The 57671-nt window shown below is 62.7% G+C and carries 49 protein-coding genes (2 of these 49 only partly in view); 40 read left to right on the top strand and 9 right to left on the bottom strand.

From position 1 onward, the window contains the following. Window positions 1–30, top strand: the 3' portion of a protein-coding gene (locus FSY59_RS18910; RefSeq protein ID WP_255439395.1) for a flagellin. Its footprint begins 147 nt before the window's first position; only the last 30 of its 177 coding nucleotides appear in the window; its start codon lies beyond the left edge, outside the window; it ends in the stop codon at window positions 28–30. Between the two features lie 99 nt (window positions 31–129). On the opposite strand, the gene FSY59_RS18905 is transcribed toward FSY59_RS18910, so the two are convergent. From FSY59_RS18905 to FSY59_RS18890, 4 genes are all read right to left on the bottom strand, one after another. Continuing rightward, the gene (locus FSY59_RS18905; RefSeq protein WP_187427914.1) at window positions 130–1374 is read right to left on the bottom strand and encodes a PD-(D/E)XK nuclease family protein; all 1245 of its coding nucleotides are present in this window, start codon (window positions 1372–1374) and stop codon (window positions 130–132) included. A 77-nt stretch (window positions 1375–1451) separates the two neighbouring features. Then, the gene (locus FSY59_RS18900) at window positions 1452–1823 is read right to left on the bottom strand and encodes a hypothetical protein (RefSeq protein WP_148729061.1); all 372 of its coding nucleotides are present in this window, start codon (window positions 1821–1823) and stop codon (window positions 1452–1454) included. 443 nt (window positions 1824–2266) lie between these two features. Further along, entirely contained in the window at window positions 2267–3241 is a 975-nt protein-coding gene (locus FSY59_RS18895; RefSeq protein ID WP_148729060.1) for a restriction endonuclease, read from the bottom strand. A 275-nt stretch (window positions 3242–3516) separates the two neighbouring features. Continuing rightward, window positions 3517–6609 (bottom strand): TrlF family AAA-like ATPase, encoded by a 3093-nt coding sequence (locus FSY59_RS18890; protein ID WP_148729059.1) that lies wholly within the window; start codon window positions 6607–6609, stop codon window positions 3517–3519. 530 nt (window positions 6610–7139) lie between these two features. Here FSY59_RS18890 and FSY59_RS18885 point away from each other — a divergent pair. The 8 genes from FSY59_RS18885 to FSY59_RS18850 all read left to right on the top strand — a co-directional run bounded on the left by FSY59_RS18885 (window position 7140) and on the right by FSY59_RS18850 (window position 15649). Further along, entirely contained in the window at window positions 7140–7475 is a 336-nt protein-coding gene (locus FSY59_RS18885; protein WP_148729058.1) for a type I restriction endonuclease subunit M, read from the top strand. Next, window positions 7475–8098, top strand: coding sequence for a hypothetical protein (locus tag FSY59_RS18880; protein ID WP_148729057.1), 624 nt, complete (start codon window positions 7475–7477; stop codon window positions 8096–8098). The genes FSY59_RS18885 and FSY59_RS18880 overlap by 1 nt, the downstream gene beginning before the upstream one ends. A 297-nt stretch (window positions 8099–8395) precedes the next feature. Further along, window positions 8396–9211, top strand: a complete 816-nt coding sequence (locus FSY59_RS18875; protein ID WP_255439393.1) for a hypothetical protein — start codon at window positions 8396–8398, stop codon at window positions 9209–9211. Between the two features lie 988 nt (window positions 9212–10199). Next, a complete protein-coding gene (locus tag FSY59_RS18870; RefSeq protein WP_050872443.1) occupies window positions 10200–11588 on the top strand; it encodes a sensor domain-containing diguanylate cyclase in 1389 nt (462 codons plus the stop codon). Between the two features lie 45 nt (window positions 11589–11633). Next, window positions 11634–12572, top strand: coding sequence for a membrane protein (locus FSY59_RS18865; protein WP_019042999.1), 939 nt, complete (start codon window positions 11634–11636; stop codon window positions 12570–12572). A gap of 151 nt (window positions 12573–12723) precedes the next feature. After that, entirely contained in the window at window positions 12724–13593 is an 870-nt protein-coding gene (gene nadC / locus FSY59_RS18860) for a carboxylating nicotinate-nucleotide diphosphorylase (protein ID WP_148729056.1), read from the top strand. 43 nt (window positions 13594–13636) lie between these two features. Next, complete coding sequence (locus FSY59_RS18855) at window positions 13637–14665, top strand: tripartite tricarboxylate transporter substrate-binding protein (RefSeq protein WP_148729252.1); 1029 nt, start codon at window positions 13637–13639, stop codon at window positions 14663–14665. A gap of 291 nt (window positions 14666–14956) precedes the next feature. After that, window positions 14957–15649 (top strand): hypothetical protein, encoded by a 693-nt coding sequence (locus FSY59_RS18850; protein ID WP_019042998.1) that lies wholly within the window; start codon window positions 14957–14959, stop codon window positions 15647–15649. Between the two features lie 42 nt (window positions 15650–15691). On the opposite strand, the gene FSY59_RS18845 is transcribed toward FSY59_RS18850, so the two are convergent. Continuing rightward, window positions 15692–16204, bottom strand: a complete 513-nt coding sequence (locus tag FSY59_RS18845; protein WP_003051472.1) for a YqaA family protein — start codon at window positions 16202–16204, stop codon at window positions 15692–15694. A 155-nt stretch (window positions 16205–16359) separates the two neighbouring features. On the opposite strand from FSY59_RS18845, the gene FSY59_RS18840 reads away from it, so the two are divergent. The 8 genes from FSY59_RS18840 to FSY59_RS18805 all read left to right on the top strand — a co-directional run bounded on the left by FSY59_RS18840 (window position 16360) and on the right by FSY59_RS18805 (window position 24276). Beyond that, window positions 16360–17151, top strand: a complete 792-nt coding sequence (locus tag FSY59_RS18840; RefSeq protein WP_003051475.1) for a M15 family metallopeptidase — start codon at window positions 16360–16362, stop codon at window positions 17149–17151. A 153-nt stretch (window positions 17152–17304) separates the two neighbouring features. Further along, window positions 17305–18369, top strand: coding sequence for a tRNA dihydrouridine synthase DusB (gene dusB / locus FSY59_RS18835; protein ID WP_043375099.1), 1065 nt, complete (start codon window positions 17305–17307; stop codon window positions 18367–18369). Then, complete coding sequence (locus tag FSY59_RS18830; RefSeq protein ID WP_003051481.1) at window positions 18366–18599, top strand: Fis family transcriptional regulator; 234 nt, start codon at window positions 18366–18368, stop codon at window positions 18597–18599. Before dusB ends, FSY59_RS18830 begins: the two co-directional genes overlap by 4 nt. A gap of 86 nt (window positions 18600–18685) precedes the next feature. Continuing rightward, a complete protein-coding gene (gene purH / locus FSY59_RS18825; RefSeq protein WP_148729055.1) occupies window positions 18686–20284 on the top strand; it encodes a bifunctional phosphoribosylaminoimidazolecarboxamide formyltransferase/IMP cyclohydrolase in 1599 nt (532 codons plus the stop codon). Window positions 20285–20466: 182 nt separating this feature from the next. After that, window positions 20467–20919 carry a c-type cytochrome gene (locus FSY59_RS18820; protein ID WP_003051487.1) on the top strand — a complete coding sequence of 151 codons (453 nt, stop codon included), beginning with the start codon at window positions 20467–20469 and terminating at the stop codon, window positions 20917–20919. A gap of 114 nt (window positions 20920–21033) precedes the next feature. Next, on the top strand, window positions 21034–21732 hold the full coding sequence (locus tag FSY59_RS18815) for a phosphatase PAP2 family protein (protein ID WP_003051491.1): 699 nt from the start codon (window positions 21034–21036) through the stop codon (window positions 21730–21732). A gap of 285 nt (window positions 21733–22017) precedes the next feature. Beyond that, entirely contained in the window at window positions 22018–23502 is a 1485-nt protein-coding gene (locus FSY59_RS18810; RefSeq protein WP_003051494.1) for an amino acid permease, read from the top strand. A 138-nt stretch (window positions 23503–23640) separates the two neighbouring features. Then, entirely contained in the window at window positions 23641–24276 is a 636-nt protein-coding gene (locus FSY59_RS18805; RefSeq protein ID WP_003051497.1) for a DNA-3-methyladenine glycosylase I, read from the top strand. A 163-nt stretch (window positions 24277–24439) separates the two neighbouring features. On the opposite strand, the gene hemL is transcribed toward FSY59_RS18805, so the two are convergent. Together hemL and FSY59_RS18795 are read right to left on the bottom strand one after the other, a co-directional pair. Next, complete coding sequence (hemL, locus tag FSY59_RS18800; RefSeq protein WP_148729054.1) at window positions 24440–25744, bottom strand: glutamate-1-semialdehyde 2,1-aminomutase; 1305 nt, start codon at window positions 25742–25744, stop codon at window positions 24440–24442. Next, a complete protein-coding gene (locus tag FSY59_RS18795; RefSeq protein WP_148729484.1) occupies window positions 25728–26690 on the bottom strand; it encodes a bifunctional hydroxymethylpyrimidine kinase/phosphomethylpyrimidine kinase in 963 nt (320 codons plus the stop codon). The genes hemL and FSY59_RS18795 overlap by 17 nt, the downstream gene beginning before the upstream one ends. A 120-nt stretch (window positions 26691–26810) precedes the next feature. Here FSY59_RS18795 and FSY59_RS18790 point away from each other — a divergent pair, with 120 nt between their 5' ends. The 6 genes from FSY59_RS18790 to FSY59_RS18765 are packed head-to-tail and all read left to right on the top strand — an operon-like array spanning window position 26811 to window position 37348. Next, window positions 26811–26963 (top strand): rubredoxin, encoded by a 153-nt coding sequence (locus FSY59_RS18790; RefSeq protein ID WP_034399566.1) that lies wholly within the window; start codon window positions 26811–26813, stop codon window positions 26961–26963. A gap of 51 nt (window positions 26964–27014) precedes the next feature. Beyond that, window positions 27015–27419 carry a PleD family two-component system response regulator gene (locus FSY59_RS18785; RefSeq protein ID WP_003051508.1) on the top strand — a complete coding sequence of 135 codons (405 nt, stop codon included), beginning with the start codon at window positions 27015–27017 and terminating at the stop codon, window positions 27417–27419. Beyond that, on the top strand, window positions 27419–27781 hold the full coding sequence (locus tag FSY59_RS18780; RefSeq protein WP_003051510.1) for a PleD family two-component system response regulator: 363 nt from the start codon (window positions 27419–27421) through the stop codon (window positions 27779–27781). The genes FSY59_RS18785 and FSY59_RS18780 overlap by 1 nt, the downstream gene beginning before the upstream one ends. A gap of 15 nt (window positions 27782–27796) precedes the next feature. Beyond that, entirely contained in the window at window positions 27797–28324 is a 528-nt protein-coding gene (locus FSY59_RS18775) for a chemotaxis protein CheW (RefSeq protein WP_003051512.1), read from the top strand. Between the two features lie 19 nt (window positions 28325–28343). Further along, window positions 28344–30587, top strand: a complete 2244-nt coding sequence (locus FSY59_RS18770) for a methyl-accepting chemotaxis protein (RefSeq protein ID WP_148729053.1) — start codon at window positions 28344–28346, stop codon at window positions 30585–30587. Between the two features lie 59 nt (window positions 30588–30646). Next, window positions 30647–37348, top strand: coding sequence for an Hpt domain-containing protein (locus tag FSY59_RS18765; protein WP_148729052.1), 6702 nt, complete (start codon window positions 30647–30649; stop codon window positions 37346–37348). A 201-nt stretch (window positions 37349–37549) separates the two neighbouring features. Here the strand turns inward: FSY59_RS18765 and FSY59_RS18760 are convergent, their stop codons facing one another. Beyond that, complete coding sequence (locus tag FSY59_RS18760) at window positions 37550–39040, bottom strand: deoxyribodipyrimidine photo-lyase (RefSeq protein WP_043375082.1); 1491 nt, start codon at window positions 39038–39040, stop codon at window positions 37550–37552. Between the two features lie 22 nt (window positions 39041–39062). On the opposite strand from FSY59_RS18760, the gene FSY59_RS18755 reads away from it, so the two are divergent. From FSY59_RS18755 to FSY59_RS18715, 9 genes are all read left to right on the top strand, one after another. Then, a complete protein-coding gene (locus FSY59_RS18755) occupies window positions 39063–39662 on the top strand; it encodes a YqgE/AlgH family protein (RefSeq protein ID WP_003051525.1) in 600 nt (199 codons plus the stop codon). Further along, window positions 39659–40171 (top strand): Holliday junction resolvase RuvX, encoded by a 513-nt coding sequence (gene ruvX / locus FSY59_RS18750; protein ID WP_003051526.1) that lies wholly within the window; start codon window positions 39659–39661, stop codon window positions 40169–40171. The genes FSY59_RS18755 and ruvX overlap by 4 nt, the downstream gene beginning before the upstream one ends. Beyond that, window positions 40168–40698, top strand: a complete 531-nt coding sequence (gene pyrR, locus FSY59_RS18745) for a bifunctional pyr operon transcriptional regulator/uracil phosphoribosyltransferase PyrR (protein WP_003051528.1) — start codon at window positions 40168–40170, stop codon at window positions 40696–40698. Before ruvX ends, pyrR begins: the two co-directional genes overlap by 4 nt. A gap of 2 nt (window positions 40699–40700) precedes the next feature. Next, window positions 40701–41663: an aspartate carbamoyltransferase catalytic subunit gene (locus FSY59_RS18740; RefSeq protein ID WP_003051536.1), complete on the top strand. Its 963-nt coding sequence runs from the start codon at window positions 40701–40703 to the stop codon at window positions 41661–41663. A 207-nt stretch (window positions 41664–41870) separates the two neighbouring features. Beyond that, on the top strand, window positions 41871–43163 hold the full coding sequence (locus FSY59_RS18735) for a dihydroorotase (protein ID WP_043375077.1): 1293 nt from the start codon (window positions 41871–41873) through the stop codon (window positions 43161–43163). 189 nt (window positions 43164–43352) lie between these two features. Then, entirely contained in the window at window positions 43353–44114 is a 762-nt protein-coding gene (locus FSY59_RS18730; RefSeq protein WP_148729051.1) for a 1-acyl-sn-glycerol-3-phosphate acyltransferase, read from the top strand. Window positions 44115–44165: 51 nt separating this feature from the next. Beyond that, the gene (locus FSY59_RS18725) at window positions 44166–45074 is read left to right on the top strand and encodes a LysR family transcriptional regulator (protein WP_019042988.1); all 909 of its coding nucleotides are present in this window, start codon (window positions 44166–44168) and stop codon (window positions 45072–45074) included. A 102-nt stretch (window positions 45075–45176) separates the two neighbouring features. Beyond that, complete coding sequence (locus tag FSY59_RS18720) at window positions 45177–46565, top strand: 8-oxoguanine deaminase (RefSeq protein ID WP_003051548.1); 1389 nt, start codon at window positions 45177–45179, stop codon at window positions 46563–46565. 286 nt (window positions 46566–46851) lie between these two features. Further along, window positions 46852–48204 carry a nucleobase:cation symporter-2 family protein gene (locus FSY59_RS18715; RefSeq protein WP_003051551.1) on the top strand — a complete coding sequence of 451 codons (1353 nt, stop codon included), beginning with the start codon at window positions 46852–46854 and terminating at the stop codon, window positions 48202–48204. Between the two features lie 18 nt (window positions 48205–48222). On the opposite strand, the gene FSY59_RS18710 is transcribed toward FSY59_RS18715, so the two are convergent. Then, on the bottom strand, window positions 48223–49233 hold the full coding sequence (locus tag FSY59_RS18710; protein ID WP_148729050.1) for a tripartite tricarboxylate transporter substrate binding protein: 1011 nt from the start codon (window positions 49231–49233) through the stop codon (window positions 48223–48225). Between the two features lie 122 nt (window positions 49234–49355). Between FSY59_RS18710 and arsC the strand changes: the two genes are divergently transcribed. The 8 genes from arsC to FSY59_RS18670 all read left to right on the top strand — a co-directional run. Continuing rightward, window positions 49356–49736 (top strand): arsenate reductase (glutaredoxin), encoded by a 381-nt coding sequence (gene arsC, locus FSY59_RS18705; RefSeq protein WP_003051556.1) that lies wholly within the window; start codon window positions 49356–49358, stop codon window positions 49734–49736. A gap of 171 nt (window positions 49737–49907) precedes the next feature. Next, complete coding sequence (locus FSY59_RS18700; RefSeq protein ID WP_029158496.1) at window positions 49908–51443, top strand: Do family serine endopeptidase; 1536 nt, start codon at window positions 49908–49910, stop codon at window positions 51441–51443. 283 nt (window positions 51444–51726) lie between these two features. Further along, window positions 51727–53280 (top strand): ATP-binding cassette domain-containing protein, encoded by a 1554-nt coding sequence (locus FSY59_RS18695; protein WP_003051559.1) that lies wholly within the window; start codon window positions 51727–51729, stop codon window positions 53278–53280. 87 nt (window positions 53281–53367) lie between these two features. Beyond that, the gene (locus FSY59_RS18690; RefSeq protein WP_003051562.1) at window positions 53368–53772 is read left to right on the top strand and encodes a hypothetical protein; all 405 of its coding nucleotides are present in this window, start codon (window positions 53368–53370) and stop codon (window positions 53770–53772) included. A gap of 153 nt (window positions 53773–53925) precedes the next feature. Beyond that, window positions 53926–54585: a response regulator transcription factor gene (locus FSY59_RS18685; protein WP_148729049.1), complete on the top strand. Its 660-nt coding sequence runs from the start codon at window positions 53926–53928 to the stop codon at window positions 54583–54585. After that, on the top strand, window positions 54582–55949 hold the full coding sequence (locus tag FSY59_RS18680; protein ID WP_003051568.1) for an ATP-binding protein: 1368 nt from the start codon (window positions 54582–54584) through the stop codon (window positions 55947–55949). The genes FSY59_RS18685 and FSY59_RS18680 overlap by 4 nt, the downstream gene beginning before the upstream one ends. A gap of 156 nt (window positions 55950–56105) precedes the next feature. Next, entirely contained in the window at window positions 56106–57128 is a 1023-nt protein-coding gene (locus FSY59_RS18675) for a sensor domain-containing diguanylate cyclase (protein ID WP_003051571.1), read from the top strand. Between the two features lie 120 nt (window positions 57129–57248). Then, window positions 57249–57671, top strand: the 5' portion of a protein-coding gene (locus FSY59_RS18670) for a GGDEF domain-containing protein (protein ID WP_003051574.1). It continues 1047 nt past the right edge of the window; the window shows 423 of its 1470 coding nt (coding positions 1–423); it begins with the start codon at window positions 57249–57251; the stop codon falls past the right edge of the window.

Raw genomic sequence — 57671 nt, 5'->3', positions numbered from 1 at the left:
CAAAGCGTGCTGCAATTGCTGAAGACCTAAGTTAAGCACATGCTCTGTTTCCCATGTAGCCAAGAGAATTGGCCTGGGCTCGTCATGCTATTGAGAATAGGGCCTGTCCAATAAAACAGGCAGGGGTGCTCAGGCTGTGGCGGCTGGCACATGGGCATCAAATTCCGCCAGCTCTCTCACCCGCTGCTCGAAGGCTTCAAAGCAGTTCCAGACCTCTGCTGCCAGTTGCTTTGCCATGGTATGCGTTGCTTGATTGTCTGCCTGCAACTGGAGGAGTAGCTCGGATGCTGCCGCTCTGATTTGCAGGGCACGCCATTGTGCTGTAGGCAGAGTACGTTGGCACAGCCACCAATTCTCGGGCACTGCGTGTAGCTGCTTGCACATGATCTGCCCAAGCTCCGGCGATGAGCAAATTTGACCTCCACGGGCCTTTCTCCAGCCAACGGACACGCTGTCATTCAGAAGCTCCACCACGCAGCGATAGTTCTGAGTGAAGTGCTGTGCATGACCAATCCCAAAAATCGTTGCTGATCCGGGCTCAATCTTGGCCGCCCATGTGCGATTTTCATTGCCAAATTTCTCCAGCAGTTGTTCATTCAATGCGCTGACCACATGCTGCAGAAATTCCCTGCGAATTGCTTGCGTTTTGACCTCGATATTACGCATCAGGGCGAGTGCAGATTGCAGATGCTGCGGGTCATCGAGCAATTTCAGAATGTCGGTGTTGCTGGTATCCATGGGAAGCTCCGAAAGAGAGATGTGCAGGTGGCGGCAAAGCCGTATGTATTGGCCTACGTCGGCACCTAAAGAATGGGCTGTATCCGGTACCGCACACAGGGCCTGTTCCAGCACCTGGGCAAGATCGCGATAGGACATGCAAATCACGGACTGCCCTGCGCGCGCGGTGGCGCCATCGCGGCCATCTGGCGTGAGAAATACCAGCAAGCGTTGGCCCGACCCTGACTGTGCATGCAGCCAATCGCCATAGCGTGCGAGCTGATCCTCTTGCTCTCCTGCGCGTACCTTGTTTTCGACGGCGATCAGGGTGCCATCGCGCAGCTCCGCCACGATGTCGATGCGCCCCCACTGACCGGCATAGCGCTCAGCCACGATATGTGCACCATGGCTGGAAAGCGGCTCTGAGCAGCGGGGCTGCAGCCACTGCAACCAGGCATCCAAAAACGCCGTGCCTTGGCCATGGCGCTCCATGGGATTTAGCAAGTACGCCAGAAAGGCCGAGTGGGCGTTTTCATTCAGCGTCAGGCCAAAGAGCTGAAAGATGTTGTGGTGTGCGCTGGTCTGGCGTTGCTGTTCTTGAAACGTGCGCAACAACGGGTGCTGCAACAGCGCGCGCACGGCGATGGTATCGGTCATGGACATGGCTAGAAAACATGAAGAATGCCCTGCGTGCAGGGCGCTTGAAAGTGCTGATGCAATGCGCGCGGCGCACATTATCGAAGCAGGGTCTTGCGATTGCCCACCATCACCTCTGCGGCATAGCCGCGTTCCAGCGTGTGGTGGAAAAAGCTGATGGACACATCAAACCCTTGCAGGTGCTGAAAAATCCGCTGAGTGTCTTTGAGCAAGAAGTGCCCATGTAGGCACACCAGATAGGTATAGCTTTCGCCATATTCGATGCACAGCGCTTTCAGCAGGCGGCGCAGTGTGGATTGCTCGCAGGTTTGCAGTGCTAGCAAGCTGGTGTGATGCTCGTGTACCTCTTGTTCATTCACATCGCCAAAGCTGTCGGCATGCTCGAAAAAATTCTGCAGAAAAATTTGGCGATCAAGCGGGTAGGGGGTGTTGGTCTTCGTTGCCGACATGGGCTCTCCGTGGTTCAACCATGCGACTGCCGCATGGCGTGACCACAGAAGCCCGTGAGGCAGGCGTATTGCGTCAGCGATGTGTCATTTGGGTGACAAGAGTGAAGGTTTCATTTGAAATGGCTGCCTGCATCAGTTGCGGCTGAGTGGTCTCCTGGCCTGGATCAGTTGAATACACAGTTGGGTGTGGCCACTGAGATTTGGCAAGCCTATGACCGCTGCCGCCGATACAAGACGTTGACCTGCTATCTGGCCAGACGTCCGCTGTGGGCTTCAAACCGGAAGCTGACTGGATCGAAGTGCGCCAGACAACCTTAACGGCAGCTCTCATAAGCTGCGAACTGGCGCTATCTACCCGTTGCTGCCAGTCGCCTAGCGAAGTTGAATGACGGCGGTGCGGCGAATGCGGTCGGCCACTTCGACGTCGCCACACAAGCGCTTGCTCAGGATAGTTGAACGTCCAGCAGGGCGAGAGCGTCAGCGGCCTGTCGAAGCGCCTCGGCTCGCTCCTGCTCGAGCCGCTGCGGGTAAGGCGGGTCGATCATGTGGGTCGTGCAAAGCGGGTTGTTGCATTGACAGGGTCGGATGGCGTTCGCCTTGATGCCTTCGTCGAGCGTCATGCGCAACGTGTTGAGCTTCTTTGAGCAACTCGTGAGCCCCCCCGAGACACGCGCGTCTGGGAAGACGTGGCTTGGCGGCACGCGCGAAATGATCGCCCCCTCGCGGTCGCGCCAAATGCCGGTGTTAAGGGCCCCAATGGTGTCCGCGATGGCCTGCCTGAATGCCGGCATTGAGCTCTCGCAGTGGATCGGCGTTTGAAAAGCAGGCCGATTGAACAACCGCGCAACAAGCAAACCAGCCTCTTTCTCGGTCTCAGGATCGAGCTCCAGCATGAACTTGCGAAGCTCTGCCTCTTCGTCGGGCAACAGGTCGCCGTTGAAGAAGCGGTTAAGGACTGACGGCGCGTGAAAGCGCAGATGCTCCTCGAAATCCGAGCCAGACCACACCTGGCAAATCTTGATCTTCTTGGAGTCCGCGTGGGCTTTGCACTTGTCTTTGGTCTCGGCACTCACGTCCCCCCCGGCTATCACGATAACCTCGTGGGGCGGCGTGGCTTGCGTGCTCGTCAGTCGGTCGATGTCTTTCTTGGCTTTGGCCAGCGTGAACTTCTGCCAGTTCGCGCACGCGACCACGACAGTGGCCTCGTTGCCAAGTTCATCCTCGCAGACGCCGATGATGTCGCGCCCCTTGTCGCCGCCGGTTTGCCCGTGCCAGTTCAGCGAGCGCCATGCTCGCATGCGCATGAGCGTTGCGAAGACCATGCGCTCGAAGTCGCGGCCCGACAAATCTTTGAAGTGGATGGGATGAACCGTGCGCGTGAAGATAAGTTTGGAGCTTTTAGGCTTTAATGTCGACATGGCTTAGATTGGACCCGCTGGGCTTGTCTCACCGGTTTGCGCGCTTATAGGAGCGCTACATTGTTAATTGAATCGTCCCGATCTCCTAGGCCAGCTGAAATGAGTGGCCGGTTTGGGCCTCACAGCTGCCGTCAAACCATCGCCAGTCATAGGAATCAACCGTTGCTAAGTAGACGGCCGGCAGCTTTCTCGTTGAATGCGGACACCCGCCGTTGGCGGTAAATCTGAATACATCGATCCTGTCCTCATAGAGAGAGCTCCATCATGAAACAAACTCACAGGCCATATTTCTGCTTGCGATTCTTGAAGGCTGGTTCAGTGCCCTCAAGAATTTCAACGACCTTGGCATTGATAACTGGTGACTCAATGGCCCCTGAGATGTAGCTGAAAGTGCTCGTCGCCTTGTCGCATGCAGCATAGATTATCTGTTCGGCATCACACACCACCGCGAGGTTGGGGTTGTGGGTCACCATAATGACCTGTCGACGCTGCTTAGCCGCCTTAATGCACTTCACCAATACCCTGAAGATGGTTTGATTGTCGAGATTCTCCTCAGGCTGGTCGATGATGATCGGTGTATCGTCCTTGTCCACTAAGAGGTAGAAAACGAGCAGAAGTAGGCCACGCTCACCTGGCGAGAGCTGGCTGATCTCTTGTTGGTCGAACGTGAGTGAATACCGAGGCACGAGATAGCTCATGCTGTAGAGGTAGTCGAAGATATCCTGAGGGTCGCCGCCTCGCCGAAGCTGATCGACGATTTTTGTCTCGCGGCCTGCGCCAGACTCACGGCGGTCGAAGTGAAGCATGTCGTCAATAGTTTCGAGGAAATTAAGCGTCGAGCCCATGTCCCCGAAGTTGACTTCCTTCAATAGGCCGCGCATGAGTTGGCTGCTTTCATCCACACCAGAGAAGCTTCCACGGGATTGACGATTGATACGAGGGAAAAACTGCTCTTGGAAGTTCGACTCTTCGATGCGGACGTCGAAGTCCAACGGCAGATGCATATCCATCTGGGCGGCTGACTTGACGAACTGCTGTACGGGCTCGTACAGCCGGCGATATTCTTCTACAGTTTTTCCGATTTGCTCGTGGACTGTTTTGGCCAGTTCCACGCGGCTTGCACGCAGCTCGACAAGCTTGGCGGGAAGCGTGGCCAGCGATGCGATCTCTGCCTTGAACCATTCAATCGATTGGGCCTTGTCCTTGCTGCCCACTAGCTCTACCTTGGCACGCTCCCACTTGGCGACTTGATCCTTGAAGATGACAAACAAGCGCTGCTTTTCACCGAGCTTGCTTTTGATGTCAGCCATAGTGGCTTCAGCCACCTCGCGCCTCTTGCCGAGTCCGGTAGACTCCTGGCTGGCAAGTGCCGCGTCCACGGTCGCAATCGATTCCTTAATGGCCTTGCTAAGCGCATCTATCTGTGCGATGTCGATCTTTAACTCCACCAATTCGGACGCATTCAAATCTGCACCCGCTTCAGCCAGCATTGGGGTTAAATCGGCGATGAATTGGTCGTGCGCCTTCTTGTGGTTGGTGATGGCCTGAGCGATCCGGCTCAAGACGGCTTGCCTCTTAGCGTCAGAAGCTTTTTTGTCCCGAAGCTGCCTCTCCTCGTCGCGCAGCTTTTTGAGCTCGTCATCGAGCTCTTGAATCTTCTCGGTTGCCGCAGTCGACTCCTCCATGGCAGCATCTGACTGCGTCGGGTCCTCAACCGGCGTGGGCTTCGATCCGTCCAGAGAGGTCAACTCGGCAACCTTGGCGTCGAGTTGCTCCTGCAACGTCTGCTTGAACTCTGGAGTAAGGCGACGCTCTGTTTGCAAAATCTCAGAGTTGATCTTCGAGATTTCCTTAATCACCTGTTCGCGCGCGCTGTCAATTTCAGCAACTTTGAAATCGAGCAACTCGTCCATGGAGTTGTAGCCCAAACGGGCCTCTTCCGGGACGTGGGTGTAAATAATTTTGCGCAACTCAGTGTCAAACGTCGCCGAGCCGCCGTCGCCCAGTTCGTTGCACAGCGTCTCAAGGTAACTCTGTGGCAAATACTTGACACGCTCCACGCTAGTCTCTTGTGGGTCTTGGTCGAGTTGCCGCTCGGACTCCGTGCCGTCGTGCCAGCCCAGCGTGCCCAGAAAATGCTGCGCGAGCTTGCTCCTCGGATTGCGGAAGCGTTTGTCGTTGAGAAACGAGAAGCTCTTAAAGTTCTTGGTGTCACCAGCAAGCGCCGCTATGTCGGCCATGGCGCTTTTACCGCTACCCTTGTTGCCGATGATGGCTACAAGGTCATGGCTCAACGGGATGTCCACGTTGAACCAGTTGTCAATTAGCGTGGATCCAGCTTTGCGGTTGATGCGAATCTTCGATGCGTATTTGGTGCGATTTGCTTCGACCAGAATCCGTTTGGGCGGCATGTCGCCAATGAACACGCGGTCCTCGAATTCGGTGACGGCCTGGACAAGGCCGGCAAAGGTCGCGTCGGCTTTGATCCATGTGAAGCAGTTGCCAACGCGGTCCTTGTTCTCCGAGGCCCTCGGGGCGTGGGCATCCGAGCAGTCGAGCAGGGTGGCTTTGACGTTGGACTCAGAGAGCTTCTTTCGGGCGGAGTCGTATGCTGCGGGGTTGGCAGCGGCGGTAAAAACAAGATCGGCTTGGTTGATGATGTTGCGCTTCTCGGCGATGGATTGGTCATCCCATTTCAGGTTGTCCCATTCCGTCTTGCCAACAGCGATTAGGTATTTGCCAGCGAAGTAAGGCTTGTTAAGGGCCTCGACGACCTTCTCCAAGCTAACGCAGAGGTTGTTGAAACCCTCCTGCAGATGCGGTGCGTAGTCCCCTCTTTTCTCGGGCGGCGCCGATTCGACGATCATCTTCCCGAGCTCAGCTAAGCTGTCGCGCGTGATGATGCCCTTCCATTTGCCTCTCCAATCGTGGGAGTCGGGGATCAGTTGATAGCCCGGTGTCAGAGAGTTCAGGAACTGCTGCTGGATGACCTGCGGCTCCATCGCGTCGAAGATGACATGCAGGTTGATACGGTTCCAGCCTGACTGCGAGTAGGAGCCGTCCTTTTCTTTCTTGACCACCCCAGCGAACTTGTCCAAGCGCAACTCGATTACGGGCAACAGCAGGTCAATGTTTTTGAGTCGGCCCTGCTCGAACTTCGCCTTGCACGCCCGTTCGTAGCCATCGATGAAGATGTAGTCGTTGATGCCGATAACCTTGAATTCAGCGGGCAGAGCTTCGAGGTCGAGCAGGAACGTCTCCCAGGCTTCGTCTTGGTTTGCTCCAGGGTAGTTGTGGACCAACGACGAAGGCGTGTGGACGTGCAAGTCCCACTTCTTCCATGTTGAGCCGGCAGGATTATTTTTCATTGACATCTTCTTGGCAGAATGCGGGCTGTGTTCCATCCGAGCACAACGGGAGGAGTTAAGTTACGAAGTGTAATTTAGATGATTGAGGCGCGACAGGGGCTAATTGGCATGCCTTTAACAGCACTAATGCTGCACAGATTCCATAGCCCGCTGAAGATTGATTGCTAGCAGAGAGGCGTTGCTGTCGGCTGGCCAAATCAATATTGCTGGGAAGATGTTTATTTTTCATTTTGGAATATAAATTTAAATAAATATGTGTTTTGGTTATATTTGATATAATCAGTGCAGGTGATGCCGGTGCCCTTCCTGCCTTGGCGTGGGCTCACGGGTACCGTTCTCCGCTCAGTTTCTCGAGCACTTCCCTCTCTTTTTTTGCTCTCCGTCTGAATTGATTAGGCCGATTGCCCGCGCACGCCTTTGAAGGCTTGTGCGGCGCAGCTGTGCCTGTCGTTTGGCGTGGGCTTGAGGTAAGTGGCCGGCGAGCCTCTGGGCCTTGTTTCCCCTTTGACTTTCCCTTTCTGGAGTTTTCTATGACTGATGCAGGTCAGGCCGCCGCATGCCCGAATGATTCTTCTTCTGCGTCTGGCGTTGCAGTTCCCTTGTTACCCCTCGGCCAAGTTCTGGCCACACCAGGGGCCTTGGAGTTGCTTCGCTCTTTGCAACTGACCCCGCTGCGGTTTGTGCTGCGGCATATGGCGGGCGATTGGGGCGATGTCTGTGAGGAGGATCGGCAGACCAATGCAGAGGCCCTGGTGCACCGCGCACGGGTGATGTCGGTGTATGTGCTGGGGCCTACGCAGCGGCTGTGGATCATCACGGAAGCTGATCGCAGCAGCACAACGCTGCTGTTGCCCGAGGAGTATTGATGGCAAGACAGCGCTTTGTGATGCATTCCGAGCTGAGTGTGGGGCGCCAGGGGGCACTGGCACACAGCGATAAGCTGTTACTACGCCAGGGCGAGAGTGATATGGCTTGCGGCCATCATTGCGTGCTGATGGCGCTCATGTTGCTGGGCGTGGTGTCGCGCGATGCCTTGTATGAGGATGAGCCCGATGAGCGCCTAGCCGAGGTTTGTGCCATTGGGCAGTCCCGTTACTTCACCGGGTGTTCTGCTGCGCAACTCAAGGAGCAGTTCGCACCGTTTGCTGAACAGGTGCATTGCCGTCCCTTGCGACGTGATGTTGAGGCTCGCACGATAGCCGCCCTCGAGTCCGATCATGTGTGCTTGGTGCGCTTCACATCGCCCAGCTATAGCCATTGGGTGTTGGCGGTGGGGGTGATGTATGTCCAGGACAAGCCGCATTCCCTGCTGGTGCTCGATCCTTTGATGGACGGTGTGCCACTGACCCCATGGAATGCTTTGCTGGAGCATTGGGGCAGCAAGAAGCTGCGCAACACCAATGCCCGCTGGTCCGAGAAAGCCACCATGGAAAAGGTGGTGCAGGTGGGCCTGCGTGTCCGTCGTGGCAAGGCCATTCAACTGACTTGAGCCTCGGCTTCAGTTTCCCGCTCTCTTTTTCCTGATTTCCCTAGTGCACGTGGTGCGCCTGGTGTTTTGCCTTTAAGGCTGCGCTTAGGTGCCGTTGCGGCGTGCCTGTTTGAAAGCTCCACCATGTACCCTTATCACTTGAGATGGCACCGCTACCGGCGCTTGCTGGCAGCGGTGATGACCTTGCCCGACCTAGATACGGCTACACCCGTTCAGCACGAATGCAGCGGTCAGTGGCCATGCTGTTTTAACGGCTGTGCCGAGGCTGGACGTTATGTGCATGTTGCAAGGCCCTGTATGGAGCTGCAATCGGCCATGGTGCTGGAATTAGCCGATGCAGCGCTGCAGGTGATTGAGCCGATCAGCCAGCGCACCGCTGCATGGCAAGCCTTTGCACGGTGTGCGGTGCCGCAGCAGGGCTTGGGCAGCTTGGCACGGCTGGTGATGCTGCTGCAACAGTATGGGTCTGATGAAGATGCTGAATTGGCCGTTTTGCTGTGGCATGGAGAAATTGCCCAATCAGCATGTGCCATCAAGGCCGTGCAGTGTTTGCGTAGCCTAGTCACATTCTTGGAAACGCTGGGTCTCACCAATGCTGCCAGTTGGCTGCAGTGGCGGGATTCGGCAGATGCGCAAGCTGTCCTGCAAGGTGCACAACATCTGCCGGCAGACATGATTGCAGCGTTGGTATGGTTCCTAGACCTAGGGCGCTGCGATGTGCCGTGGGTACTGAAGTTTGCCAGGCGGGTGCTGGGTCAAGCCCCTGCGCATGGGCACATCATGCTGGCCATTCAGGAAATAGCCGAGGCCATGGGCCTGAGTGCCAGAGCTTTGGCCAGACGCATCGCGTGGCACGAACGGCTTTATCGGGCATTGGATGATGGGCCTGAACAGCGCCTTGCATGGTGGAGGTGCGTAAAGCGAACCTTGCAGGCTCAACTGACGAATCCCCCAAGCGTCAAACTGCAAGTGCAGGGCGTGACGGAGACTTTGCCGCTGTCACTGGCTGTGCACCTGCGACAAGGGCACCCGATGCTGGCAATTCAGCTGCCTCGTGCGTTTGGTGCCGCACCGGCGTGGCCCAACTTGACCATGGTGCAGCTAAGTCAATAGGGGTGGGGATCAGGGTTGGGCGTGCGCTTACGGCTGCAAGGCGAGGGGGTGCTGTCAGCCAATCTGCAGTTGGCGATCGCCAAACGTTGGAAGGCAGCACAACTGCACCCCCCGGTTTTTGAGCGGCTGAGTGCAGTCAAATGGGAGGTCAGTTGTTGCTGGTGCGATGGGTTGTGGAACCCTTCCTGCATGAGCTTGGCCGACGTCATCGAATGGGGCACGGACACGGCATTACAGGTTTTGGAGCACGTGCTGGCGTTCCAGGGCATGCTCGGTCCTGAAGGTGGTGGTTGACCAGGTGCGAGCCTTGCCATCGATGATCTTTGTTGCCGATCGCTGCATCCAGATTCGAGATGTCTGTAACTGACGTGGGGGCGTGAAGCCGGATGATGGCTGTCTAGCTATGGAATGAGCCGGCGTAGCACCATGCGTGCATCACCTGTCACCCTGCATTGTGGTGATAATGAAGCGATGGTGATCGGCCAGCGAAGGCTCGCTTACTCACTCAGCAATGAGAAGGGTTGGGGTCGCGCAGAGACCAAGCGATGTCACCTATTTTTTAGTGGGTACAAAAGCGGGTATGGATAGAGGTGGTATGACGGAGAATCGAGTGTTTTCAAGGGTTGTGGCCGTTGTCTTCCTGTTTAACGTCTGACGCCTGCTGCGCATTGCAGCGCTAAAAGCCCCGCCAGCCATGGCGGGGCTTTTTTTATGCGGGCTTTCGGCGGCAAGGGCCAGGATGCGGCTGCGTCTGGTCTCTGCCTCAAAGTCTCGCGGACCTCTGGCGGTCCGGGTGTTCTTGGCGCTGCCGAGCCTTGCTGACGCCGCTCAGAACAATATGCAGGGGCCAACCTGGGCTTTCGCCATCCATCAGGGCCGGCGGCGAGGCAGGGACCAGCGGAGCACAGAAATCTTTGATATACGCAAGTGACGCAAAGTAACGAATAATGAGCCCTCACGACTGCACAGCGCGCTCGAGGTCCCCAACATGATTCGTGCCAATGCCACCGCAAAGCGAACGATCACCGGCCAGCTGCTGGAGATCGCCATGGGCCAGTCCTTCTGTGCGGTGATGATTACCGATGCCAGTCTGGGCGGCGAAGGGCCGGTGATCGAGTACTGCAATGCGGCCCTGTGCGAGATGACCGGATATGCCGAAGCAGAGCTGCTGGGCCGCTCGCCGCGCATGCTGCAGGGGCCGCTGACGGACCTGATGGAGCTGCAGCGCCTGCATGACTCGCTGGAGCAGGGTCTGCCGTTCCAGGGCAGTGTGGTGAACTACCGCAAGGACGGCCAGAGCTACCACGTGGAGTGGAATATCTCTCCGGTGCGTGACGAGCGGGGCGTGATCCGGCATTTTGTGGCCGTGCAGCGCGATATCTCGGAGCGTGTGCAGGCCGAGCAGGAGCGCGCGCTGCTGGCCAGGGCCTTGAATGCGGCCAATGATGGCATTCTGATCACGGACCGCCACTCCACCATCGTCTTCGTCAACCAGGCTTTTGAAGCCCTGACGGGCTATAGCGCGGCGGAACTGCTGGGCCAGCCGACCGAGATGCTGCGCTCGGGTCTGCACGAGCCCGAGTTCTACGCCCAGCTGCAGGAGGCCCTGAGTCTGGGGCACAACTTTCGCGCCACCTTCATCAACCGCCACAAAAGCGGTGGCGTGTACTACGCCGAGCAAAGCATTGCGGCCCTGCGCGATGAGTCGGGCCAGGTCAGCCACTATGTGGGGGCATCCAAGGACATCAGCCGCATGGTCAAGCGAGAGATGGAGCTGCGTGAGCGCGCCAACCGCGACAAGCTGACGGGCTTGCTCAACCGCCATGCGGGAGAGGCCGAACTCAAGCGCGGCCAGCTGCAGGCCCAGAACCAGTTGCGGCCCTATGGGGTGATCCTGGGCGATATCGATCTTTTCAAGCAGGTCAACGACCGCTTCGGCCATGTGGCCGGAGACCGCGTGCTCAAGATGGTGGCGCAGGTACTTTCGGGCAAGGTCCGTCGTTATGACCATGCCGTGCGCTGGGGCGGCGAGGAGTTCCTGATCATTCTCTCGGATGCCAGCCTCGGCGTGGCCGTGAGCCTGGCCGAACGCATCCGTTGCGCCGTGGAGGCATGTTCGGACCCCGAGGCCGGGGGCTTCACCATCTCCCTGGGCGTGGGGCTCTGGGAGCCGGGCGAGACCGAGGACGATTTGCTCAAGCGCGCAGATGCCGCGCTCTACCGAGCCAAGCACCGGGGCCGCAATCAGGTAGCCATTGCCACGGGGTCGATGAACATGCCGCTGGTGCAGGCTCCCGAGGCACTTGCGCAGTGCGATGCCCTGAGCTTTTCGGGGCAGAGCCCGGATAAGCCGTGGACAGGGTCGGCCGCACCGTAGAATTTGTCTTTCTTCCCGACCTTGTCTCCAAAGCTTTTGAGTGGTTTGAACAATTCAGAACTGCATTCCGTGCAGGCCGATCTGGTGGCAGTGCTGGTCGCCGTCACGGGCGGCCAGCCCCGTATCCTGACCACCGGGTCCGGGCGGGCCTTGCCTGCCGGGCCCTTTACCAGCAACCACCGCTCGCTGCAGGCCAGCCTGCGCGCCTGGGTGGAGAAGCAGACCCACCATCCGCTGGGCTTTGTGGAGCAGCTCTATACCTTTGCGGATCGCGAGCGCTCGCAGCAACTGGGCATGCATGTCATCTCCATCAGCTATCTGGCGCTGACACAGGAGCTGGACGAGACCGGTGCCGCCCAGCCGGGCTGGCAGGACTGGTACCGCTACTTCCCCTGGGAGGACTGGCGCGAAGGCATGCCCGGCGTGATCGCCGAGCGCATTGCGCCAGCGCTGCATGCCTGGAGCGAAAAAGCTTCGGACAGCGTGGCCAGAAGCGCCAGATGGCAAAGAGCGGCCATGACTTTTGGTCTCGATGAGCACGAGTGGAACGAGGAGTTGGTGTTGCAGCGCTACGAGCTGCTGTTCGAGGCCGCCGTGGTGCCCGAAGCCTGGGGAGAGGGGGAGGGCGATGCTGCCGCTTCGCTGCTGCCCGGTGCGGCCATGGGCAATGACCATCGCCGCATTCTTGCCACCGGCATGGCCCGCCTGCGCGCCAAGATCAAGTACCGGCCCGTGGTGTTCGAGCTGATGCCCGAGGAGTTCTCGCTGCTGCAGCTGCAGCAGACCGTGGAGGCGCTGGCCGGGCGCGGTCTGCACAAGCAGAACTTCCGTCGCTTGATCGAGCAGCAGGCACTGGTGGAGGAGACCGGCCAGGTGACGGCCGTGGGTGCGGGCCGCCCGGCCAAGCTGTTCCGCTTCCGGCGCAATGTGATGCTGGAGCGCGCCATCGCAGGCAACAAGCTGCCGCTGGCAAGAAGTCATTGACGGCCTGATTCCTGCAGTGGATGGGGAACTGTTTTCACTGCGGCGACGGCTTGACTTAAGTAATGCTCAGATTTAGCATAAGTCGGTTTGCGCGAGGCGCGGCAGTGATCCGGATGCCTTCGCGTTTTTTATTGAACCATAAATACTCAAAATGAGCATTAATAAAATTGCGGCCTTGCCCATCCCCTCCTTGCCCGATGTGATGCTGGAGCCGCTGGTGCGCATGGCCTTGCTGGAAGATCTGGGGCGCGCCGGAGACCTGAGCACCGACACCATTGTTCCCGCCGATGCCGTGGATGAGCTGCGCCTGGTGGCCAGGCAGGAGGGCGTGCTGGCCGGACTCGATCTGGCACGCCTGGCCTTCGTGCTGATGGACGCTCGCCTGGAGTTTGACGTTCGCTGCGCAGACGGCACGCGGCTGCAGCCCGGCATGGAGATCGCCCGCATTCGCGGCAAAAGCCGGGCCATGCTCACGGCCGAACGCACGGCGCTCAATTACCTCTGTCATCTCAGCGGCGTGGCCACGGCCACGCATTCGATCGCCGAGGCCATCAAGCCCTTTGGCACGCGGGTGACCTGCACGCGCAAGACCATGCCGGGCCTGCGTGCCTTGCAGAAATACGCCGTGCGGGTCGGCGGCGGCAGCAACCACCGCTTTGGCCTGGATGACGCCGTGCTCATCAAGGACAACCATATCGCGCTGGCCGGCGATGTCGCCACGGCCGTGAGACGCGCCCGCGCCGGCGTGGGCCATATGGTCAAGATCGAGCTGGAAGTGGACACGCTGGCGCAGCTGGACGTGGCGCTGCAGCTGGGCGTGGACGTGGTGCTGCTGGACAATATGGGCCTGGAGGATCTGCGCACGGCGGTGGCCATGTGCAAGGGCCGGGCCATCACCGAAGCCTCGGGCCGTATCACGCCGGAGACCGCGCCGGCCGTGGCCGCCACGGGGGTCGAGCAGATCGCCGTGGGCTGGCTCACGCACAGCGCGCGCGTGCTCGACATTGGCCTCGACGCCTGAGATGGCGCGTCTCGCGGCAGGACCGGCCGCTCGCCGCATCGGGATGACTGCGGCGGCCACGCTGGCCCTGGCCGTCGTGGCTGTGGGCCTGTGGCAATCGCACAGGGGCGCTGCGGCCACGATGCGCTTTGACAAGCCCGTCACCATCGTCGTGACCTTTCCGCCCGGCGGCGGCACGGACCTGCTGGCCCGTCGGCTGGGCACGGCTCTGCAGGAGCGCATAGGCCAGAGCGTGGTGGTGGACAACCGCCCGGGCGCCAGCGGCAACATCGGTGCACGCGAAGTGGCGCGCGCTGCGGCCGACGGCAGCGTGCTGCTCATGGTCAACAGCTCGTTTGCCATCAATCCCGGCGTCTACCGGCAGCTGGATTTCGATCCGCAGCGCGACTTCCGCGCCGTGTTCAACGCGGGCACCATCGCCTCGGTACTGGTGCTGCCGCCGGAGGATGTCGCTCCGAAATATGCCCCGCAGGGCGCTGGCGCACAGAAGGGAGCCGCGCCCACCGGCGCGCAGGCTCTGGCGGATGTGCTGGCCCCGTCCGCGGAAGGGGCTGCCCAGGCCTTTGCGAGCTGCGGCAACGGCACGCCCCAGCACATGGCGGCCGAGATGCTGGCCCAGGCCCTGCACACGCGGCTGCAGCATGTGCCCTACAAGGGCTGCGGCCCGGCGGCCATGGCCGTGGCTGCAGGCCAGGTGCCGCTGGGCGTGGTGACCATCAGCAGCGCCGCGCCGCTGATTGCGGCCGGGCGTCTGCGCGCTCTGGCTGTAACCGGCCCGCAGCGCGTGGCCCAGCTGGCCGGCGTGCCCACCGTGGCCGAGCTGGGCGTGAGGGGTTTTGCCGTGGAGCAGTGGCATGGCCTGCTGGCGCCGGCGGCCACTCCGGATGGCGTGGTGGCGCGACTGCACGAGGAGCTGGCACGCATCCTGAATCAGCCGGCCATGCGCCAGGCGCTTCAGGAGCAGGGCTATGTGCTGGCCTCGGATTCGCCCGCGCAGTTCGAGGCGCGGATACAGGCAGACATGCAGCGCTACGCGGCGCTCGCACAGCATCTGGGGCTGGGGGTGGACTGAGGGTGAACCGATAATTTTGATAGCTGTAATCGCCAATAAATAAACAAATTCAGTTTGTTTTCATATTGAAATTGTTTATCAGAAGGCGACAGAAGCTATTAATTTATTAATCCCTGAGCCGACCAGAGACTTTGCCGTCTGCACATGCCACAGCGGCCCGTCCCTGAATCGGCGCGGCTTTGTTCAGGCCTGCCAAACCTGTGTCACAGTGCGGCGCTAAATTGTCGGGCTCGGAGCGTGAACATGCGCTTGCGCGGCCTCAGAAGAACCTATACAGACCAGGAAGAACCGATGCGCCCCATGACACTGTTGACCGCTGCCATGGCCGTACTGGCCGGCAGCGCCCATGCCGCGCGCCCGATGAACACCGACGATGCGCGCATTGTCGACGCCAAGGCCTGCCAGCTCGAGAGCTGGGTACGCCACCCCAAGGGGCATGCCGAGTTCTGGGCCCTGCCGGCCTGCAATTTCACAGGCAATCTGGAGCTGACCATGGGCGGCGCGCTCACGCGCATGGATGGCAGCACGCGCGCCAGCGCCCAGGTGATCCAGGGCAAGACCCTGTTCAAGCCGCTGGAGACCAACGGCTGGGGCGTGGGCCTGGTCATGGGGCTGGCACGCGACCCGCGCCGCGATGCGGGTGGCGGCCACGATACCTATGCCTATGTGCCGGCCAGCTTTTCCTTCCTTGACGACAAGGTGGTGCTGCACACCAATGTGGGCTGGCGGCGCGATCAGGGCGTGCACAGCAACCGCTTCACCTGGGGGCTGGGTTCGGAGACGCAGCTGACGGGCCGTACCTGGCTGATTGCCGAAACCTATGGCGGAGGCTCGGGCCGGCCCCTGGCGCAGGTCGGGCTGCGCCACTGGCTGGTGCCCGACCGTGTGCAGATCGATGCCACCTACGGCAATCGCTTCGGTGACGGTAGCCAGCGCTGGATCTCGGTGGGCTTGCGCCTGCTGACGGCCCCCTTTCTGCCCTGATGCGGCGGCAACGGCTGCCGGGCTTGGAACGCCAGCAGGTTCTCAGGGGATGAAGTGCAGTATGACCACCGTCATGATCAGATAGCGCAGGAATTTGCCAATGGCCATGTACAGCACGCAGGGCCAGAACGGCAGGCGCAGCCAGCCGGCCACGGCGCACAGCGGATCGCCCACCACGGGCAGCCAGCTCAGCAGGCAGGCCTTGGCGCCGAAGCGCCGCAGCCAGTAGCGTGCCAGACGGTGGTAGCGTGACTGCCTGTGGGGCGGCTTGTGCGGCGGAGCCGGCGCCTCGTCTCCCTGATGGCGGCGGCTTCGGGCCAGCTTCCAGGCCTTGTGGGCGCCCAGGCCCATCCACCAGCTGATGGCTCCGCCCACGGTGTTGCCGGCCGTGGCCACCAGGATGGCCGGCCAGAACAGGTGCGGATTGAGCGTGAGCAGCCCCGCCACCGCAGGCTCCGAACCCAGGGGCAGCAGCGTGGCCGAGACCAGGGCCACGATGAACACGGTACTCAAACCGAACTGCGGCAGGGCCAGCCACTGCAGCAACTGATGCATCCAAGCTTCCATAGGCTGGTGAGTTTAGGCGCTGCGCGATTTCCCTTGGACCGCAGCAGGGCCCGTGGGGCATGGCAGCGCGAGAATATTTTGCGGCGGGCAGGGCATGGGCTGAGGTATGGTGTGCACGCACAAGAACAAAGGAGTGAGTAGGAATGGCTTTCAACACAGCACGCGTGGCGATGGCCGGGCAATGGTTCAAGACGGGCCTGGCGGCCACGGCCCTGGGCCTGATCGCGGGCTGCGTCTCGTTCACGGGCGTGGCGCCGGGCACGCAGGCACCGGTCGATATCGGCACGGCGCGCCTGGTGAAGCTCTCCAGCGTGGCTCCGGGCGTGCGCCAGGATATGCGCTATGCAACACGCCACAACTTCCTGGGCCGTCCCGTGGCCGGCTATGAGGCCGGGGAATGTTGGCTCAGCCGCGCGGCCGCCGAATCCCTGGCCGCCGTTCAACGCGAGCTGGCAGGACAGGGCCTGGCCCTGAAGGTCTATGACTGCTACCGCCCGCAGAAGGCCGTCGACGACTTTGTGCGCTGGGGCCGTGATCTGGCCGACCAGAAGAACAAGGACATGTATTACCCGCGCGTGCCCAAGAGCGAGCTGTTCAAGCGCGGCTATATCGCCGAGAAGTCGGGTCACAGCCGTGCCAGCACCGTGGACATGACGCTGCTGGTGGTGGATGCCAGGCGCGCCAGCAAGTGGGTACGCGGTCCGCTGGCCGACAGCATCGAGGTGGACATGGGCACGCCCTTCGATCTGTTTGACGAGCAGTCGCATACCGACAATGCCCAGCAGTCGCCCGATGTGCAGCACAACCGGCGCTGGCTGCGCAGCCTGATGCAGCGCAACGGCTGGAAGAATCTGCCCGAGGAGTGGTGGCACTACACGCTGGTCGGCGAGCCCTATTCCGAGCAGTACTTCGACATGCCGGTGCGCAGCAACTGAGGCGCCGGGGCCGCAGCGCCTGATAGTGATTCGACCCGCAGGGTGATGCATGGTGTTTGGTTCTGCTGAAATTTTGGGCAGGTATAATCCGGCCCTCTTTTCCAGCGCCCGGTTTGCGCCAGACCCTGTCTGCCGCCGAAGCCAACTTTCTCCATGCCCGCCCTGCACATTGGTCATATTCCATTGGCAAATCGTCTGTTTGTCGCTCCCATGGCGGGAGTGACGGACCGGCCGTTTCGTCAGCTGTGCAAGGCCTTGGGGGCCGGCTATGCGGTCAGCGAGATGGTGACCAGCCGCAAGGATCTGTGGAACAGTCTCAAGACCAGCCGCCGTGCCAACCATGAAGGCGAGCCCGGACCGATTGCCGTGCAGATCGCCGGCACCGAAGCGCTCATGATGGCCGAAGCCGCCGTCTACAACATCGAGCGCGGCGCGCAGATCATCGACATCAACATGGGCTGCCCGGCCAAGAAGGTCTGCAACAAATGGGCGGGCTCCGCCCTGATGCAGAACGAGCCGCTGGCCGTGGAGATCGCCCAGGCCGTCGTGGAAGCCGCACGCCCCTACAACGTGCCCGTCACCCTGAAGATGCGCACGGGCTGGTGCGACACGCACAAGAACGCTGTCTTGCTGGCGCGCCAGTTCGAGGAGGTCGGCATCCAGATGCTGACGGTGCACGGGCGCACGCGCGAGCAGGGCTACAAGGGCTTTGCCGAGTACGACACGATTGCGGCCGTCAAGCAGGCGGTCCGGGTGCCCGTGGTGGCCAACGGCGATATCAACAGCCCCGAAAAAGCCCGCGATGTGCTGGCCTACACGGGGGCGGATGCCATCATGGTCGGCCGCGCAGCGCAGGGCAGGCCGTGGATCTTCCGCGAGATTGCGCACTTTCTGGCCACCGGCGAGCATATGGCTGCGCCTCTGGTGGCCGAGCTGCGCCGCCTGCTGCTCGAGCATCTGCAAGATCACTACAGCCTGTACGGCGAGGGAGTCGGCGTGCGCAGCGCCCGCAAGCATATTGCGTGGTATCTGCGTGCTCTGCCGGGCGGGGAAGAGTTCAGAAAACACATCAACACCATTGAGGACTGTGCGGTGCAATGGCAGGCCGTGGCCGACTATCTGGAGGCCCTCGGGCAGCAGATGGATCGTATCCCGGCGGCCACGGCCGCTGCTGAAGCAAGCAGCGAGCTGGATGAACCGGCAGAAATGACTGCATGAGCCATCAGAATTTAGAACAAGTCGTTCGCGATAGCCTGGAGGGCTATTTCCGCGATCTCGAGGGCGAAACACCGGCCAATGTCTACGACATGGTGATTCGTCTGGTTGAAAAACCGCTGCTGGAAGTGGTGATGGGCCAGGCCGACAACAACCAGTCGCGCGCTGCCGAATGGCTGGGCCTGAACCGCAACACCCTGCGCAAAAAGCTGGTCGATCACGAGTTGCTCTGAACGACGAGGCTACCGAATCCATAGCTGCAAGCGCCGATCCATCTGCACTTGCAGCTTGTTTTTATCCAAACTTTGAATTGACGCCCATGAAAGCTCTGATCTCCGTCTCTGACAAGACCGGTATCGTCGAATTTGCGCAGGCCCTGCACGCTCTTGGCGTGCAGCTGCTGTCCACCGGTGGCACTGCCAAGCTGCTGGCCGACAAGGGCCTGCCCGTGACCGAAGTCGCTGAAGTCACCCGATTCCCCGAAATGCTGGATGGCCGCGTCAAGACCCTGCACCCCATGGTGCACGGCGGTCTGCTGGCTCGTCGCGACCTGCCCGAGCACATGGCCGCGCTCAAGGAACATGGCATCGAGACCATCGACCTGCTGGTGGTCAATCTCTACCCCTTCGAAGCCACCGTGGCCAAGGCGGGCTGCACCCTGGCCGACGCCATCGAGAACATCGACATCGGCGGCCCCGCCATGGTGCGCTCCGCCGCCAAGAACTGGAAGGATGTGGGCGTGGTCACTGCCGCCGACCAGTACGAGGCCGTGCTGGGCGAGCTGAAGGCTGCCGGCAAACTGTCCGACAAGCTGCGCTTTGCGCTGTCCGTGGCAGCATTCAACCGCATCAGCCAGTACGACGGCGCCATCAGCGACTACCTGTCCTCGGTCAGGTTCGAAGACGAGAAGCTCAGCGAAGAATACGTGCCTGCACGTGATCTGTTCCCCGGCCAGAGCAACAGCCAGTTCGTCAAGATCCAGGATCTGCGCTACGGTGAAAACAGCCACCAGCAAGCTGCCTGGTACCGCGACCTGTACCCCGCACCCGGCTCGCTGGCCACGGGCGTGCAGCTGCAGGGCAAGGAACTGAGCTACAACAATATCGCCGACGCCGATGCGGCCTGGGAATGCGTCAAGAGCTTTGACGTGCCCGCCTGCGTGATCGTCAAGCACGCCAACCCCTGCGGCGTGGCCGTGGGTGCGAGCGCCTTCGAAGCCTACTCCAAGGCCTTCCAGACCGACCCCACCAGCGCCTTCGGCGGCATCATCGCCTTCAACCGCGCCGTGGACAAGGCTGCTGCCGAAGCCGTGTCCAAGCAGTTCGTCGAAGTGCTGATGGCCCCCGATTTCAGCGCCGAAGCCCTGGAAATCTTCAAGGCCAAGGTCAATGTGCGCCTGATGAAGATCGCTCTGCCCGCGGGCGGCGCAACCGACTGGGACAACGGCCGCAACGCCATCGAGTCCAAGCGCATCGGCTCGGGCCTGCTGCTGCAGACCTCCGACAACCACGAGCTCAAGCTGGCCGACCTGAAGGTCGTGACCGTCAAGCAGCCTACGCCCGAAGAGCTGCAGGACCTGCTGTTCGCCTGGAACGTGGCCAAGTTCGTCAAGTCCAATGCCATCGTCTTCTGCAAGAACGGCATGACCATGGGCGTGGGTGCCGGCCAGATGTCGCGCCTGGATTCGGCGCGCATCGCCTCCATCAAGGCCGAAGCCGCCAAGCTGTCGCTGCAGAACACCGTCGTGGCGTCGGATGCCTTCTTCCCCTTCCGTGACGGCCTGGACGTGGTGGTCGATGCAGGCGCTACCTGCGTGGCCCAGCCCGGCGGCTCCATGCGCGATCAGGAAGTGATCGATGCGGCCAATGAGCGTGGCGTGGCCATGGTGTTCACCGGCGTGCGCCATTTCAGGCACTAATTGCTCCCCCTGAGGCGCTATCGTGCCTTCCCCCTCTCTGGCGCTGAGCGCCGGAGGGGGGCGACACCCTCGGTGCGCGGCGGCGCTTCCTTGGTGTCTCTGGTTTTAGGGCGCGCCAGTTTTGTGCTTTGTGCTCTGTGGCCGGCATCTGCTGGCCATTTTTTTTCAATCTGGTGCTTGGTATGACAGATCCCATCGACGACGAAGAAAACTATCCGCCCAGGCCGCGCTGGATGGGCTGGCTGATCGGGCTGGTCATGGTGGCTAGCGCCTTAGGCGTGGCCAATATCGGCTGGCGCATCATGCGGGTCAGCACGGCCGAGAAGGCGGCGGATGCGCTGGTGGCTGCCAAGCCCGAGCTGGCGGCGGCCCGAAAGCTGGTGGAGGGCGCAGATTGCATGCGCTGCCATGGTCTGGACCGCAAATTTGTGGGCCCTGGCTTTACGGAGATCGCACAGAAGTATGGCTCGCAAGCCGATGCCCAGAGCTATCTGGCAGACAAGATTCGCAGTGGCAGCGTGGGTGTCTGGGGCAATGTGATCATGCCGCGCCACCCGCAAATCAGCGAGGCCGATTCTCTGCAGATGGCCCGTTGGGTGCTGTCGGCTCAGGCGCCAGCGGCTGCGGCTCAATAAGCCCGGTTGCCGAGATCCTGCGTGAATTCAAAGGCTGCCGGCGCTTTGCGCTGGTGGCCTTTTTTTGCTTTGCAGCCTGCGCAGGGTGGCCGGCCTTGCTTTCATAATCCGCACATGAGAAAACCGCCCGCGCCCGTTCCTGTGCTGAGTCAAGCCGATCAAGCCCTGCACAGGCCTGTGCATGCCCCGGCGCGTCAGCGTGGCTTTGTCTTCTGGGCCATCTGGGTGAATATCGCCACCTACGCGATCTATCCCACGGCCAACTGGCTGGCCAGCCTGCGCGATCAGCGCTATGACTTCATCACGCGCTGGGACGCGATGATTCCGCTGGTGCCGGAATTCATCTTTGTCTATTTCTCGTTTTTCCCGTTTCTGGCCCTGCCGTTCTGGCTGGTGGGCCAGCCCGATACGGCGGCGCTGGGCAAGCGCCAGGTGCTGGCCACGCTGATCTGCGGTCTGGTCTTTGTGCTGTTTCCGGCGAATCTGGCCTTCGACCGCGTGATCCCCGAGGTGGAGCCCTATCGCAGCATTTTCTCGACCATGTTCTTCGTGGACCAGCCGCACAATCTGCTGCCCTCGCTGCACATTGTCTACACGGCGCTGACCTGTCTGGCCATCTGCCAGGCGCAATGGCCGCGCGGTCGCCGCGCGCTGTGCGTGCTCATGGTGCTGTGGAGTGTGGCCATCTGCGCCTCCACCATGCTGGTGCACCAGCACCATGTGCTGGACGTGGTCACGGCATTGCTGCTGACAGCCGTGCTCTGTGTGCTGATTCGCCCGGCCGATGTGCCGCCGCAGCCACCGCGCATCTGAGCTCTCGGGGCAGGCCCGGCCCATTGCGAATCCTGCGTCAGTGATCGCTTGCATGCAGTTCTGCGGCGCTGTTCCTGCGCCCTGTGCAGGCTTCGTGAAGCACGCGACTGGCTAGTCGGTTTTGCGAAGGCTGTGCTGCCAGGCTTGCACAAAACATGCAAACGGACTGGTGATGCTGCAGGGAATCTGCGCGTTATTGGTGGAATCCCTAGGATGCCGTTTTGAACAAAAGGACCGGGCCGAAGACGCCGCACCACCAATGCGGCCAAGAGTCCGGAGATATGCATGCAGTGGCTGAAAACCAAAACCATTGAACAGGCGCTGGCCGATTCGGACGAGCCGGGCCGTCAACTTCAACGCAGCCTGGGCGCGTTCGACCTGATGATTCTCGGCGTGGCCGTGGCCGTCGGTGCCGGCATTTTCTCGGTCGGCGCGCGTGCGGCGGGCAGCTTTGCCGGGCCGGCCGTGATTTTTTCCTTCATCCTGGCGGCCGCCACCTGCGCGCTGGCCACCATGTGCTATGCGGAGTTCGCCTCCAGCGTGCCGGTCACGGGCAGCGCCTATACCTATACCTATCTGACGCTGGGCGAGGGCGTGGCCTGGATCATCGGCTGGAATCTGCTGCTGGAGATGATTGCCGCCGGCGCGGTGATCGCCAAGTACTGGGGCATCTACCTGTCCACGGTGTTTGCCACGGCAGGCGTGGACATTCCCAGCACCCTGCATCTGGGAGCCATCAGCCTGGAGTGGGGGCCGTTCTTCATCGTGGCGGTGTTCACCGGGCTGCTGATCCTGGGCACGCAGGAGTCGGCTCGGGTCAACAATGTGTTCACCCTGATCAAGATCGCCATCACCCTGTTCGTGATCGTGGTGGGCTTCACCTATATGGACCTGAAGAACTTCACGCCCTTTGTGCCGCCGGCCCAGCCGCCCGTGGCAGGTCATGGCGTGACCGCCGATGTCTGGGGCCAGCCCATGCTGGCCTGGCTGTTCGGTGCCCGCCCCAGCCAGTACGGCTGGCTGGGCGTGATCTCGGGTGCATCGCTGGTGTTCTTTGCCTTCATCGGCTTCGACGTGGTCGCCACCTCGGCCGAAGAAGTCAGGGAGCCACAGAAAACGCTGCCGCGCGGCATCTTCGGCGGCCTGGCGCTGGTGACTCTGCTCTACATCCTGGTCACGCTGGCGCTGACCGGCATGGTCCCTTATACCGAGCTGGCCAAGGCCGAGAATCCCTCGCTGGCCACGGCCTTCATCAGCGTGGGCGCCAACTGGGCCGCCCAGGTGATCGCCGTGGGCGTGCTGCTGGGCCTGACCACGGTGGTCATGGTACTGCTCATGGGCTCGGCCCGGATCCTGATGGCGCTGTCGCGCGACGGCCTGCTGCCGCGCAGCTGGAGCGTGACCTCGGCCAGGCGCAAGACGCCGGTACGCCTGCAACTGATGGTGGGTGCCGTGGTCGCGGTCCTGGCAGGGTTCACCAAGGTGGAGCTGCTGGAGGAGATGATCAACATCGGCACGCTGTCGGCCTTTGTGCTGGTCAGCATCGGTGTGCTGCTGCTGCGCAAGAAGCGCCCCGACGCCGGCACCGGCTACCGCGTGCCCTGGGTGCCGGTGCTGCCCCTGCTTTCGGCCCTGCTGTGCTTTTATCTGATGCTGAATCTGACCACGCTGACCTGGCTGCGCTTTGTGGGCTGGATGGCGCTGGGTGCGGTGATCTACATGGCCTATGGCATGCGCCATTCGCGCCTGGCTCAGTCGGATAAAAAGTGAGCTATAAACGCATGATATTGCTTGATTTCAATATGTTTTATATCTGAAATCGTTTTATATCAAGCGTAAGTAGCTATTAATAAGAGAGCTCTGCACGGAACGTCCTGCAGGGCTTTTGCATTGGTTAGAGTGCTGGGCATGAGTACCGAACCCACCGAGACCACGCCGACCCGCTCCCCCACCCAGTCCGCCGAAGATGGCCAGCAGCGCTGCCGCTGGTGTCTGGCCACGCCGGGCTATGTGCACTATCACGACCGCGAATGGGGATTCCCGGTGGACAGCGATCAGCGCCTGTTCGAGAAACTCTGCCTGGAAGGCTTCCAGTCCGGCCTGAGCTGGCTGACCATTCTCAACAAGCGCGAGAACTTCCGGGCCGCCTTTGCGGGTTTCGACTTCCGGCGCGTGGCGCAGTTCGGCGAGGCCGATGTGCAGCGCCTGCTGCAGGACGCGGGCATTGTGCGCCACCGCGGCAAGATAGAGGCCGTGATCAACAACGCCCGGCGGGCCATCGAAATGGTCCAGGCCGAAGGCACGCTGGCCGCGTTCTTCTGGCGCTATCAGCCGGCTGTGCCCTCGACGGGCACGACCATCCAGGCCCAGACGCCGGAGTCGCAATCCCTGTCCAAGGAGCTCAAGAAGCGCGGCTGGAAGTTTGTCGGGCCGACCACCATGTATGCGCTGATGCAGGCCATGGGCATGGTCAACGACCACGCGCCGGGCTGCATCACCAGAGCCGAAGTCGAGCGCGCCAGAGCCGCTTTCCAGCGGCCCTGAGCAACTGCCAGATTGCGCCCTGGCAGCTGTCCCTGGCGTGCAGCTTGCCGGGCATCGAGGGCTGGGCCAGGCTGGCCGGCTGCCGAGGTGTGGTCACCGTCTGCCGCAAAAAACAAAAAGCCCTGCAGACATAGACTGCAGGGCCTGGTGGGCGGGCTGGGAACTACAGTGTCTTGAAGACTTCGCGTGCCGCTTCAATGGTGCGGTCGATGTCTTCGTCGCTGTGCGCGGCGCTGACAAAGCCTGCCTCGTACAGTGCCGGAGCAAAGTAGTGGCCGCGCTCCAGCATGCCGTGATAGAACTTGTTGAAGACCTTGCCGTCGGTCTTCATGACCTGGGCGTAGTGCGTGGGCAGCTCGGGCAGGAAATAGAAGCCGAACAGCCCGCCTTGCCAGTCCACGCTGAAGGGAATGCCGGCGGCATTGGCTTCGGCCTTCAGGCCCTGCATCAGGTGGCCGGTCTTGAGGTGCAGCTCGGCGTGGAAGCCGGGGCGGCTGATCAGCTCCAGCGTCTTCAGGCCGCAGGCCGTGGCAATCGGGTTGCCCGACAGCGTGCCGGCCTGGTAGACGGGGCCCAGCGGCGAGAGCTTTTCCATGATCTCGCGGCGCGCACCGAACGCCGCCATGGGCATGCCGCCGCCGATGACCTTGCCCATCACGGTGATGTCGGGCGCAAAGCCTTCGATCTCCTTGGCATACAGGCTTTGTGCGCTGCCCAGGGCGACGCGAAAGCCGGTCATGACTTCGTCATAGATCAGCAGCGCGCCATGCTCGCGGGTCAGCTCGGAGATGCGGCGGGTGAAGTCCACCGAGGCGCGCACAAAGTTCATATTGCCGGCAATCGGCTCCATGATGACGCAGGCGATGTCGCTGCCCATCTTGGCAAAGGCCTCGTCGAGCTGGGCGATGTCGTTGTACTCCAGCACGATGGTGTCCTTGGCCACATCGGCGGGCACACCGGCCGAGGACGAGGCGCCGAAGGTAGCCAGACCCGAGCCGGCCTTGACCAGCAGCGAATCCGCATGGCCGTGGTAGCAGCCGTTGAACTTGATGATCTTGTTGCGGCCGGTGTAGCCGCGCGCCAGGCGCAGCGCGCTCATGCCGGCTTCGGTGCCGGAGCTGACCAGGCGCACCATGTCCATGCTCGGCACGAGGGCGCGGATCTTCTCGGCCAGCACCACTTCGCGCTCGGTGGGGGCGCCAAAGCTGAAGCCTTCGAGCACTGCGGCCTGCACGGCCTCGACCACTTCGGGGTGGCCATGGCCCAGGATCATGGGGCCCCAGCTGCCGATGTAGTCGGTGAACTGCTGATCGTTCTGGTCCCAGAAATAAGCACCTTGCGCACGCTTCACGAAGCGGGGAGTGCCGCCCACGGCGGCAAACGCGCGCACGGGCGAGTTCACGCCGCCGGGGATCACGCCCTTGGCGCGCTCGAACAGTGCAGTATTCAGATCAGTGTTTTGTGTCATGGGAAGGAATCACAAAGCCTTCAATCGGCTTGGAGTCGGGTTCGTCATCGGTGGAGTCTTCGGCCTGCTCGTCTTCGGACTCCTCGTCCTCGGTGGGCTGTGCCCAGAAAAGACGATCCGGCAGATAGTGGCCCATGCCGGGGCGAAAGCCTGCATCCAGGCTGTGGTCCAGGTATTCCAGCGCCTCCAGGGTCGCAGCACCCAGGTCGTTGCCGGTGGCCAGCAGGGCCGTGATCGCTGCGGACAGCGTATCACCGGCACCTGTGAACGTGGCGTCAAACATCTCGTACTTGCTGTTGCCCAATACGGACTGGGCCGTGGTCAGCACGTTGTCCACGAACTGGTCGGGCAGGGGGATGCCGGTCACCAGCACATAAGGCACTTCCAGTGCCTCGGCGGCCATGGCAATGTCGCGCGCCGTGGGCGCACGGCTGTTTTCCCAGTCCGGCAGCAGCCAGCGCCACAGCGTGTTGTGGTTTCCAACCAACACCGAGGTTTGAGGCAGGACAAGCTCCTTGAACGCATCGAGGTACTGATCCTGCTTGTCGTCCTCCCACCAGGACAGGTCCGGCATGTAGCTGATGATGGGAATGTCGGGGTAGTCCGAGGAGATCGTGGCAATGGCGGCCAGGTTGGCAGGACTGCCCACGAAGCCGACCTTGATGGCGGTGACGGCAATGTCCTCCAGCACCATGCGTGCCTGCTCGGTCACCGCGTCGTCGTCGAGTGCAAAGTGCTCGTAGATGCGCGCCGTGTCTCTGGCGTAGGCGCCGCAGGCCACCGGCAGCGCATGACCGCCGATGGAGGAGATGGTGGCGATGTCGGCCGAGAGTCCGCTGGCTCCGCTGGGGTCACTGCTGTTGAAGGACAGCACGCAGACGGGAGCGGATTCTGTCGCTTCTTCCTGGCGGGTGCGGCGAGGGGGGGGGAGGAGATGGGATTCAATGCCATGGCGCACCCCAGTTTGCACCCGGGAATGCAAGGGTGGGAGCCGGGGTTGTGACTAGATACAATCGTTGCATTCTATGTGAAGCCCCTTTAAGCTGTGACTGACCCTAAAACCTGGATGTGTTTGACCTGTGGCTGGCTCTATGACGAAGCCCAAGGCTGCCCCGAACATGGAATTGCTCCGAACACCCGCTGGGAAGATGTGCCCATGAACTGGACATGCCCGGAATGCGGTGCGCGCAAAGAAGACTTTGAAATGGTGGAAATCTGAGTGCCTCAGACACTCGATTCCATTGACGACCGAATTGGGAGGGATTTCACCGTGACAGCATCTGCTGCGCCTTTGCGCGTTCTGGTCGTGGATGACAGCAATACCATCCGCCGCAGCGCTGAAATTTTCCTCAAGCAAGGTGGTTACGAGGTTCTTCTGGCCGATGACGGCTTCGATGCCTTGTCCAAGGTCAACGACTACCAGCCGCAGCTCATCTTCTGCGACATTCTGATGCCCAAGCTCGACGGCTATCAGACCTGCGCCATCATCAAGCGCAATGCGCGTTTTGCCAATACGCCCATCGTGATGCTGTCATCCAAGGACGGTGTCTTCGACAAGGCCCGTGGACGCATGGTGGGCTGTCAGGACTATCTGACCAAACCCTTCACCAAAGATCAATTGCTGCAAGCCGTACAACAGTTCGCGCTGCAAGCTGCAGATGTGGGAGCTGCATGATGACAATTCAAAAAGTTCTGGTCGTTGACGATTCCAAGACGGAGCTGATGGCTCTGAGCGATATCCTGCAAAAGCAGGGCCTGCAGGTGCGCACTGCGGAAAACGGCGAGGAAGCCATGAAGCGCCTGGCCGAAGACAAGCCAGACCTGATCCTGATGGACGTGGTCATGCCCGGACAAAACGGCTTTCAGCTGACGCGCGCCATCTCGCGCGATCCCCTGTATGCCGATGTGCCCATCATCATGTGCACCAGCAAGAATCAGGAAACCGACCGGGTCTGGGGCATGCGTCAGGGCGCACGTGGCTATATCACCAAGCCCGTGGATGCCGCCGAGCTGCAAGCCAAGATCGCCGCTCTGTAACGAGCTGCGCTGCTTATGGCGAACCGCGAAGCCCTCCGAGATCTTCAATCCCGTCTGGCCGGGCGCCTGCAGGCAGCACGCAGCGAAGGCGTCAGCGTGGCTGCCTGGCTGGCAGTGCAGGCTGGCGGACGGGACTATTTGCTGCCGCTGAACCAGGCGGGAGAGATCTTCCCCTGGACCGGCGTTCAGCCCGTCCCCTACACACAGGCCTGGTTTCTGGGCATCGCCAATCTGCGCGGTTCCCTGATGGGCGTGGTGGACCTGGCTCAGTTGCTGGGCCATGGCAATGTCCGCAATGAGCAGGAGCTGATGGATTGCAGCCTGCTGGCCTTCAACCCGGCTCTGGAGGTCAACGCGGCCCTGCTGGCCGATCGTCTGCTGGGCCTGCGTGCCGCCGACGCTTTTTCCAGGTCCGAGCCCGCGCCTGAGCACTCCCCGAGTTTCTTTGGAGCCGTCCATATCGATGCGAGCGGCCGCCGCTGGCAGGAGCTGAAATTGCAGCCCCTGTCTCAAACCGCCAAATTTTTGAGCATTCGTGCTTGAGGTTCCTGGATACAGCGCTATGTCCTTTGCACAGAAAATAAATCAGTTGTTCCGACGCAAGCCCATCGCGGCAGCCGCCAGTGGTGATAGCAGCATGATGGGAGACACGGTCGTACAGGATCTGTATGACGGCTCGCTCAACAGCGTGCAGGGGGCACCTTCCGTCTTCGGCGTCGAGGAAGCCGGTCGTGCGGACGAGCTGGTGAGCCTGCCCATTCTCGGCACGGCCACGACGGCCAAGCACCAGCGCACCCTGTTCACCCTGCTCGGTGGCTCGGTGCTGGTGCTGGTGGTGCTGTCGGCCTGGATGCTGCGCGAAGCCAGCAACTCCAACCAGCAGCTGGCGGCAACCGGCCAGGCGCTGATGCAGTCGCAGCGTCTGGCCAAGTCGGTCTCCATCGCCATGACGGGGGCCGCTCCTGCGTTTGCCGACGTCAAGGACAGCGCCGGCGTTCTGGCGCGCAACGTGCGAGCGCTGGCTGCCGGCGATTCCGACCTGGGCGTGAATGCGCTGGGCGGCGGCTTGCAGGACGAGCTCAGCTCCATCAGCACCCTGATGGAGCGCGCGGAAAAGAGTGCGGGGCTGATTCTCGGGCAGCAAAAGACGCTGACCCAGGTGGGCGACGCGCTGCGCACCATCAACCGTCAGTCCTCCGATCTGCTGGAAACCGCGGAAACCATTTCTTCGCTGAAGCTGCAGCAGGGTGCCGGTGCGGCCGAGATCTCTGCTGCCGGCCAGCTGGTGATGCTGACCCAGCGGATTGCCAAGTCTGCCAATGAATTCCAGACCCTGGAGGGCGTGAGCCCCGAGGCTGTGTTCCTGCTTGGCAAGGACTTGAACTCGTTCAAGGAAATCTCCGAAGGTCTGCTCAACGGCAGCGCCGAAATGCGGCTGTCGGCGGCACGCGATCCCCAGGTGCGTGAACAGCTCGAGACGCTGATCAAGCAGTACGACGACACGCGCACGCAGGCCAGCGCCATTCTGGGCAATCTGCAAGGTCTGGTGTCGGCCCGTGAAGCGCAGGCCAGCATCAACAACGACAGCGAACCGCTGCGTCAGCAGCTGGAGCAGCTGCAGACGGCTCTGCAGGGACTGGGCGGAGCCAGCATGCTGCAGCTGGCGCTGCTGGCCGTGGCCATTCTGGCCGCAGTTCTGAGCGGTATCGGCATCTCGCGCGTGCAGCTGCTGGACAGCCGTGCGCGCCAGCAGGAAGCCGAGCGCCATCAGGTCGATGCCCGTTTGCAGGAGCAGGAAGCCAAGCGCATCAACGACGCCAACCAGGCCGCCATTTTGCGTTTGATGAACGAGCTGCAGTCGGTGGCCGAAGGCGACCTGACGCAGGAAGCCACCGTGACCGAGGACATCACCGGCGCGATCGCCGACTCGGTGAACTACACGGTGGAAGAGCTGCGCGCGCTGGTGGGTTCGGTGCAGAACACCGTGACCCGAGTGGCCCAGACCACCGAACAGGTGGACGTCACCTCGACCGAGCTGCTGGCTGCATCGAACGAGCAGCTGCATGAAATTCGCGAGACCGGCAAGTCGATTCTGGACATGGCCGGCCGTATCAACAACGTCTCGGCCCAGGCGCAGGAATCGGCCCAGGTGGCCCGCCAGTCGCTGCAGGCTGCGGACTCGGGTCTCAAGGCCGTGCAGAACGCCATCGGCGGTATGAACTCCATCCGCGATCAGATTCAGGACACATCCAAGCGAATCAAGCGCCTTGGCGAATCGTCCCAGGAGATCGGTGAAATCACCGAACTGATTTCGGACATTACCGAGCAGACCAACGTGCTGGCGCTGAATGCCGCCATTCAGGCCGCGTCCGCCGGTGAAGCCGGTCGCGGCTTCTCGGTGGTGGCCGAAGAAGTGCAGCGTCTGGCGGAGCGCTCTGCCGACGCCACGCGACAGATTGCCGCGCTGGTGAAGGCGATTCAGACCGATACCCAGGATGCCGTGGCCGCCATGGAGCGTTCTACCCAGGGTGTGGTTGAAGGAGCCCGTCTGTCCGACTCGGCGGGTACCGCACTGTCTGAAATCGACAGCGTGTCGCGCCGACTGGCCGAGCTGATCGAGCAGATTTCCCACTCCACTTCGCGTGAAGCCAATATGGCCAACGGCGTGGCGGAAAACATTCAGCACATTTTTGCCGTGACCGAGCAAACCGGCGAGGGCACTCGTACCACGGCACAGCAGGTGCGCGAGCTCTCCCATATGGCCGAAGAGCTGCGTCAGTCCGTTTCCCGATTCAAGATTGCCTGATTTGACTGGCTCTTTCTCTCGTAAAAATGCACGACCCTTGAGGGTTAAGGAACTAGAGCATGTCAGTGGTTGACGACTCGCCAATACGTGCAGCCATGTCTGCAACAGCAGAGCAGGATCTGGGGCCGCTGGCCTGGGTGCTCGATGAAGTGCGCAAGTCGCTGGAGGCAGCGTCCAAGGCGGTGAACCGTTTCATGCGCGATGCGGATGCAGCCCGTTTGTCTGATCTTGAGGAGTTGGATACATCGGCGCTGCGCATTGCTCGCCAGCAACTGCACCAGGCCTGCGGCGCCCTGGAGATGGTGGGCGTCACCGCTCCGGCGCAGGTGATGCGCAGCATGGAAGCTGCGGTCAACCGCTTCGTGCAGCGCCCCGAATACTGCACGCAGGAAGCGGCGACCACGCTGGAGCGCACGCATTTTGCGCTGATGGAATTCCTGGAGGCCGTGCTGGCCGGTCAGCAGGTCTCTGCCGTAGCCTTGTTCCCCCAGTATCGTGAGACCCAGGTGCTGGCCGGCAACGACAAGGCACACCCGGCAGACCTGTGGCCTGCGGAGCGCCGTGCGCGCGAGCCCCGCTGGAGCGGAGCCATGCCCGAGCCTCTGGCCTATGGCCCGCATGCACGCGCCATGCTGGACGGCGTGGTGCTGCGCATGGTCAAGAGCGACGACCGGGAGGCAGCTGCGCAGATGTGCGAGCTCTGCCGGCGCTTTGCCGCCGCTCAGTCCGAAGATGTGGCAGCGCGCAGTTTCTGGAAGATTGCCGCAGCTTTCTTTGATGCTCAGGCTCGCGGTCTCATCACTGCCGACATCTACGTCAAGCGCATGGCCTCGCGCGTGCTCATGCAGTACGCCAGCATGGCCAAGGGCGACAGCCTGCCGCCCGCCCGACTGCTGCAGGATTTGATGTTCTTTTGCGCGCAGGCCAGGCCCCGCGAGCAGGCCGGCGAGAGCCTGAAGGCCGTGCACGAGGCCTATGCCATGGAGCACATGCCGGTGGTGGACTACCACGTGGCGCGCTATGGGCGTTTCGATCCCTCGGTGCTGGTGCAGGCGCGCAAGCGCATTGCGGCCGCCGCCGAAACCTGGTCAGCGGTCGCCGGTGGCGACCGCAGCAAGATCCGGTCCATGGCCGAGCAGTTCGGGCTGGTGTCCGAGTCGCTGGTCAAGCTGCAGCCTGTCAGCCACGGTCTGGCGCGCGCGCTGATTCGTGTCGCCGAGACGGTGGAACGCATCGGCGAGCCACCACCGGCCGAGCTGGCCATGGAGGTGGCGACCGCAGTGCTCTATCTGCAGGCCAGCTTCATGACCGCCGGGCATGACGACGAGATACAGGCCGCCCAGTCCAGCGTGCTGGTCCAGCGTCTGGATGCGGCGCTGCATGGCGCGCAGTCCGAGCCGCTGGAAATCTGGATGGAGGAGCTCTACCGTCAGGCCAGCGACCAGCAGACCATGGGATCGGTGGTGGGCGAGCTGCGCATCACCCTGGGTGAGGCCGAGAAGCAGCTGGATCTGTTCTTTCGCAACCCCTCCGATACCTCGGTGCTGGCCTCGGTGCCGGGCCAGATGGCGCAGATGCGCGGCGTGCTGTCGGTGCTGGGCTTCGAGCAGGCCGCGACCGCCATGCAGCGCATGCGTGACACCGTCGAGCATCTGATGCTCGGCGAGGTGACGATCGAGAATCAGCCCCGTATCTTCGAGAAGCTGGGCAGCAGTCTGGGTGCCATGGGCTTTCTCATCGACATGCTCAGCTACCAGCGCAATATGGCGCGCAAGCTGTTTGTCTATGACGAGGAAAAGGACGAACTGCGCATCGTCATGGGTCACAGCCGCAGTCGCGGCCCCGAAGCTTTCCGGCCGACCGTGGATATTCCCATGGAGGGCGTGCCGTCTGCGCAGCCTGCGGCCGCAGCGGTTGCCACAGCGGCCATCCCAACAGCTGCAGCGGCCATCGAGCCTTCGGTCGCTGCACCGCCGCCGCCCGCCGAATTGCGGCCTGCGGCGCAGCCGCAGCCCTTGCAGGCGCGGCTCACAGACGACGAGGACACCCCGGCCTGGGCCGCAACCGAACCAGGTGCCTTGCCCGACTTCGAGGCAATGCCTGCACCTGTTGTGGCCGAGCCGGCGGTGGCAGGCTCCGATGCCCTGGCCGATGCCATGGCCCAGGTGTTTGCGGACATGCAATCGGGCAGGCCGGCAGCGGATGATGCCGTCACCGCCTCCCATTCCGGCCAGGATCTGGCCGGCCCGAGCAGCGCAGCAGTTGCTGCGACAGAGCCCCTGTCTGCGTCCGCCGAGCTGAGTGCCGAAGCGCTGGACGGCGACGATGAACTGCTGTCGATCTTCCTGGAGGAAGCCCGTGAAGTCGTGGATAACGGCTTGCAGGCCCTTCAGGCTCTGGCCGATGAGCCCGGCAACCTGAGCGAGCAGACCACGCTGCGCAGGGCGTTTCACACGCTCAAGGGCAGCTCGCGCATGGTGGGGCTGGATGAATTTGGCGAAGCCGGCTGGGCCATGGAGCAGATGCTCAATGCCTGGCTGGCAGAGCAGCGGCCCATGCCGCAGGCCATGCAGCAACTGGCTCAGGATGCCCTGAAAGCCTTTGCCGCCTGGGCCCGGGATATTGAGAGCCGGCAGGCGCAGAACTGGTCGGCCACGGCCTTCCGAGCTGCCGCCGACGCCATGCGTCTGCAGGGCGAGCGTGCCGACGTGGCCCTGGTTCCTCGTCGCGCGGAGCGCATGGAGCCGGTGTGGGACGCAGCCGAGGCGCAGGCCGCTGCAGCGCACGCGCACGCGCCAGTGCCAGTGCCAGTGCCGGAGCTGCCCCCCGCGCTGGCCGCCGAAGTGCAGGAGTGGCCGCAGGAGTTCGAGGCCGAGGCTGCAGAGCACGGCTCCGATGCCCTGACTGCCCGGAGCGAGCCCGCATTTGCCATGCCGGAACTGGACTTCTCCCTGGAGGAGCTGCCTTCCGTGCCCGGGCAGGAGTCTGTTCCTGAACCCGAGGCGGCAACGACCGACTTTGCCTTGCCGCAGCTGGATATTCCCGACGATCTGCTGCTGCAGCTGGCGGCCCCGGAGCTGCTCGACGCATCCGCGCTGCCCACGCTGGAGTCGGAAGGCGAGCCTGCGCCAGAGCGGACCGAAGATGCGGCTGCCGATGCTGTGATCGAGGCTCAGTCGTCGCCAGAGCAAAGCAGCAGTGCGGACGAGGTGCAGGAGCTGGACTTCGCCGCCTTCGAAGCGGCCATGCGCGAAAGCGAACAGGCTGCCATCGCCGTGCAGACCGCGCTGGAGGCGGATACGGCCCCCGTGGATACGGCCTCCGCTGAGACAGCCTCCTTTGAGACGGCCTCTGCTGAGGCGGCTTCCATGGACACGGTGGCCGAGTTGCCGTCCGCAGAGGCCGTGCTTGAGCTGGAGGCGATTGAAGCCTTGCTGGATGGCGTGCCCGAGCCAGTCATGGTCGAAGAGCCGCTTCAGGCGGCAGAGCCCGAAGTCCCGGCGACGGAGCCGTCGCCCGAGCAGACAGCCGAGCCGGACGACGGCTATCGCAATATCGACGGCCTGCGCATCAGCGCAGCGCTGTACAACGTCTATCTGAACGAAGCAGACGACTGGTCCGAGCGTCTGGGCGAGGTGTTGCAGCAGTGGCTGCAGGAGCCCGGCGAAGCCATTCCCGACGATGCGATCGCGCTGGCGCATTCGCTGGCAGGCAGCTCCGGCACCGTGGGCTTCAAGGCCTTGTCGGAGCTGGCACGTTTGCTCGAGCATGCACTGCTGCATCTGCAGCCTCAGGGCTACGCCAGCGCGCTGCAGATTCAGCAATGCCTGAGCGCGTCCGATGAGGTGCGTCGTCTGCTGCATCAGTTTGCGGCGGGCTTTCTCAAGGAGGCCTTGCCGGCCGTCGAAGAAGTGCTGCGCGAAATTCTGGACACCCCCATCGATGCCAGCGCTCTGGGCGAGTCGGTCGATCTCGAGCCAGTCGATCTGGCCGGGCTGGACGAGGCAGAGTGGCCCGAGGTGCAGGTGCTGCAGCAGCCCGCCGACCTCAAGGATTTGCCGCTGGATTTTGCCGCCGAGCTATCTGGGGAAGCGGCTTTGCCCCAGCTTTGCGATGCGGGTGCCGTGGAGCCCGCCGAGGAAGCCGTGAATGCAGCGGCCGCCGATCCGTTGCTGGATGTGGCGCCGCCTCCAGCCCAGCAGCCGCCGTACTCCATGGTGCCTGCCGGAGGCAGCGTGGAGCATGAGGCCGAGCTGCAACGCCGCATTGATGAAGCCATCGCGCTGGCGGTGCATGCCGGTGATGACGAAGACGACATCGATGTGCTCGATCAGGTCGATCCCGACCTGTTCCCCATCTTCGAGGAAGAAGCCATCGACCTGTTGCCCAAGCTCGGCGCTGCACTGCGCCGCTGGCATGGTCGTCCGGCGCTGGATGAAGCCCGTAACGAAGTCCTGCGTGCCCTGCACACCATCAAGGGCAGCGCCCGCCTGGCGGGTGCCATGCGCATGGGCGAAATGGCCCACCGCCTGGAATCGGCGGTGGAACGCATCGATCAGGAGCGTCCCGCTGCCGACGCGATAGAGCCGCTGCTGAGCAGTTTCGACGCTTTGCAGGCCAGCTTCGATGTGCTGCGCATGGCCGGCGAGCAGGAGCCCGAGCAGCCGCTGGCGCAGCTGGACGACCACCTGGCACAGGCAGCGCTGCATCTGGGTGCGGCAGAGACCGAGGCGACGCCGACCGCGACGGCTGCCGGGGCCGGCGAGAAGAGCGCCGCAGAGACCGCGCAGGCGATTCAGCTGCCGGCGCCGGTGGTGCCACGCGCCGCCTCGCAGCAGACCGTGCGCGTGCGTGCCCAGCTGCTGGACCGCCTGATTTCCCAGACCGGCGAAGTGTTGATTGCGCGCTCGCGTGTCGATGCGCGTCTGTCGCAGGCCCGCTCGGCGCTCCATGATCTGACGGGCAACCTGGAGCGTCTGCGCACGCAGCTGCGAGACATCGAGGTGCAGGCCGAAAGCCAGATGCAGTCGCGTCTGGCCCTGTCCAAGGACACGGCGGCCGGTTTTGACCCGCTGGAGTTCGACCGCTTCACGCGCGTGCAGGAGCTCACGCGCATGATGGCCGAGTCGGTCAACGACGTGGCCACCGTGCAGCGCAATCTGCAGCGGGATCTGGCGGCAGCCGAAGACGATCTGGTGGCCCAGGGCCGGCAGGCGCGCGATCTGCAGCGCGATCTGCTGCGCACGCGCATGGTGGAGTTCGACTCCTTTGCCGAGCGACTGTATGCCGTGGTGCGCCAGACCTCCAAGGAGATGGGCAAGCAGGTGCGCCTGAACATTCTGGGCGGCACCATCGAAATGGACCGCGGCATGCTGGAGCGCATGATGCCGGCCTTCGAGCATCTGCTGCGCAACTGCGTGGCTCACGGCATTGAATCGCCCGAGCAGCGCGAGGCGCTGGGCAAGCCGGCTGTCGGCACCATCGAGATCGTGCTGAGCCAGGAGCGCAACGACGTGGCACTGTCGGTGGAAGACGACGGCGCCGGGCTGGACCTGGAGCGGATTCGCAGCAAGGCCCTCAGCCTCAAGCTGTGGACTGATGAGCGTCCCATGACGCTGGAAGATGCGGCGCGCCTGATCTTCGAGCCGGGCTTTACCACGGCCAGCGAGGTGACGGGCGTTGCCGGTCGCGGCATCGGCATGGATGTGGTGCGCTCCGAGGTCAACGCCCTGGGTGGTCGTATCGAGACCCATACCGAGCCCGGCAGAGGCAGCGCCTTCCGTCTGGTGCTGCCGCTGACGACGGCCGTGACCCAGGTGGTGATGCTGCGCATGGGGGCCGTGTCCATGGGCGTGCCCGCCAATCTGGTGGAAATCGTGCGCCGCGTACCTGTCGATGTGCTGGAGCAAAGCTATCGCAGGCAGGAGTTCCAGGACGGCAGCGAAGTCATGCCTTTTTACTGGGCCGGCGCGCTGTGGCAGACCTCGCTGCGCAGCGAGGAGAACCTCGGCCGCACGCGCCCGGTGGTGATTGTGCGCAGTGCCTCGCAGCGCGTGGCGCTGCATGTGGACGAAGTGCTGGGCAACCAGGAAGTGGTGATCAAGAACCTGGGCCCGCAGCTGTCGCGCCTGCCGGGCCTGACCGGCATGTCCGTGCTGCCCTCGGGTGCTGTCGTGCAGATCTACAACCCGGTGGCGCTGGCCAACGTCCATGGCGAGCATGTGCGCGCCATGCTGGCCAGGGCCGAGCAGGCGGCCGCCGAAGGCGGCCAGCAGGCCGAGGCCGGGGGTGTCGATCTGTTGGGCGCCGATGCCGCGCAGACCACGGTGCCGCTGGTGCTGGTGGTGGATGACTCCATCACCGTGCGCCGCGTCACCCAGCGTCTGCTGCAGCGCGAAGGCTACCGCGTCACGCTGGCTGCCGATGGCCTGCAAGCCATGGAGCGTCTGCAGGACGAGCGCCCGACCCTGGTGCTGTCGGACATCGAAATGCCGCGCATGGACGGTTTCGATCTGCTGCGCAATATCCGCGCCGATCAGACGCTGGAAGGCCTGCCCGTGGTCATGATCACTTCACGCATTGCCCAGAAGCACCGTGAAATGGCCCGTGATCTGGGCGCCAATCACTATCTGGGCAAGCCCTATTCCGATGAGGAACTGCTGGGCCTGATCCGGCATTACGCGCTGCAGCGCAGCGGTCCTGCACCCGAGCGCAGCCCGCTTGGCGGGCCTGCCGAGGAGCCAGGAGTGGCGGTCGAATAAGCGCTGCTCCTGATAAGGAAGCGGCTTGCGCCAGTCAGTATTGCATTTCAGGTTGATATAAGTCTGAAATGTAGGATAGGCTTGCGCAAGCCGCTTCTTTTTTTGAACGGGTGCCGACTGAGCACCTGACAGCCTCGTGTAAAGCAGCATGTACTGTGCCTTGGGGCAGGACCGTCACAGGGCCGGAAGGCAGGAGGCAGATCAGGACTCCTTCTTGAGGATTCCGTAGCGTGCCAGGGTTTTCTCCCGCGCTGCCGCATGATCCACGACGGGCAAGGGATAGTCGCGCCCCAGTGCGATGCCTGCTTCGGCCAGTTCCAGCGGCTTGGCCAGCCAGGGGGCATGCCGCAGTTTGGCCGGCAAAGGCGTCAGCTCGGGGACGTAGCGCACGATGAACTTGCCCTCCGGATCGAACTTCTCGCTCTGGGTCACCGGGTTGAAGATGCGGAACCAGGGCTGGGCATCGCAGCCCGTGGAGGCCGCCCATTGCCAGCCGCCGTTATTGGCCGCCAGATCGAAGTCATTGAGCTTTTCGGCGAAATAGGCTTCGCCCCGGCGCCAGTCCAGACCCAGGTCCTTGACCAGAAAGCTGGCCGTGACCATGCGCAGCCGGTTGTGCATATAGCCGCTGGTATTGAGCTGGCGCATGGCGGCATCGACCAGCGGGTAGCCGGTGCGGCCTTCGCACCAGGCGGCAAAGAGGGCGTCGGCTTCGGCTCCCGTCTCCCATTCGATAGCGTCATAGGCTGGCTTGAAGCTGCGTTCCACGACATAGGGCTGGTGGGCCAGGATCTGGAAGTAGAAGTCGCGCCAGATCAGCTCGCTGAGCCAGGTGGCCGCCCCTTCACGCGCTGCGGCAGACCAGTCCTCGTGGTGCGCCGCCTCATGGGCGAGCCGGGCCAGCTCGCGTATCGAGACGGTGCCGAAGCGCAGATGGACGCTGAGATAGCTGGGCCCCTTGAGGGCAGGAAAGTCGCGCGCCGCCTTGTACTGCGGCAGGCGCGGCAGAAAATCGGCCAGCAACCGGCGTGCTCCGCTGACTCCGGTGGGCAGGCGCAGGCCGGCCAGCGTGTCCGGAGCGAATCCCAGATCCGCAGCCGAGGGAATCGTGCGGCGCTCGGTGTCCGGCAGGTCGGCCAGCTTGCTCGCCAGATCGCGCTCGCTGGGGTAGGCCGAGAGATAGAACGGCGTGATTTTTCGCAGCCAGGCGTTCTTGTAGGGCGTGAAGACCGAAAACGGCGACAGGCTCTGGGTCAGCACCTCGTCGCGCGCAAAGATGCGGTGGTCCTTGAAGCGCAGCAGCAACTGCCCCTGGCTCTTGAGGCTGCGCGCCACCTGGGCATCGCGGGCAAGAGCCGCCGGCTCGTCGTCGTCGTTGCAGAAGACCGCACCCGCGCCCAGCTGCCGGGCCAGGGCCGGGATGATGTCCTGGGGCAGGCCGCGCCGCGTGATCAGCCCTGTCTGCGGGCGCCCCGTGGTCTCGCGCAGGGCCGCATCCAGCTCGGCCAGACTCTGGCAGATGAATTCCACGCGGCGGTCGGCGCGTGGCAGGGCGGCAAGAATGCTGTCGTCGAAGACAAAGACGCAATACAGCTTTTCACATTGCTGCAATGCATGATAAAGGGCCGCGTTATCGGCCAGGCGCAGGTCGCGCCGCAGCCAGATCAAGCCCACAGGGTAAGAAGGAGTCATGGATCGCCAGTAAAATCGCTGTATGTCTGCAGAATCTGCGCCTATCAACTTGACGCACCACTTCCTGATTGCCATGCCCGGCCTGGAAGATGAGTCGTTTTCGCGCAGCGTTGTTTACCTGTGCGAGCATAGCGAGCGTGGCGCGCTCGGTCTGATTATCAACAAGCCCTCCAAGCTCAGCCTGCAAGGCCTGCTGCAAAAAGTGGATTTGGGTCTCAAGCGCGATGATTTGCGCGATCAGCAGGTCTTTACCGGTGGCCCGGTACAGACCGATCGCGGCTTTGTGCTGCATGAGCCCATGGTCATCGAAGGTGCGCCCGAGAACGAATCGGCCTATGCCTCGACCATGACCATTCCAGGCGGTCTGGAGATGACCACGTCCAAGGATGTGCTCGAAGCCCTGTCGGACGGTGCCGGCCCCAAGCGCGTGCTGGTCACGCTGGGCTATTCCTCCTGGGATGAAGGCCAGCTCGAATCCGAAATCGGCGAAAACGCCTGGCTGACCGTGGAAGCCGACCCCGAGGTGATCTTCAGCACCCCGGTGGACGAGCGCTATGACCGTGCTCTGGGCCTGCTGGGTCTGCAGCGCTGGATGCTGTCCCCTGAGTCGGGTCGCGCATGAACGATATTTCCTCTTCCAACAAGGCCGCCGATGCGGCCTTTTCCTCGACTTTTTCCTCGGCCGACAATGCGGCTGCCAGGCCTGCAGCGGCGCCCGCACCGCAAAAGCCCGAGGTGCCGGCCCATTTCCAGCAGTTCCTGGGCTTTGACTTCGGCATCAAGCGCACGGGCTGCGCCTCGGGCAACCGCGTGCTGGGCGGCGCCAACCCGCTGCCCACCATCAGGGCCGACGGGGCGGATGCACGCCTGGCCGCAGTGGAAAAGCTGATCCGCGAGTGGCAGCCCAATGCCCTGGTGATAGGCGTTCCCTACCATCCCGATGGCGCGGCGCACGAGAACACGGCACGGGCCCTGAAATTCGGCCGCCAGCTCAGAAGCCGCTTCAAGCTGCCGGTGTATGAGGTGGACGAACGCTACAGCACGACCGAAGCCCTGGCGGGTGGCGCACGCGACGCCGACGCGGCTTCGGCCTGCATCATTCTTGAACAGTTTTTGAGGAGTCTCCCATGAGTGAAACCATTGCAGGAAACCAGCCGGGACAAGGCAGCCTGATCCTGGACGCCGAAGCCCTGTATAGCGAGCTGCTGCGCGGTGTGCAGCGCATCATGGGCCCCAATACCCGTCTGGCGGGCATCACCTCGGGCGGTGCCTGGCTGGTCGAGCGCCTGCACAAGGATCTGAATCTCAAGGGCAAGCCCAGCGTGCTGTCTTCCTCGCTGCACCGCGACGATTTTGCCCAGCGCGGCATGGCTTCCAGCGCTCAGACCCAGATCGCCTTCGATGTGAACGGCGCCGATGTGCTGGTGCTGGACGATGTGCTCTACACCGGCCGCACCGTGCGTGCCGTGCTCAACGAACTCTATGACTACGGCCGTCCCGCCAGTGTGCGACTGGCCGTTCTGGTGGACCGGGGAGGGCGCGAGCTGCCCATCCAGGCCGACTTTGCCGCAGCGCGCGTGGCGCTGCCGGCCGACCGTTCCCTGGCGCTGGCGCGCGACGAGAGCGGTGTTTTCCACTTCCGCATTCAAGAGGCCTGATCGTGCTGTACAAGCGCAACCCACAACTCAACAAGAACGGCGAGCTGATCCACCTGCTCTCCACCGAAGGCCTGTCCAAGGACATCCTGACCCAGATTCTCGACACGGCCAGCAACTTCGTCAGCGTCAACGACCGTGAAGTCAAGAAGGTGCCTCTGCTGCGCGGCAAGAGCGTGTTCAATCTCTTCTTCGAGAACAGCACGCGTACCCGCACCACCTTCGAGATTGCGGCCAAGCGCCTGTCGGCCGACGTGTTCAACCTGGACATTGCGCGCAGCTCGGCCAGCAAGGGCGAGACCCTGCTGGACACCATCGACAATCTCTCGGCCATGGCGGCCGACATCTTTGTCGTGCGCCACAGCGAGTCCGGTGCTCCCTATCTGATCGCCAAACATGTGGCGCCGCATGTGCATGTGGTCAATGCCGGCGACGGCCGCCATGCCCACCCCACCCAGGGTCTGCTGGACATGTACACCATCCGCCACTACAAGCAGGATTTCTCCAATCTGCGCGTGGCCATCGTGGGCGACGTGCTGCACTCGCGCGTGGCGCGCTCGGACATCCACGCCCTGACCACGCTCGGCGCTGCCGAGGTTCGCGTGGTCGGCCCGCGTACCCTGGTGCCCTCGGACATGGCCAGCATGGGCGTGCGCGTCTTCCACAATCTGGAGGAGGGCATCAAGGACTGCGACGTCATCATCATGCTGCGCCTGCAGAACGAGCGCATGAGCGGGGCGCTGCTGCCTTCGAGCCAGGAATACTTCAAGAGCTTCGGCCTGACCGAAAAGCGCCTTGAGCTGGCCAAGCCCGATGCCATCGTCATGCACCCCGGCCCCATCAATCGCGGCGTGGAGATCGACTCCGCCGTGGTGGATGGCCCGCAGGCCGTGATCCTGTCGCAGGTGACCTTCGGTATCGCGGTGCGCATGGCCGTCATGTCCATCGTCGCGGGGAACGAGGCTTGAACACCCCCTGAGCCGCTGTGCGGCTTCCTCCTCTCTCGCAAGGCGGGAGGGGGACGACATCCTCGCGTCGGGACGGCCCTAGCTCGGTGTCCCGTGCGAAAGTCGACGAAGCAAACGGCAGTTGCTGGTGGAGACGGTTTTTAGAGATATTTTTATAGCTGCTGGCGCTTATGGGATAAGGGCTGGTGGCCAATTTGGTGCCAAACCATGAAAATTCTGATTCGCAATGGCCGGGTGATGGACCCGGCACGAGGTTTTGACCAGCAGGCCGATATCGCCATCGATGGCAGCGTGATCGTCGCCATCGGCACGGTGCCCGATGGCTTTGTGGCCGAGCGTGAAATCGACGCCTCGGGCCAGTGGGTGCTGCCCGGTCTGGTGGACCTGGCCGTGCGCCTGCGCGAGCCCGGCCACGAGCATGAAGGCATGCTGCAGTCCGAGATGGCGGCTGCCGTGGCAGGCGGCGTGACCAGCCTGGTCTGCCCGCCCGATACCGAGCCTGTGCTCGACGAGCAGGGCCTGGTGGAAATGCTCAAGTTCCGTGCCGAGAAGCAGCACAAGTCGCGTCTGTTCCCCATGGGGGCGCTGACCGTAGGCCTCAAGGGCGAAACGCTGACCGAGATGGCCGAGCTGACTGAGTCCGGTTGCGTGGCCTTCGGCCAGGCGGACGTGCCGCTGTCCAGCATCACCACGCTGAGCCGTGCGCTGAGCTACGCCAACACCTTTGGCTATGCCGTGTGGCTGCGCCCGCAGGACAAGGATCTGGGCAAGGGCGTGGCCGCCAGCGGCGCGCTGGCTACCCGCATGGGTCTGGCCGGGGTGTCCGTGGCGGCAGAGACGATTGCGCTGCACACCATCTTCGAGCTGATCCGTGGCTCGCAGACCCGGATTCACCTGTGCCGCATCTCCAGCGCCGCAGGCGTGGAGCTGGTGCGTCGAGCCAAGGCCGAAGGCCTGAACGTGACCGCCGACGTGTCCATCAACTCGCTGCTGTTGACCGAGAACGATATCGGCTACTTCGACAGCAGCGCCCGTGTGGTGCCCGTGCTGCGCCAGCAGCGCGACCGCGATGCACTGTCTGCCGCACTGGCGGACGGCACCATCGATGCGCTGGTGTCCGATCACTGCCCGGTGGACGAAGACGCCAAGGTGCTGCCTTTTGCCGAAGCCGAGCCCGGTGCGACCGGCGTGGAGCTGCTGCTGTCCATCGCCGTGAAGTGGAGCCGCGACTACAAGGTGCCGCTGAACCGCGCACTGGCCGTCGTGACTTCGGCGCCCGTGGCCGTGCTGGGTAGTGCGCTGGGCGAACAGCAGTCCCTGCTGGGACGGCTCAGCGTGGGCGGCGTGGCCGATCTGTGCATCGTCGACCCCGAGGCTGAGTGGACGGTCGATCCCAAGGCGCTGCAAAGCCAGGGCAAGAGCACTCCCTTCAATGGCTACGAGCTGCCCGCGCGCGTGGTAACGACTATCGTTGACGGCGCTGTCGCTTATCAGAGATAAGCACCCCCTGAGGCGCTTTGCGCCTTCCCCCTCTCTCTACGCGCTTCCCGCTAGGGGAGGGGAACGACAGCCTCGCTGCGGGGCGGCCCTTGCTCGCTGTCACTTTGTTGGTGTGCGTCGGTTTTAGGCGTTATCCGTTTCAAGTTGCTGCATCTCCTCTGAGTTGAGTCGCTAAACTTCCTGGAAATCATGGCAAACGGCTTGCACAAAATCAGAACCGGCTTGCGCGCAGTCTGGCGCGGACTGCGTCTGCTGGCCCATGTGGCCAAGGGCACCTGGATCGTGGCGTTTCGCTTTCCGCAGCTGCACTACCAGCAGCAGCACGAGCATGTGCAGGCCTGGGCCGCAGCGCTGCTGTTGCGCGCCGGGGTGCAGCTGGAGGTCAGAGGCCTGCCGCCAGCCAAGGGGCCGGTGCTGATGGTCAGCAACCATATCTCCTGGCTCGATATTCCCCTGCTGCATGCGGCACGCCATTGCCGCTTTATCTCCAAGTCCGACGTCAAGGGCTGGCCCATCATCGGCACGCTGGCGACGGCAGCGGGCACGCTCTACATCCAGCGCAGCTCGCGCCGCGATGCAGTGCGCATGGTGGGCGCCATGGAAGAGGCCTTCAAACGCGGCGAAATCCTGGCCGTCTTTCCCGAGGGGACGACGGGCGACGGGCGCAGCCTGCTCTCGTTTCACTCCAATCTGCTCGAGGCTGCCGTGCAATGCGATGCGCCGGTGCAGCCCGTGGGGCTGCGCTTTGTCGACGGCACAACCGGCGGCACCAGCTATGCCGCCACTTATGTGGGCGACGAGACCCTGCTGGGCTCCATCTGGCGCGTGCTTTGCTCGGAACAGCTGATTGCCGTGGTGCATTACGGCGAGGCAGAGACTGCCCAGGGGCGCGACCGCCGCGCCTGGGCCAAGGACCTGCACACCGAGGTGGACAGGCTGCGCCAGAACTAGGTGCTCTGCCGGCGCTTTCCGCAGCCGCTCAAACCCGTGTAGGCTGCGCGCATGCACGCCAGAGTTTTGCGCTATCTCGATGAAGTGGTCCGCCGCGGCTCCATCCGCAAGGCGGCCGAGTACCTGCATGTGGCTCCCACGGCCGTGAACCGGCAGATCCTCGATCTGGAGGCCGAGCTGGGTGCGCCGCTGTTCGACCGCATCCACAATCGCCTGCGTCTGACGCCTCTGGGTGAGATGGTGCTGACCCATGTGCGCAGCACCTTGCGCGAACATGCAGCGCTGTGCGAACGCATTGCCGACTTCAAGGGCATGAGACGCGGCGAGATCACGGTGGCGGCGACGTCCGGCCTGGCGGGCTCCTTGCTGCCATCGCTGGTGCATGACTTTCGCAGCAGCCATCCGGGGATGGTCGTGCGTGTCATCGACCTGCCCATACAGGCCATTGTGTCTGCCGTGGAAGCAGGGGAGGTGGACCTGGGTCTTGCCTACGATCTGGCTCCGAGACCCGGTTTGCGCATGCTGGCAGCCAGCGAATGGCAGATCGGAGCCATCCTGCCGGTCAAGCACCCACTGGCCCATCAGTCGTCGCTGCTGCTCAGCGAATGCGTGGGTCATCCGCTGATTCTGCCGGCACCGGCCCTGACCATACGCAGTCTGCTCAACGAAGCCTTCGCGCGCAGTGCCATCGAGGTGACGCCGGTGGCCGAGTCCACCTCCATGGCCCTGATACAGCGCCTGGTCATGCTGGGCGAAGGCATTGCCCTGCTCAACGCGCTGGATGTACTGGAGGAGCTGGATCGCGGCTCGCTCAGTTTCGTGCCTCTGCGCGACGCACATCTGCAGCGCCAGACCCTGATGCTGTTTGTGCGCAAGGGCGCGGAGCTGAGTGCCGCCGCAGCACTCATGGCGGCAAGCATCGAATCCGCGCTGGCGCGGCTCTACGCGAGAAAACACTGATTCTTTGTCCACATTTTGTGGACATGGTTGGCGGAATTCAGCGCTATCGCGCGCTTGGGCGGCTCTCTAGACTTGCGCTTCTTGTTTAGAGAGAAAGAAACCATGACCCTGATAGCCCTGAATGCCGACGTATTGGTCACCATGGATGCGCAGCGCCGCGAGATCAAAGATGGCGCGCTGGTGGCGGACGGCCCAGCCCTGCTGTGGGTGGGCGCAACGGCCGAACTGCCGGCGCAGTACCGCCGCATGGCAGACGAGGGCCAGGCGCGCGTGCTGGACATGCGAGGCAAGGTCGTGACGCCGGGCCTGGTCAACACCCACCACCACATGTACCAGAGCCTGACGCGTGCCGTGCCGGCCGCTCAGGATGCCGAGCTGTTCTCGTGGCTGCAGAACCTCTACATGCTGTGGTCGCACCTGACGCCCGAGATGATCCATGTCTCGACCCAGACCGCCATGGCCGAACTCATGCTGTCGGGCTGTACCACGACCAGCGACCATCTGTACCTGTTTCCCAATGGCTCGCGCCTGGACGACTCCATCGCGGCTGCGCAGCAGATGGGCATGCGCTTTCACGCCGCGCGCGGCTCCATGAGCCTGGGCCGCAGCAAGGGCGGCTTGCCGCCCGATGTGGTAGTGGAGGAGGAAGAGGCCATTTTGCGCGACAGCCTGCGCTTGATCCAGCAGTACCACGACGGCTCGCGCCACTCCATGCTGCGCGTGGTGCTGGCGCCCTGCTCGCCGTTCTCGGTGACCCGCGATCTGATGCGCGAATCGGCGGTGCTGGCGCGTGCGCATGGCGTATCGCTGCACACCCATCTGGCCGAGAACGACAACGACGTGGCTTTCTCGCGGGAGAAGTTCGGCCTGACCCCGGCGCAATATGCCGAGGACCTGGGCTGGGTAGGGCGCGACGTCTGGCATGCGCATTGCGTCAAGCTCGATCCCGAAGGCATTGCGCTGTTTGCACGCACCGGCACCGGTGTGGCGCACTGCCCATGCTCCAACATGCGCCTGGCCTCTGGCATCGCGCCCATTCGCAGCATGCGCGATGCGGGCGTGCCCGTGGCCCTGGGTGTGGACGGCAGCGCATCGAACGACGGGGCCCACATGCTGGGCGAGGCGCGCCAGGCCATGCTGCTGCAGCGCGTGGGCTACGGCCCGGCGGCCATGAGTGCCCGCGAGGCGCTGGAAATTGCCACGCTGGGCGGTGCACGCGTGCTCAACCGCGACGACATCGGTGCGCTGGCTCCCGGCATGTCGGCCGACTTCGTGGCCTTCGACATGGAGGCTGTCGGCTATGCGGGCGCAGGCCATGACCCCGTGGCGGCGCTGGTGTTCTGCACGCCGGCCAATGTGTCCAGCAGCGTCATCAACGGCCGTGTGGTGGTCGAGGATGGACGCCTGCTGACCGCCGATCTGCCCATCGTGCTGGGCCAGCACCGCCATCTTGCGCGCAGCCTGTTCGAGCGGGCTGCAGCAGGGCATTGAGACTTTCCGATGACGGTCATCGTGGGGCCATTGCGATGGCCGGACATCGGTGTGAGAGAGATTCCAAGCCTTTGTGGCACTGGAAGAAAAGTGGGCTCGGGACTGGTGTCAGGTGACTTGGAGTGCCAGAAATTCTTTCTCGATTCCGGACAAGCTATACGGCGCCGCGCATGGGCTGTATCGGCAACGGCATATGAGAGCTCCCGGTTGCGTGCTTAGTCTTGTGGCCTTCGCGGGGAAGCCTATTCCCCGGCGATTGCATACCTAAAAAACAGGAGACAAGACCATGGAAAAACTGCTTTACGGGGTGGAAGACCGTCCGCCCAGCCTCATCACCACCACGCTGCTTTCGCTGCAGCACTTGCTCGCCGCGCTGGGCGGCATCATCGCCGTACCGCTGGTGTTCGGCGGTGCGCTCAAGCTGCCGGCCGACCAGATCGTGGCCCTGGTCAATGCGGCTTTGCTGGGCTCGGGCGTCGTCACCATCATCCAGTGCCGCGGCGTGGGACCTGTCGGCATACGCCTGCCTTGCGTGATGGGTACAAGCTTTGCCTTTGTCGGCGCGGGCATCAGCGTGGGGCTGGAGCATGGCGTTCCCGGCATCCTGGGCTCCTCACTGGTGGGCTCGCTGGTGATGATCATCGGCAGCTTTTTCATGCCGGTGATCCGTCGCTTCTTTCCGCATACCGTGACCAGCGTGGTCGTGACCATGATCGGGCTGTCGCTCACGCCCGTCGCCGTGGACTGGGCCGCAGGCGGCGTGGGCAGCGGCAGCTACGGCGCCGTGGGCAATCTGGCGATTGCGGGCTTTGTGCTGGCGCTGGTGATCGGCTTTGTGCAATGGGGCAAGGGCGTGATCTCTGCATCGGCCGTGGTGCTGGGGATTGCCTGCGGTTATCTGCTGTGCCTGGCCCTGGGTCTGATCGACTTCACCCAGGTGCGCGAGGCGCCGATCTTCGCGATTCCGCAGCCGTTGCATTTCGGTATGAGCTTTCCGGTATCGGGCATCGTTGCCATGTCCATCGCCTTTCTCGTGACCATTGTCGAGACCACCGGCACTTTCATGGCATTGGGCGCGGCAACGCAGACGCCGATCCGCGGCAAGCGCCTGGCCAGCGGCATGTTGTGTGACGGCGTGGGCTCGGCCTTTGCTGCCGTGATGTCGAGCCCGCCGGTTTCCACCTTCGCGCAGAACGTGGGCGTGGTTTCGCTCACCGGCGTGGCCAGCCGCCATGTGGTGATGCTGACCGGCGTGATGCTGCTGCTGGCCGGACTGTTCCCGGTGCTTGGCGCGCTGGTGGTGACGATTCCCCAGCCCGTGCTTGGCGGCGCGGGTCTGATGATGTTCGCCATGATCATTCTGGCCGGCATCCGCATGCTCAGCAGCGCAGAGCAGACGCGTCGCAGCGGCCTGATCATTGCGGTCTCGCTGGGCTGTGGTCTGGCCGTGACGGTGCGGCCCGATCTGCTCTCCAAGATGCCAGCCTTTGTACGCGAGGTCTTTGGTTCAGGCATCACCGTGGGGGCGCTGGTGGCCGTAGGCCTGAATCTGCTGCTGCCGGGGCGCGAGCTCGATGCGCATGAGGAAGAGCTGGAGCCGGCGACGGCTGCCGTGACCGCCACTTCTGCTGCGGCCTGACGCCTCAGTGCTGCCCGCTCACAGCGTCATCTTGCTGTCGATGATGACCTTGCGCCAGCGCGCAAGGTCCTTGACGATCAGATCGCCAAAGACCTTGGGCGTGCCGGGCATGGGCTGGGCGCCTTCACTTTGCAGACGTTCCAGAATGGCAGGGCTTTTGAGCGACGCGTTGATCTGCTGATTGATCCTGGCGACCACATCGGCAGGCATGTTGGCCGGGCCGACCACGCCATACCATTGGTCGGCCTCGAAGCCGGGCAGGCCTGCTTCGGCCACGGTGGGCACATTGGACAGCGCAGGGATGCGCTGCGGTGACGACACGGCAATCGCCTTGATCTGGCCTGCGCGGATCTGCGCAAGCACGGCGGGAATGCCGGTGAACAGGGCCTGCACCTGACCGGCCACCAGATCATTGACGGCGGGGGCCGTGCCCTTGTAGGGCACATGCTGCATCTTCAGCCCTGCTTGCAGACTCAGATAGGCCATGGTCATATGCGCGGCGCTGCCGTTGCCGCCCGAGCTGAAGTTCACCGCTCCGGGATTGGCCTTGGCATAGCTGATGAACGATGCCAGATCATGGACCGGCAGCGAAGGATGCACGACCAGCACATTGGGCACACGCGCAACCCAGGCCAGAGGCGTAAAGCTCTTGATCGGGTCGTAAGGCAGCTTGGGGTAGAGCGTGGGTGTGACGGCCAGCGTGCCCACATGGCCCATGAGCAGGGTGTAGCCATCTGCAACGGCCTTGGCCACGCGGTCGGCGCCAATGCTGCCGCCTGCGCCGGCAACGTTTTCCGGCACCACACTCTGGCCCCAGGCCAGGGTCAGCTCGTGACCGATAGCACGTCCAAGAATGTCGGCAGAGCCGCCGGGAGTGAACGGGATGACCAGGCGTATGGCCTTGGCGGGGTATTTGGCATCTTGCGCCAGGGCTGTCCCGGCCGGCCCTCCCAGTGCGGCTGCTGCAGCCCATTGGCTCCACTGGCGACGGGTCAGCGCCAGGGGCTCGTGCTCGGTGAAAGCGGTCATTGATGTCTCCTCTTGATGTTTTGCAGACAGTCTATGAGATGGCGCACAGCCTGGCTCTGGCGCTGCCGGCATAGCTGCTATGCAGCGACTGCGGGCAACGCCGGGCTCGCTACACTGCCGCCATGAGTACAAGTACAGACACCCCCGTGAATCGTCCCGATGTCACCATCTTCCACAACAACCGCTGCAGCAATTCGCGTGGCGCTCTGGCATTGCTGCGCGAGCGTGGCATCGAACCCAATATCGTGGATTACCTCGCCACACCACTGACTGCGCCAGAGCTGGCCGAGCTGGTGGCGCATCTGGGCGTGCCTGTGCGCGACTTGCTGCGCAGCAAGGAGGCCCAGTTCAAGGAGCTGGGTCTGGACAGCGCCGCTGTCGGCGATGTGCAGCTGATTCAGGCCGTGGCTGCGCATCCGGTGCTGCTCAATCGCCCCATCGTGGTCACGCCCAAGGGCGCCAGACTTTGCCGTCCGCCGGAGCTGGTACTGGAGCTGATCTGAGTGAGGCGAGTCTCAGGCGCAAGAGGCCTGGGTCACGGGGCGGCAAGCGGCGGTGGATGCCGATTCAGGTGCCTTGCTGAAAACCGAGAGCGCCTAAGTCTCGCCTAAGTGTGGATGGTCAAACTTCCCTTCAATGACACCGATCCGGTGCTTTTCTTTGAAAGGATGACCATGAACACAATTCTGTCCACGCCTCGCCGACTGGTGATGGCCCTGGTGGCTGCTGGTGCGATTGGCGCACTGGGCGCCACCGGTGCCGGTCTGGTGGGAACCCGCAGCGCAGCCCAGGCCACCGAGTCTGCAGTGGTTGTGCAGCCCGCAGCGCCTAACCTGCCTGCGGTGAATGCTCCCAATTTTGCGGATATCACGGCGCGTAATGGCGCGGCCGTGGTCAATATCAGCGTGGTGGGTTCCTCTCGTGCCATGAGCGACGATGAAGGCGACCAAGCCAGCGAACGTCAGCCACAGGGCCCAGGCATCAGCCCTGACGATCCCTTCTTTGAATTCTTCCGCCAGTTCGGCATTCCAGGCATGCCCGGTGGTCAAGGCATGGGGCCGCGTGCGCAGCAGCCCGATACACCCATGCGCGGACAGGGCTCGGGCTTTATCGTTTCCAGCGATGGCGTGATTCTGACCAATGCCCATGTGGTGCGCGGAGCCAAGGAAGTGACGGTCAAGCTCAACGACCGTCGCGAGTTCAGGGCCAAGGTGCTGGGAGCCGATCCCAAGACCGATGTGGCGGTACTCAAGATTGACGCCAGCGGTCTGCCCACGGTCAAGCTGGGCCAGACCAGCCAGCTGCGTGTGGGGGACTGGGTGCTGGCGATAGGCTCGCCCTTCGGATTTGAAAACAGCGTGACGGCCGGTGTGGTGAGTGCCAAGGGGCGTTCTCTGCCTGATGACTCCTTTGTGCCTTTTCTGCAGACGGACGTGGCAATCAACCCCGGCAACTCCGGTGGCCCGCTGTTCAATGCCCAGGGCGAGGTCGTGGGCATCAACAGCCAGATCTACACCCGCTCGGGCGGCTATCAGGGGGTTTCGTTTGCGATTCCCATCGAACTGGCAACCCGTGTGCAACAGCAGATTCAGACAACAGGCAAGGCACAGCATGCCAAGCTGGGCGTGAGCGTGCAGGAGGTCAACCAGGCCTTTGCCGACTCCTTCAAGCTGGACAAGCCGGAAGGTGCATTGGTGGCCAGTGTCGAGAAGAACGGCCCCGCCGCCAAGGCCGGTCTGGAGCCTGGTGATGTGGTGCGCAAGGTGGATGGCAAGCCTGTGGTCGGCTCCGGCGATCTGCCAGCCTTCATCGGCCAGGCCCTGCCCGGGCAGAAAGTGACACTGGAAGTCTGGCGCAAGGGTGAATCCAAGACCCTGAGCGCAACTCTGGGCGATGCCAGTGACAAGGCGGTGAAGGTGGCCAAGTCTTCACCCGATGGTGACAAGGGCAAGCTGGGTCTGGCGCTGCGCCCCCTGCAGCCCGAGGAGAAGCAGCAGATCGGCGTGGATTCCGGTCTGCTGGTGGCCCAGGCCAGCGGTCCGGCTGCTGCCGCAGGCATCAGCCAGGGCGATGTGCTGTTGTCCATCAACGGCGCGCCTGCCGGGAATGTCGACGAGGTGCGGGCCGCAGTCGCCAAGGCGGACAAGACCGTGGCCGTGCTGATCTGGCGCGATGGCAACAAGATCTTTGTGCCGGTGCGACTGGGTTGAATGGCGCCTTGACTACGCAGAAAACCGCAACCGCTCCGGTTGCGGTTTTTCTTTATCCGCTTTTTATTGATTTAAAACAAAAAACATCTAAATAAATGATTTTAAAGTGGATTTCCCCATGTTGTTGTCATGTTTCCAGAGGTAACGAGTTGCTGAGGATGTAATGCCATAGACTGCCGGCCAAACATTCATTCGCCTTTTCTGGCGCCATGCGGTGGCGATTCGGTGTGGCCGCAAACAAATCGTGACGGCCCTCGAAGCAGGCGCTGCGAAGGGGACATTCTTGGATCAGCAACACAGTCTGCAAGTGCAAGGCCTGGGCGCTTCATTCGGTCCACGAGTGGTTCTGGCCGAAGTGGATTTCACGCTGCCGCAATCAGGCGTAACCGCTTTGCTCGGTCCTGCGGGCACGGGCAAGTCCACGCTGCTGCGCACGCTGGCTGGACTGAATGCGAGCAATCCGCGCTTTCGCAGCTGGGGGCAGGTGGTCTATGCCGATCAGCCATTGCACATGCCTTTGAGCGCCGATGGCGAGCAGGTCTTGCCTCGCCTGGTGCAGCAGCATGCCAGGCTGATGCGCGCCAACACCCTGGATGCGCTGATCGAGAAGGCGCGCCAGAGCGAGCCACGTGCACCACTGCAATGGCGCCATTGGGTGAGCGAGCAACTGCAGCACTATGGCCTGGCCGAGCTGGCCCAGGTGCTGGACAAGCCCACCATGCTGTTGAGTGCGGTGCAGCAGCGTGCCGTGGCCATTTTGCGCGAGGCCTGGGCCAGGCCGGCAGTGTTGATGATCGATGAGCCCACGGCCGAGCTGGAGGGTTATGAGGCATTTTTGCTGCTGGACGTGATCAAGCAGATCGGTCAGCACCGCAGTGTGCTGCTGGTCACGCACCAGCAGCAGCATGCCCAGGCTGCTGCGCAGCAGATGCTGTTGCTCGCCGGTGGGCGTATCCAGGAAGCTGCGGCAATGGCGCAGTTCATTCAGCATCCGCTCAGCGCTGCCGGTCAGCAGTTTGTGCGCAGCGGCAGCTGCGCCGTCCCCATGCCGGGAACGCCTGTGCATGAGCTGGCCGACGATGTGCTGCCGCCGCCTCCCTTGCCTGCTGCAGCCCTGGTGGCCATTGCTGAATTTTCCGACCTGCGCATATCGTCTTCAGCCGTGAGCGAGGTCGTGGAACCCGTGCTGCCTGCGGCAAAGCCTGTATCGGCATCGGAGCCTGCGGCGCCTAGGCCGGTTGCGGCCGCAGGGCTAGCGGCATCTGGCACGACCGCTAGAGACCGTTATCAGCCTCGCCCCGTCAATGCGGCCGTGCTGATGGAAATGCAGCCATTGCTGGCCGCTGAAAATGCCGTGCCAGCCAGCCGTGGCCCGAGCGGATTTTCCTGGCTGGTGCCAGGGCGGCTGGCAGGTACGCCCTGGCCGGGCGTGGTGCACGACATGGACGCCGATCTCAAGGCCTTGGGTCGCTGTGGCGTCACCATGCTGATCACGCTGACGGAGAGAGATTTCCCGCAGGAGGCGCTGGCCCGCAACGGGCTCAGGAACTTTCACCTGCCTGTCTATGACCACGAGCCGCCCACGGTGGCACAGATGCAGATGCTGCTGGCGCGCATGTCTGCCGCCCTGCGTCGTGGCGAGGTGCTGGCCGTGCACTGTCTTGCCGGATTGGGTCGCACCGGCACCGTGCTGGCGGCCTGGCTGGTGCGCGAGGGCCTGACTGCCGAAGAGGCTTTGCGTCGTGTGCGATTGATTGACGCGCAGTACGTGCAGTCCGAGACACAGGAGGCGCTGCTATATGAATTCGAAAACGCATTGCTGCAGAAGATGGCGTGATGTTTTCAAGACCGCTTTGACATGTTCCTTGCCGACTGGGTAAGGGTGCATGACGCCAAAGATAAGCAATAGGAAAGAGAGAACCCAATGAGTTTGGATGCTGTGTTGACGCAGGCCGTGGCTTCGGTGCCTGAATGTCTGGCCGCTGGTTATGTGGATGCTGCCTCGGGCATGCTGCTATCGATTCGCACCGTGGATTCCCACCCGCGCGAAGTGATTGATCTGGTGGCGGCCGCCACGGCCGATCTGTTCAACGGCCCCAATGTCTCGATGATCGAGACCTTGTTCAAGCGTTCGCGCGGCATCAGCGATGATGGCCATCACTACTTTCAGGAAATCATCATCAACAGCGATAACCTGATTCATGTCTTTCTGCGCAGCAAGGCCGTGCCCGACTATGTGGCCGTCTTTGTCTGCCGCCGTACTGCCAATCTGGGCATGGCGTTGACCAAGGCGCGCATGGCCATGCCGGGCATCGAAGCTGCGGTGTAACCGGCAGCCCTTCATGTGAGGCGGCGGCTTGCCCGCTCAGGGCGAGGCTGCATCGCTTGCCACCTTTCGCCTTGCGGGCATGCAGGCGGCTTGCGATGCACCCTTTGTTTCTGGTACTGGGCATTCCCGCTTTAGCGGCGCTATCCTTGCGCCATGCGTTTACTGCTCGTTGAAGATGACACCATGATCGGCCAGGCCGTGCAGGCACTGCTGCGTGGCGAAGGCTATGTGGTGGACTGGGTTCAGGACGGAGCCCGGGCCGATATGGCCTTGCGCGGACATCAGTACGATCTGGTTCTGCTCGATCTGGGGCTGCCGGAAATGGACGGCCTGCAGGTGCTGCGTCAGCTGCGCGCGCGCAAGGACGCAACGCCCGTGCTGGTCGCCACGGCGCGTGATGGGGTGCGTGATCGCATTGCCGGCCTGGACGCAGGGGCCGATGACTATGTCATCAAACCCTATGACATGGATGAGCTGCTGGCCCGCATTCGTGCACTGGCACGCCGCGCGGCCGGGCATCTGGAGGCTGTGTACGAGCATGGCGGCATCATGCTGAACCCCAATACCCGCGAAGCCAGCGTGAATGGTCAGCCGGTCACCCTGTCAGGCCGTGAATGGGCGGTGCTGCAGGCATTGCTGGCAAGGCCCGGGGCCACGCTGTCGCGCCAGCAGCTCGAAGACAAGCTTTACGGTTGGGGCGATGAGGTCAGCAGCAATGCCGTGGAGGTCTATATCCACGGGCTGCGTAAAAAGCTCGGCGCCGCAGCGGTGCTCAATGTGCGCGGTCTTGGATATATGGTGCCCAGACCATGAGCAAAAACCATGCATTGAAGCGGCCGAGGCTGCCTGGTTCGCTGGGCGGACGCCTGTTGCTGTTCATCGGCATGGCGATTTTGCTGGTGGCTGTTCTGCAGGGGGCATTTGCATATCGCAATGCACTGGAGCAGACCGATACCTTGTTCGATTACCAGATGCAGCAGACGGCGTTTGCGCTGCGGGCGGGTCTGCCAGTCGATGTCAAAGGCCGGGCGCAGGGGGCACCGCCCGAAGATGAGAACAACGAATTCATCGTGCAGGTCTGGACCAATGAGGGCCTGAGAATCTTCGAGTCGGCCCTGGGCGAGGCTCTGCCCCAGATGGCCGTGCTGGGCTTTGCCGATGTGCCGGCGCGTGGCACCACCTATCGTGTGTTCTCGCTGCAGACACGCTCTCAGGTGATTCAGGTTGCCCAGGACATGCGCGTGCGTCAACTTCTGGCGCGCGCTGCGGCCTGGCGCAGCCTGCTGCCTGTGGTGTTGCTGCTGCCGCTGCTGGCTCTGGCCGTATGGTGGGTGATTCGGCGTTCGCTGACGCCCGTGCAGCGGGTGCGCAGGGAGTTGGCCCTGCGTCAGCCCCAGGATCTGGCGCCGGTTGCGGAGCATGATTTGCCGGATGAAATGCGCCCTTTGGTGCAGGAGTTCAACAGCTTGCTGCAGCGCGTTCGCGAGGCTTTTGAGACTCAGCAGAATTTCGTGGCAGACGCAGCACATGAGTTGCGCTCGCCGCTGGCCGCCTTGCAGCTGCAATTGCAGCTGCTGCGCAAAGCTACGGACAGCGTCGAGCGCGAGGCGGCACAGGCTCGCCTCGCGGAAGGCATCGAGCGCGCCAGGCGCCTGGTGGAGCAATTGCTGGCATTGGCCAGGCAGGAGGCCAAGCCGCAGGCCGAAGGCGCGCCGCTGGCTGACTTGCGCTTGCTGGTTGAACAGGCTCTGGTGGATGCCGCACCGGCAGCCCAGGCCAAAGGGCTGGACATGGGTTTGAGTGAGGAGCCGCAGCAGCAGTCCTCATTCAGCGTGCCTGCAGACGCGGAGGCGCTGGCAGTACTGCTGCGCAATCTGCTGGACAACGCGATCAAGTACGTGCCTGCAGGCGGGCGTGTCGACGTGGGCTGGCTGCAGGACGAGCAAGGGCGGGCGCTGGTGGTGGAGGATTCGGGCGCGGGCATCGCCGCGGCCGAGCGCGAGCGCGTTCTGCAGCGCTTTGTGCGTGGTCAGGGTGCTGGTGGGATGGCCGGCGGCAGTGGACTGGGGCTGGCAATTGTGCAGAGCATTGCAAAAAGCAGTGGTGCTGAGCTTTTGCTTGACGAGTCACCGCAACTGGGCGGCCTGCGTGTCCGGGTCCTGTGGCCTCAGGCCTAGTCCGACAATCGATTGCTTGAAATGACAGGCGCTGAAATCCGGCTTTCATTGCATGATTGGCGAATTGTCTGAGCCGCATGCAAGCGATGATGTCGAGACTTCAGACCTTGTTTGAGCAGCCGCACTTGTCGTGTGTTCCTTCCCTCCAATTGCACCATGCCATCAATTATTCAGCGCCTTTCCCAGACCGTATCCAATTCTCAGAATCTGCCCAGCTTCACGCGGCCTCTGCTGGAAATCATGGTGGAAGTGACGGATCTCGATTCGGCCTATCTCACCACGGTGGATGAGGCACGCGGTATTCAGAATGTGCTGTACTCCCTCAATACGGGAGGGATGACGATTCCTGAAGGACTGGAGGTTCCCTGGCACGACACCTTGTGCAAGCGCTCGCTCGATGAAGGGCGTACCTTTACGGACAATGTTGGCGAGTGCTGGGGCGACTCGGATGCCGCGCGCCAACTGGGCATCCAGACCTATGTGAGCACGCCCGTGCGCTTTTCCAATGGGGCATTGTTCGGCACTTTGTGTGCCGCCAGCGATCACTCCGTCGCGCTGGCGGGCGAGGCCGAGGATTTGCTGCGCCTGTTCGCCAAGATCATTGCAGGCTTTGCCGAGCGCGAGCAACTGGTGCGCTCGCTGCAGCATGCCAACGAGGAGCTGGCTTCGCTCGCCATGCTTGATGCCCTGACCGGATTGCCCAATCGCCGCTGCGTGACCGAGGAGCTCAACCGGCTCATCGCCCATTGCCGACGTACCCGTGAATGGGTGCTGGTGGGATTCGTGGATCTTGATCGCTTCAAGCAGATCAATGACCAGTTTGGTCATGAAGCCGGGGATGCGTTGCTGCGTTCCATGGCCGAGCAATTGCGAGCCGGCCTGCGCAGCAGTGACATGCTGGCTCGCTTTGGCGGCGATGAATTCGTCATGGTCGGCACAGGGCCCTTGCTCGATGAAGACGGTGACAGCGTGATCAGGGAGATGCAGCTGAGGCTGAGCAAGGCCTCTGCCACCAGCTTGCAACTGTCCGACGGGCGCAAGATCGACTATGCCGGAGCCAGCGTGGGCATGGTCTGCTTGATGCCCGATGAAACCGATGTGGACGATGCCCTGCAGAAAGCCGATGCCGCGATGTACAAGGTGAAAGCCACGCGGCAGAGACTGCCCGAGGCGATCTGAGCCGAGAGACTCCCACGGGAGTCTTTTTTCATGGCGTCGGGACAGCCCATCGATCCTGCGCAAGAGGGCATGCGCACAGGCCTGTCGTCTCGGTAATAATTGTTGGCGGAGGTATCGTTTGTGAAAAATTCTCTCGCTGAAGGTCTGGACTTCGAGGATATGTTCAACCTGGCCCCGGTATCGCTCTGGATGGAGGATTACAGCGGCCTCAGACAGATATTCGATCAGTGGCGAGCGGATGGGGTAAGCGATCTGCTGAGCTTCCTCAGAGAGGATCCGGAGCGGCTCAAGCTGTGCAGTCAGTCCTACAAGGTGCTGCGGGTCAACCAATACACGCTGGATCTGTTCAAGGCCGCAGACGAGCAAACCCTGAAGAGCCGGCTGAGCGAAGTCTTTCGCGGCGACATGCTCGACAGCATCATGAATGAGCTGCTCGCCCTCTGGGACGGGGTGCTGAGTTTCGAGACCCGTTCGGTCAACTATGCACTGGATGGGCGGCGACTCGATGTGCAGGTGAGGGCACGTGTGCTGCCGGGCTACGAG

This window comes from Comamonas sp. Z3 (assembly GCF_008121565.1).
Taxonomy (GTDB): Bacteria; Pseudomonadota; Gammaproteobacteria; order Burkholderiales; family Burkholderiaceae_C; genus Comamonas; species Comamonas brasiliensis.
This window is presented reverse-complemented; position numbering and strand designations above follow the sequence as displayed.

Bases quoted from the DNA above. Each gene is read 5' to 3' on its own strand.
- FSY59_RS18710 (WP_148729050.1), bottom strand. From the start codon at position 49,233: ATGACCGCTTTCACCGAGCACGAGCCCCTGGCGCTGACCCGTCGCCAG.
- arsC (WP_003051556.1), top strand. From the start codon at position 49,356: ATGAGTACAAGTACAGACACCCCCGTGAATCGTCCCGATGTCACCATC.
- FSY59_RS18680 (WP_003051568.1), top strand. From the start codon at position 54,582: ATGAGCAAAAACCATGCATTGAAGCGGCCGAGGCTGCCTGGTTCGCTG.
- FSY59_RS18760 (WP_043375082.1), bottom strand. From the start codon at position 39,040: ATGACTCCTTCTTACCCTGTGGGCTTGATCTGGCTGCGGCGCGACCTG.
- hemL (WP_148729054.1), bottom strand. From the start codon at position 25,744: ATGACACAAAACACTGATCTGAATACTGCACTGTTCGAGCGCGCCAAG.
- FSY59_RS18775 (WP_003051512.1), top strand. From the start codon at position 27,797: ATGGCGAACCGCGAAGCCCTCCGAGATCTTCAATCCCGTCTGGCCGGG.
- FSY59_RS18685 (WP_148729049.1), top strand. From the start codon at position 53,926: ATGCGTTTACTGCTCGTTGAAGATGACACCATGATCGGCCAGGCCGTG.
- FSY59_RS18755 (WP_003051525.1), top strand. From the start codon at position 39,063: ATGTCTGCAGAATCTGCGCCTATCAACTTGACGCACCACTTCCTGATT.
- FSY59_RS18885 (WP_148729058.1), top strand. From the start codon at position 7,140: ATGACTGATGCAGGTCAGGCCGCCGCATGCCCGAATGATTCTTCTTCT.
- FSY59_RS18880 (WP_148729057.1), top strand. From the start codon at position 7,475: ATGGCAAGACAGCGCTTTGTGATGCATTCCGAGCTGAGTGTGGGGCGC.
- FSY59_RS18845 (WP_003051472.1), bottom strand. From the start codon at position 16,204: ATGCATCAGTTGCTGCAGTGGCTGGCCCTGCCGCAGTTCGGTTTGAGT.
- FSY59_RS18765 (WP_148729052.1), top strand. From the start codon at position 30,647: ATGTCAGTGGTTGACGACTCGCCAATACGTGCAGCCATGTCTGCAACA.
- nadC (WP_148729056.1), top strand. From the start codon at position 12,724: ATGAGCATTAATAAAATTGCGGCCTTGCCCATCCCCTCCTTGCCCGAT.
- FSY59_RS18840 (WP_003051475.1), top strand. From the start codon at position 16,360: ATGGCTTTCAACACAGCACGCGTGGCGATGGCCGGGCAATGGTTCAAG.
- FSY59_RS18735 (WP_043375077.1), top strand. From the start codon at position 41,871: ATGAAAATTCTGATTCGCAATGGCCGGGTGATGGACCCGGCACGAGGT.
- FSY59_RS18890 (WP_148729059.1), bottom strand. From the start codon at position 6,609: ATGAAAAATAATCCTGCCGGCTCAACATGGAAGAAGTGGGACTTGCAC.
- FSY59_RS18820 (WP_003051487.1), top strand. From the start codon at position 20,467: ATGACAGATCCCATCGACGACGAAGAAAACTATCCGCCCAGGCCGCGC.
- FSY59_RS18805 (WP_003051497.1), top strand. From the start codon at position 23,641: ATGAGTACCGAACCCACCGAGACCACGCCGACCCGCTCCCCCACCCAG.
- FSY59_RS18895 (WP_148729060.1), bottom strand. From the start codon at position 3,241: ATGTCGACATTAAAGCCTAAAAGCTCCAAACTTATCTTCACGCGCACG.
- FSY59_RS18830 (WP_003051481.1), top strand. From the start codon at position 18,366: ATGAGCCATCAGAATTTAGAACAAGTCGTTCGCGATAGCCTGGAGGGC.
- FSY59_RS18770 (WP_148729053.1), top strand. From the start codon at position 28,344: ATGTCCTTTGCACAGAAAATAAATCAGTTGTTCCGACGCAAGCCCATC.
- FSY59_RS18870 (WP_050872443.1), top strand. From the start codon at position 10,200: ATGATTCGTGCCAATGCCACCGCAAAGCGAACGATCACCGGCCAGCTG.
- FSY59_RS18720 (WP_003051548.1), top strand. From the start codon at position 45,177: ATGACCCTGATAGCCCTGAATGCCGACGTATTGGTCACCATGGATGCG.
- FSY59_RS18855 (WP_148729252.1), top strand. From the start codon at position 13,637: ATGACTGCGGCGGCCACGCTGGCCCTGGCCGTCGTGGCTGTGGGCCTG.
- FSY59_RS18690 (WP_003051562.1), top strand. From the start codon at position 53,368: ATGAGTTTGGATGCTGTGTTGACGCAGGCCGTGGCTTCGGTGCCTGAA.
- FSY59_RS18810 (WP_003051494.1), top strand. From the start codon at position 22,018: ATGCAGTGGCTGAAAACCAAAACCATTGAACAGGCGCTGGCCGATTCG.
- FSY59_RS18815 (WP_003051491.1), top strand. From the start codon at position 21,034: ATGAGAAAACCGCCCGCGCCCGTTCCTGTGCTGAGTCAAGCCGATCAA.
- purH (WP_148729055.1), top strand. From the start codon at position 18,686: ATGAAAGCTCTGATCTCCGTCTCTGACAAGACCGGTATCGTCGAATTT.
- FSY59_RS18780 (WP_003051510.1), top strand. From the start codon at position 27,419: ATGACAATTCAAAAAGTTCTGGTCGTTGACGATTCCAAGACGGAGCTG.
- FSY59_RS18900 (WP_148729061.1), bottom strand. From the start codon at position 1,823: ATGTCGGCAACGAAGACCAACACCCCCTACCCGCTTGATCGCCAAATT.
- FSY59_RS18850 (WP_019042998.1), top strand. From the start codon at position 14,957: ATGCGCCCCATGACACTGTTGACCGCTGCCATGGCCGTACTGGCCGGC.
- FSY59_RS18905 (WP_187427914.1), bottom strand. From the start codon at position 1,374: ATGACCGATACCATCGCCGTGCGCGCGCTGTTGCAGCACCCGTTGTTG.
- pyrR (WP_003051528.1), top strand. From the start codon at position 40,168: ATGAGTGAAACCATTGCAGGAAACCAGCCGGGACAAGGCAGCCTGATC.
- dusB (WP_043375099.1), top strand. From the start codon at position 17,305: ATGCCCGCCCTGCACATTGGTCATATTCCATTGGCAAATCGTCTGTTT.
- FSY59_RS18725 (WP_019042988.1), top strand. From the start codon at position 44,166: ATGCACGCCAGAGTTTTGCGCTATCTCGATGAAGTGGTCCGCCGCGGC.
- FSY59_RS18730 (WP_148729051.1), top strand. From the start codon at position 43,353: ATGGCAAACGGCTTGCACAAAATCAGAACCGGCTTGCGCGCAGTCTGG.
- FSY59_RS18675 (WP_003051571.1), top strand. From the start codon at position 56,106: ATGCCATCAATTATTCAGCGCCTTTCCCAGACCGTATCCAATTCTCAG.
- FSY59_RS18700 (WP_029158496.1), top strand. From the start codon at position 49,908: ATGAACACAATTCTGTCCACGCCTCGCCGACTGGTGATGGCCCTGGTG.
- ruvX (WP_003051526.1), top strand. From the start codon at position 39,659: ATGAACGATATTTCCTCTTCCAACAAGGCCGCCGATGCGGCCTTTTCC.
- FSY59_RS18715 (WP_003051551.1), top strand. From the start codon at position 46,852: ATGGAAAAACTGCTTTACGGGGTGGAAGACCGTCCGCCCAGCCTCATC.
- FSY59_RS18790 (WP_034399566.1), top strand. From the start codon at position 26,811: ATGTGTTTGACCTGTGGCTGGCTCTATGACGAAGCCCAAGGCTGCCCC.
- FSY59_RS18875 (WP_255439393.1), top strand. From the start codon at position 8,396: ATGGAGCTGCAATCGGCCATGGTGCTGGAATTAGCCGATGCAGCGCTG.